The sequence below is a fragment of the Bradyrhizobium sp. genome (assembly GCF_049519115.1).
In the GTDB taxonomy this organism is placed as follows: Bacteria; Pseudomonadota; Alphaproteobacteria; order Rhizobiales; family Xanthobacteraceae; genus Bradyrhizobium.
This window is the reverse complement of the sequence record NZ_JBEKRB010000052.1, coordinates 1-57,671: the sequence shown is the minus strand read 5'-3', so window position 1 is coordinate 57,671 and position 57,671 is coordinate 1. Positions and strand designations below refer to the sequence as shown.

Below are 57,671 nucleotides of genomic sequence, written 5' to 3'. Positions count from 1 at the left end.
AATACCCGGTACTCTGCTGGTAGCGCAATTGCAGAACAAGTCGGGCACCGGATAGCAGGGCAACTAACCGATAAGCGAGAGTGATATGTCGGCCATTCCGCCTGTTGTTTGAAATTAGCCAAAGTAACATTCGACAATCAGTGTTGCACCATGCTCAGAGCGATTGCTTCGGAATGGCTGAAGCTAGCGGAACCATCATGTGAGAGCGGCTAGCTTAGCCTCACAGTGACGCCGGTGCAGTGCGCGAACTGCGGTGGTTAGTGCCGGAGGGCGAACGTCAAACGCAAACGATTTGCGATTTCTTCAACTCGCCTCTGATATCCAATTAGACCGCCTGGAGAGGCTACTACTGTCGGCTGCCACCCATAAGCGTGATCTTGGCGAACCTGGATCTCAATCTCGTTCACGCCCAGTGAAGAAACAATCATGTCTGATAGTTGTTCGGCAGTTTTGAGTTCTTTGCTCATTGAGACATCGCCTATCTAAAGCCCCGAAACTTAATTCTATCGCTCGCTTTCCATTTCCCGCGAGTCGATGTGCGCAGTAACCTTGATTGGTTAGGTTAATGGCCTCGTCCGCACGAAGACTCCAAGTCCCTGGACTACCGCCGGCCGTCGCCCGTGCCATCATCAAAGACCGTGCCGTCAACTTCATCTAAGCATATCCCATGAAGCGCAACGAGGTTAGGGCTGCGGCAGCTTCACGTGCGACGGAAGCATCAAAGGCCGCGGGACAAGGCGCTGAGACTTTCCGACGTGAAGGCAATGTTTCTCGAGATGCGGAATCCAGCGCCTCCCCATAGGGGGAGAGAATCTGCGCTCCGCGGCATTGTCTCCGACCGCGAAGTTTGAGCACTCTATCTCACAGTATGAAGTTGAGGCAGGCGTCGATCATCGAAATCCGACGATGCCGTCTGCTTACGTAACTTGTAGGCCTCCAGAACGCCTCGTGCCATTTCCGCACTCAGCCCAGCAAATTCTCGTTTCGCGGTCTCAAGTTCATTCACCGAGATGCGATGATCGGGCGCGCCAAGGAACAACAGCGCCATCGTCGTCTCCCACGAAAACGCAAGGGCCTTAGCCAGGATCAGCGCAATTTCATGGTTCTTGTCGAGCAGCACGCGTTCGACTACGTCGACGGGCAGTGAGCATAGCAGCGCGAGGCCAACCGTTGCTTCCGCGAACCTGTGCGACTGAGCGTATTCGAAGATCTCCTTCTGATTTAGATTTCCGCGGTGATATTGTTTTGCCACTTCCCTTTTTGCATCGAAATGGTCCTTCGAGGCAGGGCCGAATTTCGATTGCATTGCGCCCGTGACGTCCGTTACCAAACTGTTTATCTGGTTCACGGCTTCCGGGCGCTCACGCTCCAGCCGCTTTTTCGTATTTTGCGACGCCTTTGCGATCAATTGCTGAAATACATGCCTCGGGATGTCCCTGCGGTAACCCAACTGCTCGAACAGAATTGAATCGCCTTCGGAACGCTTAATCATATGCAGGATGCCTGTATCGGAGAAACGAGCGCCGTCATTCTTGGCGACCGAACGCACAACCTCCTGACTTCCTCGGACCACAAGCTCATCTGTCAGTTCCTCGCAGAGGGACCTTCTCTTCGAGATCGCTAGCAGGTGGTCCTGGCTTTTGGACCTGGCGTTGGCAATTAGGGTCCGGGTATCGAGGCGTCCAGATTGACGAAGGACGGGACCTGCGACCGCAATCGCGTCGTCAAACGCGAGTTTTTTGATCACTTTAAAGGGTGCATTGTCAGATCGGGCCAGCCGCTTTGACAGTCGGGCGCGGGTCGCAGTTTCAATATCCTGCTCCAGCCTGCCTATTATTTCTCCAAACATCCAGATTTCGTCTTCGGAATACCGACCCACTATCAATAGGTCGGTCGCATACCACAATGCCCGCTCGCGGCTCTCAGCCGACCCTTGCGAGACAGCGACCTCTAATTCTTGAAGAAACGACACCGTTTTCTCACTTAAATTAAACTAACGTGGAATTCGGAAATGCAGATCCATCAGACGCCACAACGGGATAAACTCCCGCGCAACTACAATCGATAGGTCGCCACCCTGGTGGCGAGATGTCCAAATAGGCGATCAGTCAGAAATCAATACCAATTCGTGAACTCTACGAAGATTTCCTTATCAAATTATACACATCGGCGGTCGTGCCGCTGCAAGAGAATGGATGATCGCTTGAGTGCGATTTGTGCGGGCATGCAAATACCGCTTCCGAATTTTAGTTCAAATCACGATAGCTGTGATCAATATTTCACGTGATCAATGTGCTGAAGAGTGATGTGGTCCGCCGCGCTGCCATCCATGTGATTCACCGTGATCACGGCATGGTCTCCCTGGGCGAACGTTATGGCGTGATCGGAATTGGCTGCCCCATCGACGACTAAGCCAGTCCAACTTTGGACCACATGGCCATCTGCCGCGTAGTCGGTGAGATTGAAGCTCGCATTCTGCCCTATATTGTGAAGGTCGACAGCATCGGTCCAATTGGGGTTGCCATTGAGCGTAATGTTTCCAGTATGCGAAGCAATGAAGAACGTATCGTTGTGATCGGCCACCGCCAGATTGAGACCCTCACTGACAGACTGACCGTGGGCGTCAGTGGCGGTTATCGTAATTGGGTTGTTGCCGAGGTCGCTATCGGCCGGCGTGCCGGCGATCAGGCCGGTATGGGAATCGATGGTGAGGCCGTTCGGCAGTGAGGCCGAGTAAGTCAGCGTGTCGCCGGCAACCGGGGCGGTGAAATAACCGGCAGCATTCAGCGAGAAAGCCTGGCCCTCGTAGGCGCTCTGGTCGGGAATGGCGGTAGCGGCCGGCCCGCTGTCGCCAACGGTCAGATTGAAGCTCTCGCTGATCGTTTGACCATGCGCATCGGTTGCGGTCACGGTGATCGGGTCGCTGGCGGGGACTGCCGAGATCGTGAAAGTACCGTCCTGCTCAGACCAGGACGTCCCGTGGGGAGCAAGAGTTTCGATAAGCTGGTATTGGCCGTTTTGGTAAAAGATATTGTATTCAAGGTTATTGGAGGTGAAGAGGATTCCGCCGTAATCGAGCGACGGACTGCTGTTCGCAAGCAGAACGTTATCATAAATAAAAACGCCGTCGGGGCTTATTGATTCGGCGGCAGAGTTGGGATTGCTGATCAGATTGTCGATCGCCGCGCCGTTCGGTCCGACCACAGATCCCGCAATTCCAGTGATGTCATATCCTCCGCTCGCATCAAGCGAGCTGGCAGTCGTGAGTTGTCCGCTGACGGTAAAGGATCCGTCGAACGACGTGAAATTGAAATTGTAGGCGTGCGCGCTGCTGGTGTAGTCGCTGTCGGTCGGAGTGCCGGAGATGACGCCGGTATGAGGATCGATGGTCAGGCCTACAGGCAGGGAGGCCGAGTAGGTCAGCGTGTCACCGGCGGCGGGGACGGCGAAGTGGCTGGCGACGTTGAGCGAGAAGGCTTGGCCCTCATTGGCGCTCTGGTCGGGAATAGTTGTGGCAGTCGGCCCACTGTCGGCAACAGCCAGATGGAAGGTTTCGCTGATCGCCTTGCCATGCGCGTCGGTAGCAGTGACCGTGATGGTGTGGCTGCCGAAGTCGCTATCGGTCGGAGTTCCCGAGATCACTCCGGTGTTGTGGTCAATGCTGAGCCCGGTCGGCAGCGACCCCGAGTAGGTCAGCGCGTCGCCGGCAGCAGGGGCGGAAAAGTGGCTGGCGACGTTGAGCGAGAAGGCCTGGCCCTCATAACTGCTCTGGTCGGCGATAGCGGTGGCGGTCGGTCCGCTGTCGCCAACAGCCAGATGGAAGCTCTCGCTGACCGCCTTGCCATGGGCGTCAGTCGCCGTCACCGTGATCGTGTGGTTGCCGAAGTCGCTGTCAGTTGGAATTCCCGAGATCACTCCGGTGTTGTGGTCGATGCTAAGCCCGGTCGGCAGTAAGGCGGAGAAAGTCAGCGTGTCGCCCGCGGCGGGAGCAGTGAAGTGGCTCGCAACATTGAGCGAGAAGGCCTGGCCCTCATAACCGCTCTGGCTTGCGATGGTGGAGGCGGTCGGCCCGCTGTCGCCAACAGCTAGATGGAAGCTCTCGCTGACTGCCTTGCCATGGGCGTCAGTCGCCGTGACCGTGACCACATTATTGCCGAAGTCGCTGTCGGTCGGAGTTCCCGAGATCAAGCCGGTGTTGTGGTCAATGCTAAGGCCGGTCGGGAGTGAGGCGGAGAAAGTCAGTGTGTCGCCGGCGGCTGGAGCCTTGAAGTGGCTCGCGACATTGATCGAAAAGGTCTTGCCCTCATAGGCACTCTGGTTTGCTATGGTGGTGGCGGTCGGTCCGCTGTCGCCAACGGTCAGATGGAACGTCTCGCTGACCGCCTTGCCATGCGCGTCAGTGGCCGTGACCGTGATGGTGTTGTTGCCGAAGTCGCTGTCGGTCGGCGTGCCGGAGATGACACCGGTATGGGCGTTGATGCTAAGGCCAGCCGGCAGCGAGGCCGAATAGGTCAGCGCGTCGCCGGCGGCGGGAGCCTTGAAGTGGCTCGCGACATTGATCGAGAAGGCCTTGCCCTCATAGCCGCTCTGATCGACGATGGCGGTGGCGGTCGGTCCGCTGTCGCCAACAGCCAGATGGAAGGTCTCGCTGATGGCCTTGCCGTGGGCGTCGGTCGCCGTAACTGTGATGGTGTTGTTGCCGAAGTCGCCATCGGTCGGAGTTCCCGAGATCACGCCAGTATGGGCATTGATGCTGAGGCCGGCCGGCAGCAAGGCCGAATAGGTCAGAGCGTCGCCGGCAGCAGGGGCGGTGAAGTGGTTGGCGATGCTGAACGAGAAGGCCTTGCCCTCATAGGCATTTTGGTCGGCGATGACGGTGGCGGTCGGTCCACTGTCGCCAACAGCCAGATGGAAGGTCTCGCTGATGGCCTTGCCATGGGCGTCTGTCGCCGTGACTGTGACCGTGTGGTTGCCGAAGTCGCTGTCGGTTGGCGTGCCGGAGATGATACCGGTATGGGCGTTGATGCTGAGGCCGGCCGGTAATGATGCCGAGAATGTCAGGATGTCGCCGGCAGCAGGGGCGGCAAAGTGGCCGGCGACGTTAAGCGAGAAGGCCTGGCCCTCATAGCCGCTCTGGTCGGCGATGGCGGTGGCGGTCGGCCCGCCGTCGCCAACGGTCAGGTGGAAAGTCTCGCTAACCGCCTTGCCATGGGCATCGGTCGCCGTGACCGTGATGGTATGGTTGCCGAAGTCGCTGTCGGTTGGCGTGCCGGAGATGACACCGGTGTTGCGATCAATACTGAGACCGGTCGGCAGTGAGGCGGAGAAAGTAAGGGTGTCGCCGCCAGCAGGAGCGATAAAATGGCTGGCGGCATTGAGCGAGAAGGCCTGGCCTTCATAGCTGCTTTGGCTTGCGATGGCCGTGGCGGTCGGCCCGCTGTCGCCGACGGTCAGATGGAAGGTCTCGCTGATCGCCTTGCCATGGGCGTCGGTCGCCGTGACCGTGATGGTGCTGTTGCCGAAGTCGCTGTCGGTCGGAGTTCCGGAGATGACGCCGGTATGGGCGTTGATACTAAGCCCGGCCGGCAGCGAGGCCGAATAGGTCAGCACGTCGTCGGCAGCAGGCGCGGAAAAGTGGCTCGCGATGTTGAGCGAGAAGGCCTTGCCCTCATAGCCGATCTGGTTGGCGACGGCCGTGGCAGTCGGCCCGCTGTCGCCGACGGTTAGATCGAAGCTCTCGCTGATCGCCTTGCCACGGGCGTCAGTTGCCGTCACCGTGATCGTGTTGTTGCCGAAGTCGCTGTCGGTCGGCGTGCCGGAGATGACACCGGAGTGCGCGTTGATGCTTAGCCCGGCCGGTAATGATGCCGAGTAGGTCAGGGTGTCGCCGGCGGCAGGGGCGGTGAAGTGGCTCGCAATATTGAGTGAGAAGGACTTGCCCTCATAAGCGCTCTGGGCGGCGATAGCGGTCACGGTCGGCCCGCTGTCGCCAACAGCCAGATGAAAGCTCTCGCTGATCGCTTTGCCATTGGCGTCGGTCGCCGTCACCGTGATGGTATTGTTGCCGAAGTCGCTGTCGGTCGGAATTCCCGAGATGACACCGGTAAGGGAATTGATGCTGAGGCCGACCGGCAGCGAGGCAGAGAAGGTCAGAGTGTCGCCAGCAGCCGAAGCAATAAAATGGCCGGCGACATTGAGAGAGAAAGCCTTGCCCTCATAACCACTTTGATCGGCGATGGGGGTTGCTGCTAGGCCGCGGACGCCCGCAGCGGGATCGAAATTCGCGCTGACCGCATGAGCATGTGCTTCGGTCGTCTGCGCTGCAATCGGCACGTTGCCGAAGTCGCCGCCGGTCCGGGCGCGAGAAATACTGCCGGTATAGTCGTCCATGTGAACGCCGGGTAGCGAGGCCGACGTCAGCCTATCGCTGGTGGCAGGACCGGCGGGGCGACCGGCAACGCTGGACGAGAATGTCTGGCCCTCAAGGCCGCTCAACTCCGCAATGACGGCGGAAGGTGCTCCGCTTCCGCCAACAGCCAGATGGAACCTTTCGTTGACCGGTTGGCCAGAGACTGCTCCTACGCCCGAATTGAATACCGATCCCGAATTAATTGGAGTCTGAACCGTGGGGACATATTTTGCGTCTGCGCCATGGTGCAGGTTCGGATTCGTCAGGTCGTAGCCGCTTTCATCCCCTTGGCCGTGCGCCACGGGGTAGACAACGCCCGGCGTTTTCCGGGCGGCTTTGTCCAAGCGATCGAGCGCGAGCGTCAAAAGATCGTTGTCAGACATGTAGCACCTGAAAACCGCGGATCGGGTACAAGCAAATCTAACGGCAATAGATTAAATTCGTTGGCACCGATCCTGTGTTGTTCGCGGCCTCGGCGTTAACATCTTGGAAATGCTTTGCGTGCGCATTCGCGCCGCCGGATTTACCTTAACGTGGCGCTAAGCGAATCCAGTGAATAATGAGCGAGTTTTTAATGATGTATTGGCGTATCCGTTTTGTCCCTCACAAGCTTCATTTCGGCTTTCAAGCCTCAAATAAATCGGCGGCCTCAAAGCCGACGTTCGGACCGCGTCGAACGAAAGAGCCGAGACAAATCCGTCTCTTCTAACGCGGGCGCCCTTCATGAGCCAACCGTTCCCGAGGCAATCTATTTTGCTTCGTTTGTTATCAATCTATTGGCTTTGTCACTGCCGCTTTCGATTATGCAGGTGTACGATCGGGTCATTCCAAACCGATCTTTGTCGACGCTGGCATGGTTGTTTTTCGGCCTTGCGGTGGCACTGTTTATTGACTTCATTTTGAAGGCCGTGAGGTCAACCCTCTTATCCTGGCAGGCTACGCGCTTTGCCCGAAATGTGGAAAACGAAGCGGTTGCTCGCTTTCTTCGCGCGCCAAACGGAGCCTTTGAGCGCGAGCCCGCCGCTGTGCACGTGAACCGCTACGCTGCCGCAGCAGCACTTGCTGACTATCATAGCGGTCAAGCGCGTTTGGTATTGATCGATCTTCCTTTCGTAGGGATCGCGCTGGTGGTGATGGCGATCGTCGGCGGCCCAATGGTTTTCGTTCCCGCGAGCCTATTCCTTGGATTCGCAGCGCTTGCCATCGGTCGCGCTCGAAAATTTCGCAGAATACTCGATGCACGTACCGAACAGGACAATCGGAAATACGATTTTATCGCGGAAGTATTAGCAGGAATCCACACCATCAAGGCCATGGCGATGGAGCCGCAGATGCAGCGGCGCTTTGAACGGCTGCAAGAAGCGGTGGCCAAGACTACCATGTCCTCGATCTTGACTGGCCAGGCTAACCAATCCGCCGCCCTGCTTTTTGGTAGCGTGTCGCAACTGATCGTCGTCGCGATTGGAGGCACCCAGGTCATTAACGACCAGCTAAGCATGGGGGCTCTCGCTTGTTGCACGTTGCTGTCGGGTCAAATTCTGCAGCCTCTTCTGCGCGCAATTTCTCTCTGGACCGAGCAGGAGACTGTTGCCCATCGTCGAGCTGAAGTTAAATCACTGCTCGATTTGCCTGAGGCTGGTGGTTCAGCGGAAGCTCATTCCGCGATCGATGGCAATATCAGATTTGAAAAGGTAATTTTCAGACACCCGGACGATCCCAATCACCCCCTGTGTGTGAGCGATATTTCCATCGAGGCTGGCGCCATTATCGGTGTCGAGGGAAAGGAAGGTTCGGGACGGACCACGCTGCTGAATTTGGTCATGGGAGAGATCGCACCCGCAACGGGCTGCATCACGATCGACGGCATATCGACATCGGTTCCCCGATTCGCGTCGATGCGTCGGCAAATTGCCTATGTCGGCGCTTCGCCTGTCATATTTTCAGGCACCATCATGGAAAATCTGACCATGTTTGGTCCTGAGAAGCGGGACTTTGCGCGCAAGATGACGCAGCTCCTGGGTCTCGAAACGACCATTAATCTTCTGCCGGATGGATATGAGACGAAGCTTGGCGAGGGCATCGCCGAAGACCTTCCGACGTCGATTGCTCAACAGATAAACATTGTGCGGGCGCTAACCAACCGTCCGCGCATCCTTGCGCTCGACGAAGCCAATGTCCCCTTGGACGCCATTGCCGAGCCCGCCATGAACAGGGCACTCAACTTTCTGCGCGGAAGCCTCACCATAATCGTTGTAACGCACCGCCCATCTTTACTGGCTTTGTGTGATCATCGATTGATCGTTCACGACGGCCACGTCGACTGGCTTTTCCCCTCCCTCGATGACTCACGGAAGCTTGCGACGTGACAACATCAGCCAAGTTCGAAGCAGACCCGAGCGGCGAAATCCCTCTCGCGTCGGGGACAATCGAAAACCAGGTGCACGCAAATCTAGCGCGTCTTGCCGCTGAGTTTGGCGGCGGAACTACCGAGTCGTCGGCTACGGCGGAAGACGCTCTGATCGGCACGATCAACGACATAGTTCGTCCCGAGACACCGGCAGAATCGTGCCTCGCTCCCGCGCTCGCATTGTTTGGTTGGGCCGGTGAAGGGCGGCTAATTCGGGAAGCGTTGCCGCACTTTGACCGGATCGAAAATATCGAGGCGTTGCGTCGCGTACTTTGCTTGTTGGGCTATGGAACAAACGGACGTTTCGTGAGGTTGTCAGGAATAAAACCTCACGCCTTGCCTTGTCTGTTCACACGTGACGGCACGGACGTCACGTTGATCGTGGAGCGTGAATTGGACGGCACGCTGCTCGCCTTCGACGGCGATGTCGCGGCGTGGAAAACAATCGGGCCGGCCAATCAGTCCGGCTGGGCATTTTCCATATGGGATCAGTCAGTCGACATCGAAGGTCTCGAACAAGGCGTGTCATGGCTGTTGGCCGCTATTAAACAGTTCAAACCTACAATCGTAGCCACACTCGGACTCAGTCTGCTAGGTAATATTGCTGCGCTCGCGCTGCCGATTTTTGTTATCGCCGTGTACGATTTAGGGATCGGCACGAGGTCGGCAAATACGATTGTCATGTTTGCGATAGGCGCCGGCATCGTAATCGCCACGAATCTGGCGCTGCGCAGCGTCCGCGCGCGAGCGATGGCTTATTTTGGCGCCCGGATAGATGCGCTGATCGGCATGAAGGCATTCGAAGTGATCCTGAATATGCCGGTTTCAATGGTCGAAGCTGCACCTGTCGATACTCAGATTTCACGGCTGAGACAGTTCGAAAGTATGCGCGATTTCTTTACTGGAACTTTGGCTTCATCTGTCGTTGATGTTCCATTCATATTTATTTTTCTTATTGCGATTGCACTGTGGGGAGGAAATCTCGTGTGGGTCCCGATTTCTCTTATCGGGGTCTATATTGGGCTCTCAGTTATAACAGTGCCGATCACGCGCAAATTTGCTCGTGCTATCAGCTTTGCCAAGCAACGCCGCAATATTTTGCTTCGTGAGATACTCACCAAGCGTCGCGCTATTCGGGCGCTTAGCGCTGAAGATGTCTGGATTGCGCGACACCAAGACCTGGTCGAGCTGATCGCGGACCAAACCCATCGAGCGCACAGGTTCAATAGCATCGTTCAAAATATAGGCGAGCTTCTGGTTAGTATTGCAGGCGTCGCGACACTGGGACTTGGCGCCTTAAGTGTAACCAAAGGCTCGATGACCTCGGGCGCGCTGATTGGCACCATGGCCCTTGTGTGGCGAGTGCTGTCTCCGCTTCAATCAACGTACCTTTCGTTGCCTCGGATCGCGCAGGCGTTGCAGACGTTTGGACAAATTGACAGGCTGATGAAAATCAGGAGCGAACGGGGGACCCGGGCACCACAATCCTTTTTCCGTCAGTTCAGGGGAAAGCTGTCCGTGCAGCGTCTTGCTTTTCGGTACCCGCAAAAGGCGGAGGCGGTGCTGCGTGGTGTGCAGCTCGAGATCAGGCCGGGCGAGACGATCGCTGTCACCGGAGCGAGCGGTTCAGGGAAAACAACGCTACTGAGACTCTTAGCCGGTCTTTATTCGCCTACCCTAGGCGCAGTACTCGCCGATGATATGGATTTGCGGCAGATTGATCCGACCGAATGGCGTTCTCAGATTGCCTTTCTGCCGGAGACGGCAAATTTCTTTTACGGCACCTTGGCACAAAACATTCGCCTATCTCGGCCGGAAGCCAGTGATGACGATGTGTTGCGGGTTCTGAAAGAAATGGGACTAGATGGTGAAGATCACCTGATGCGGGAGGGAATCGATCGTCGGCTCACTGCGGCAGATTTTGATAACTTCCCCGACGCCTTGAAACAAAGATTGGCTCTCGCTCGTTGCTTCGTGAAGAACGCCCCCATCTATCTGCTCGACAATCCGGCAGCGTCTCTCGACACGGCATCGGAACTGCATTTGCTGAGGAAGCTTGGCTCGCTGAAGGGACGTGCGACGATCGTATTCACGACTTTTCGCCCGAGCCATATGCGATTGGCCGACCGCTTGATCCTTTTGAAGGACGGTCAGGTAGCTCAGGATGGACCGCCCGATAGGGTCTTGGAGCGTATGTCAACGGCTGCCTAGTATATTGTTAATGCGAACTCCCTATTATTCGGTGTGAAACTGCTTTGAGGCTTATTGCTTTGCTGCCGATACTCACGAGGCGGATCGAAATCACGCGACGTCTTACCCAACCGCTTGCGTTGGAAGATGGTCGCGCGCCGCGCATTTTAGTGGCTACCCTCATTACGATTTCCGGCTTTGTCATTGCGACCATCGCTTGGGCATCGGTGACACGGGTGCGTGAAGTCACAATCGCTCAAGGTCAAATATTACCTCGGGGTCAAATCCAGGCGGTTCAGCATCTCGAAGGCGGTATCGTCGCCGAAATTTTTGTCAGGGAAGGATCGAAGGTAACAGCCGATGAGCCTCTCGTTCGACTCCGGCCAGAAACGTCGGTCGGGGAACGAGACCAGTTTGAGGCAAGGCGCGCCGCGTTAAAACTTCAACTTATCCGTCTTGAGGCACAGAGCCGTAACGAAACTCCAGAATTTGGAGAGCTGGCTAAGAAATTTCCGGTTTTGGCAATAGAACAGGAAAAGCTCTATGTCAGCGCGGTTATTCAAAGGCGGCAGGAACGCGCAACGCTTGCAGCCAAAATTGCGCAGAAGCAAGGCGAAATAGCCACGCTAGCCACTGGCGTTGAGTCCGCGAGAGCGCAGGTAGACGTCCAGCTTGAGCTGGTCGAAATGCAGGAAAACCTCAAAAACCTTGGAACTGGATCAAGAAAGAGCTGGCTCGAAGCCAAGTCCACGCTCCAGCGCAGCGAAGGTGACCGGCTAAACCTACAGGGCAAGCTCGACACTGCGAAGGAAGCTCTGGTGGAGGCGGAGAGCAGTTTGGCAGAAGCAGATGCCAAGGCACAGCAGAAGTTGAGTGAGGACAGGGTCAAGGCGGGATCTGACCTTGCGGAAACCGAACAACAGTTGGTTAAGCTTCAGGATCGCTCCGAGCGCTTGTTAGTCCGTGCGCCAACGGATGGGATTGTCCAAGAACTCGCTCCGAAATCAATCGGGGAGGTCGTTCGACCGGGTGACCTCATCGCGCGCATAGTGCCGACCGGCTCAGAATTGGTTGCTGAGGTACACATCGACCCAAAAGACTCCGGCCACATACGACTGGACGCGGATGCCGAGATACGTCTGTTGACATATGACAGCACGATCTTCGGGCCGGTTCGGGGAAAAGTCGAATACGTCTCGGCTACGACCTTTTCGCCTCCACCGAGTCAACAAAATCAACCTGGCCAAAATGCGCCCTCCGAGCCTTACTATAAGGCTACAATACGTCTCTTACAGGATCATGTGCGATCCGGTGCTACCGATTACCCAATTGCGCCGGGAATGGTTCTGCAAGCCCATATTCAGACCGGCTCAAAATCGATCGTTAGATATATGTTTAAGCCTGTTTTCAATTCTCTCGATGCCGCCTTTACCGAGCGATGAAGCAGACGATCTTTCGCGAAGCGAATTTGTATGGCCGTATCTTCGTTTGCGAGGAGATTCGATCCATATTCTCTGGCACGAAACCACAAACCCAAAGCGGTTATTGGCACGCGTATGGCCCCTGCCGGTAAGAGGGGCGAGCCCTACCAAAGATTTGCGTGACCGCAAGTTATCCGCATTACGATCGCTTTATTTATGGCGGACTTCAGCCGAGACTTTTTACGGTAGGCCCTAACGGACAGGCATCCGAACGGTCAGGCCTCTTCGAACGAATTCATCAGGGGCCCTGATGGCGCTGAAGCGAATGGCAGGTGCAGTCACGGACCAGGTAAGCCTCGACAGCGTGCGCGAGCAATATGGTTGTCGCTCCCAAGCCGTGCCATTGACATTCGCAACATCGGTCGCCATCCGCTCGCGTCGGTCGGAAGCTTTCAGCCTTCAAGGATCGTGAACATTGCAGTAGCGTTGCGCGGTCACTTAAATTAGCCCGGCGGAATCGTCCTGTCGAGATAGACGGCGACCGGCCCGGTCAGCGCCATGCCGCGCAACTCACTCGGCGATATCAGCCGTGCGCCGATGATCTCGCGGTTGTCGAGCTGTAACTCGGGCAGCCGATCCAGTCGTAGTTCAAAGAAATGCACTTTATCTCTTCGCCCGTCCCAGAGGCCCAAGGCGTCGCCCACGGCGACCAGCGGGAATGCTCCGGCGAGGCCGATCTCTTCTGCCAGCTCGCGCCGAGCCGCTTCTTCAGGCGTCTCACCCTGCCGGACAGTGCCGCCGGGAAAGTTCCATTCGATCCTATACGACGAGCGCACCAGCAGTAGCGCCTGACCGACGTAGAGAGCCACGAGCGCCCCCTCATGCTGCTGGTGGCGCAGTCGCCACCAGATGCGGGCAAGCGGGAAACCGACTCGGTATGCTGTCCGCAAGGCAGCGTCGAGAAGCGTCGAACGTCGAGCTTGTCCAAGGTCTGACATGGATCAACCTCTCCTTTGCCGGTAAGAGAAACAGCTTTTCGCCGGCACTGGGTCTCGGGCTGTTGTCCCAACTACTTGTGGTGCCCCTGAAGCCGAGCCGTCGACATTCGAACGATGCCCAACTCCATATGCTGCGAGCCGACCAGGTGATCGAAGAGGCCTGCTTGCCGCAGCATGAGTCTGTTTTTGCGCAAAGCAGACTGGCGTCGTAACGGATGATGCAGGCCGCGCGAGGTAATCAGATTTCTGGCGAACATCGCAGCGGTTTCGGCCGCAGTACCAAGGGTAATGGCTGTCGCTGTCGAGAACCTAATTGGGCCCGCCCTACAAGTATCTGAGCCGCTCAAATTCTTGCGGCGACAGACGCGATAGCCGAACGGGTCCGCAAGCTCGGGGGAACGACGATCCGTTCCATCGGTCATATTTCCCGTCTTCAGCCGAGGAAGAACCGACATTCAATTCGGGTTCAGCCATATCGGCTTTTGACCCAGCAATTGTGCAAGAGAGCCAGTTTCGGCAATCGTCCACCGACTCGCGTTTACTGTGGTTTAGGGCGCAAGTAACTTGCATCCTGCGTCCGCGCTCTGATCGGTGACGCTGGAGGGGTTGGTGACACTGGAGACGTTGGCACCGCCCTACGGGTCGAGTTGGCAATCGCTAGCGGTGAGGACACCAGCGTTCTAGGCCGCTGCTTCTGGTCTGGAACCCCGACGCGCGCGACTTGCTCTTGGCTTTCCTTGAGCTGCGCGGCGATGCCAGCGATCAGGTCTTGGCTTGCCTTAAGCTGGCCCGCGAGGTTGCCATTGTCGCGAGCCATTTGAGATTGCATCGTCCTGATATCTCCGATGAGGTCAGCGTTGTGACGCGTTATTTCCAGCGTTGCATTGAGATGTTCGGTCAGCTCTGTATTTTCTTGGACGATTTGCGAATGCTGGGCCTTAAGCTGGTCGATCCCGTGCTCCACGTTCGCGAGTTCACGTGCTATTGTCTGAATCTGCTGCACCATCTCGGGAGCGATTGGAGTAACTGTCGGGGCGGGCTGAACGGTGGCCTGAGGCTGGGGTTCGGGAGACACCGCCTTTGTCGTGGCTGCCAAATCCGGTTTATTGGGCGAGGGGCGTATTGGCGCCTCTTCCTTCTTTATCGACACGGATGAAGTTACCGCTGGCTCAAGTGCGATTTGCCCGTGGCTCGACTGCCGCGCAAACACGGCGACGCCGATGCAGGTCAGCGTCAGCAGGCCGGCGAGGCTCCGCAACATGAGCCTGCTGCTGCGCGAAGACATTTCGAACGGCATGCGAGATCGTGGGTCAGGAAGAGCGGGCGTCTCTTTTTTTTCGTTTTGATCAAGACGCGTCCACCTTACGTCTGCCCGCCCGATCAGCCTGTGGGCTTCAGCGATAGCGGCAAGCGCTGCGTCGCTCGGGGGCGAGAGATCCGTGGCGCGCATCGAAGTTTCCTATTACGTTCCTCGGCACCCCGAAGCGGGGCGGGTTATTTGACGACCCGGGATGCCACACACTGACCGCAAATTTGACCAAAAACATGGCGACGCACCACGTTTCCGCCTCCGATTAAATACGGCCTATGACCTTTTGGCGCGACTCTGCCACCTGAACTTTTCGAAGAGGGCCCTGCCATTCGCTATGCAGCGCTACGAGTTTGCTTACCCGTTGCGTCATAGGCAGCAGAGCATGCGCTTCAGGCCGAACGGCCAGGTCCCTTAACGAACCCACCGTTCCTCGTGAAGCGCCGCAATCGCCGCAATAGACGGCGGCTTCTCGTGAGGCTAGTTGTGGATTTTCAATCTTTATTCCAAGACAACCGCAATTGTGGCAGACCATCTGAAAGTCGACACCGATACTCATAATGAAACTCCCGAGATTGAAATACCATTCTCTCGGCCCGCCTCATCCTCCCAGGGAACTTCTTATGCAGAGAATTATCTCAACCGATTGCTCCGTCATGACGGAAATATTGTTGCAGGCTTGAAGTCGACGCAAGCAGAAACGGCATCATTGATTGACCATAACCTGGGCATTCGGCGGAAATACTGTGCTTCGGGTTGTTGAGTTGTTGAGCAAGGCGACCTGCGAGAATAGTCAGTGGTCCGAGTATGATCGCCGCCGCCAGCCCAGCATCTGAATGAAAAATCAGGAGTTGATATCGGATCTGGATGACGCCGCAATAAAACTCGACCGTTAAGCTTGATACCAGCTGTCCTGGGATAACCTTACCGAGTGCAGAGCGCGCTAAAGCCAAAGGGACGATCGGCCGCCAAGGGACTTTCTTGTAGCCACTTCGCCAGTCTGCTCACGACGGAAACATTTAATGTTCGCTTGACGGTAATGTTCGCTTGACGGCGGGATGAGCCGCTCGGAGGTGTCGCATATCGAGCGGTTTCAATTCAGCTAAGAGGCGTGCCAGCCATCCGGGAACGGATAAAACGGCCAAGCAATACTGTTGTCGTTGGCGGCCGGTGGGTTGCCTTTCTTGATCGCAAGGTCCGATGCGTCGTCCACATCTACTTGGCAATACTCACGGATTCGATCCTTGCGCTCTTTCGGTCTCATTTCGCTTCTCCACGCCCAGTCATCATCGTCCGATTGCGACTTGGTAACGCCTTATAAAGGCGTGACGTCCAAGACGCGCCGGTAGAGCAGGGCAGCTTTGATTGTCCGCGCTATTCCAGCGTGCCTGGATGATCATTTTCGTTCGACGAATTGTTTGGACTCATAAATTGCAGGATTGCCAAAGCAAGTCGCTCTTCAGACAAGCGTTGTTCGACGAACCGCAACTCAATGTCGCTCAAGCCGGATTTGAGGAGGCCGTGATAATGATCAATGTTGCGTTGGTGGAAACGAAGGCGACTAGCTCTTTCACTCATAAACGCCACTCCCGATGTCGTCGGACTCGAAAGGTCGTATCCCAGCCGGGCATGCTACCGAGGCTTGAAATCGTCAATGTCGCGCAGCTAAGCAGATGTCGCGTGGCACGCATGTGAGTTAGATCACAATAACGGTCATTCCCGACGACTCATTTGAACCTCAGAACCCGTGAAATTGGGTTCGGCTTTCGCAGATTTACGCGAGAAAAAGGACTTTAATGCCGATAAGTTTAGCGCGAAATGCGGGTTGGAAAATGCGGCGACCCGACATTGCGAAGCTCCGATGTCGCAGGCACGGTCGAGTGGCGTATCCATCAAGAGGCGTGGGTCTGCCTCGTATTTAGATTTTTAGAGCCCTGAAATTGTCCCCACGACGAAGGATTTTTTCGGTGCCGGGGCTAACTCCCAGCCCGCCGCAAACTTGTTCATAACTGAAAAATTATGTGGGGTTGAGTGTCGTTCACTGACCATAAATATAAACAATATCAATTAATTGGTGATACTTCATGGCGGAGGGAGAGAAACTGGATTCGAAACCTCTCCACGTAGACCCGCGTAACCCAGCGTAACCTAGCTAGCGTACGGCGGCGGCAATACCCCCGTCAGGGACTCTCCGAGGGACTAAAACGTGGCACGCAGGGAGCTGGCCAAGCCGGCTCAGATTCAGTCTCCCGGTGGCCCCAGAATCCCAACCAACTGGAAATGCAGGGGCTCTCCGGCCAATTCCCTCGGGTAAGGTGTAACACTACGTTGGTATAGACGTTGCTGTTTTTAATTTACTCTAATTTCGGCCAGCCAGATATTTGAAGGACGTATCAATCTTTTTCGATGCCGTCCCTCGGCATCCAAACCTAAATCGATGATCGCAAAAGAGGCGCCATAGGCACAGTCTGGTCACCAGTAGTGCTGATCATTTGACCCAACGGAACTCCGCACTCCCTCAGTGGTATTCAGCGTTCGGATCGACCTTTCCCTTAAAGACGAAATAAACCACGAGTGTGTAGACTAATGTGACGGGTAGCACGAACACGCCGGCGCCCCAGAAAAGGAACGCGACGCTCTCGGACGGCGCGACCGCCTGCTGGATCGTGATCGAGAACGGTACCATGTAGGGATAGAACGATACCGCGAGCGTTCCAAACGCCGCGCCAAAGATCGCAAGACCGCAGAGGAATGGTACGAGCGGATATTTGTTTCGGATCGCAAAATAAAAGACAGAGCAAGCCACAAGTCCGAAGACCGGAAATGCCGCCAATCCTGGCTGTTCAAGCCAACGATGCATCACCCGCAAGTCTAGCGCGAGCGCCAGCGCAAACACCGCGGCAAGGAATAACAAAACAGCCATCATCAACTTGGGCAGCAGTCGAAAGGCGAACGACTGCACATCCGCGGATGTCCTGTAGGTCAACCAGCCAGCGCCGAGCAGACAGTAGCCGAGGCAAAGGCCTAGCCCGCAGAGTAGCGCAAACGGCGAGATCCATCCAAAGGGGCCGCCGACATAACGGTCGTTCTCGATTGCGAGCCCTTCAACAAGAGCACCCACAGCGGTGCCCTGGATGAAAGCTGCGATGAATGATCCGCCGGAAAATCCGATATCCCAGAACCAGCGAAAACGAATGCTCTTGTAGCGAAATTCAAACGCCAGGCCCCGAAATATCAGTGCGACCAGCATGACGATCAGCGGCAGGTATAGTGCAGATAGCAGTGTCGCGTATACCAGCGGGAAAATCCCAAATAGAATCGATGCAGCAATAATGAGCCAGGTCTCGTTGCCGTCCCAAACCGGTGAGATCGCAGCCAGCATATGGCGGCGCGCGGTTTCGTTCGGAGCAAACGGAAACAACATGCCGACGCCAAGGTCAAAGCCGTCCAGCGTCACATAAAGCAGGATTGAAAGGCCAAGCGCAAAGGTCCAGAAGCTGATCATTAACCCATCTCCGGTGTTGGCGCTACAGCCTGCACGCCGGGGCTGCGCCCCGTTATTGATAGCGGCCGCTTCGGATTGGTTGTCGCGCCGTCAAACGATGGCAAATGAACTGGGCCGCGCCGCAAAAGCCGATAGATGTAGACGGCTCCGGCCAGAAAAATCAGCGCGTAAATGACGAAAAAAATCACGAGTGACACCGCGACCTGCGGCGTTGTTAGAAACGGCGTTACGGCGTCAGCCGTCCGAATCTGTCCGTAGATGGTCCAGGGCTGCCGGCCTACCTCCGCGGTAAACCATCCGGTCAGTGTTGCAATAAAGCCCAGCGGAAACGAACAGAAAGTGGCCCACAAGAACCAGCGCTTTCGTTCCAGCCCCCCACTCGTCATGAAAAGCGTGCCAAGCCACGCGAGTCCGAGCATCAAAAGGCCGCACCCGACCATGATGCGGAATGCAAAGAACGGGATCAACACCGGAGGTCGGTCAGCAACAGGAAAGCTCGTCAACCCGACCTCCTTACTGTGGAGGCTCAAGGAGCCGATTAAGCTGCCAAGGTAAGGAATACTCACTGCATAGCGATTGCGTTCGTTCGCTTGATCCGGCCAGGCAATCAGCACTTCCGATGCCGGCTCCTCGTCGTGCCAACGCGCTTCAATGGCAGCGAACTTGGCCGGCTGCTTGTCATGGGTGTAGTCGCCGACTAGATGTCCGAAGACCAACTGGATCGGCACCAGGATGGCGGCAATCCCAAGCCCCATGCGAAGCATGACACGCGCATCGGATTTGAAAGTGCCGCGGAGCAGATGCCATGCCCCGGTCGCTGCAACGCAGAACGCCGAGGTGAGATAGGCCGCCAAAACCATGTGCGGAAAGCGAACCCAGGCGACAGGGCTGAAGATAATAGCAGACCAATCAGTGGGGATGAAAACGCCGTCCTGTCGAATTGTGAAGCCTACCGGCCACTGCATCCAGCTATTGCTGACCATAATCCAAAACGCGGAGAGGCTCGTCCCCGCCGCAACCATGAAACAGGACATCAGATAGAACCATTTCGGAACTCTTTTCCGACCGAACATCAGCACGCCGAAGAATGCCGCCTCGAGGGCAAATGCTGTAAAGCTTTCATACCCAAGCAATGGTCCTTGGATGGAGCCTGCTCGACGCGACAGTTCGCTCCAGTTTGTGCCGAACTGGAACGCCATGACGATTCCGGTGACCACGCCGATGCCGAAGGCGACACCGAAAATACCTAACCAGAAGTCGAACAGGCGTCGATAGACCGGGCGAAGCGTCACAAGCCACATCGCCTCCAGGAGGGTAAGCCACGCCGCAAGGCCGATCGTGAATGCGGGAAAAATGATGTGAAAGGCCAGCGTAAAAGCGAACTGGATTCGCGAAAGCAACAGTGCGGATACGCCCATGGTTCAGCTCCAGCCGATGGGAACGGTCAAATTGGGGATGGATCGGGCCGAAGCCGCGAGCGGCCTTCGGCCCGATACGAGCTGCGACTCAACGCAACAAGTTGGTCCGCGCTACATCGATCAAACATCGATCAATTCGGTGCCTCGCCCGCTAATGACAGCGCGCATGGCCCACAGACCGAAACCCTTCACCTGTTCCAGATTGATGCTGGGAGGCATCGCGAGCTCCTGAGTATTTGTGACCACGTCGAGCAGCGCTGGCCCGTCATGTGCGAGAATCTCCTTGATCGCGTCTTCCAGTTCGCCGGGATCATCAACGCGACGGGCATGAACCCCAATAGCCCGCGCCATTGCCGCAAAATCCGGATTTGTGAGCGAGGTACCCATCTCGACAAAGCCGCTGGCCTTCATTTCCAATGCGACAAATCCCAACACATGATTGTCAAACACCACAATTTTGACCGGGAGCTTCTGCTGCACCAGCGTCAGGAAATCGCCCATCAGCATCGAAAATCCGCCGTCTCCCGAGAGGCTGATGACTTGCCGGCCAGGGAAAGCAGCTTGGGCGCCAATCGCTTGCGGCATCGCGTTAGCCATCGAGCCGTGCGCGAGCGAGCCTATCATTCGCCGGCGGCCGTTCATCTTTAGATAGCGAGCCGCCCAAACGGTCGGCGTTCCCACGTCGAAGGTGAAGACCGCGTCGTCGGAGGCGTGCTTGTCGATCAGTTTGGCGACATATTGCGGGTGAATCGGCTTGCGGCCAGGCTTGCCCGTCGCGAGTTCGTCGAGGCCGGCGCGCGCCTTACGATAATTGGCAAGTCCGTCGTCGAGGTGGGACCGGTCGGTCTTGGTGTTCAGCTTCGGCAACAGCGCAGCAATGGTCGCCCCGACATCGCCGACCAGACCCTGATCGAGCCTTGTTCGTCGTCCGAGATTCTCTGGACGGAGGTCGATCTGCACGATCTTCGAGTTGGTCGGATAAAATTGCCGATACGGGAAATCTGTACCCAGCATCAGCAAAGTGTCGCAATCCAGCATGGCGTGATAGCCAGAGCTGAAGCCGATCAAACCGGTCATGCCGACGTCGAACGGATTATCGTATTCGACATACTCCTTGCCGCCCAAGGCATGCACCACCGGCGACTTCAGCGTTTCGGCTAATTTCAGCAACATCTCGTGCGCGCCGGCGCAGCCTCGCCCGCACAGCAGCGTCGTCCGCTTGCTTTCGTTGAGCAGCCGGGCCAACGCGTCAAGTTCGCGATCTTCCGGAACGACGACGGGCTGACGGACCGCAATCGCGCGCCCAGCCGAAATTGGCGCCGACAACGATTGCAGTGCCACGTCCCCGGGGATCACAACGACCGCGACGCCCCGGCGGCCCACTGCCGCTCGGATTGCTGACTCGATCACGGAGGGAAGCTGCTCGGGATGGGAGACGAGTTCGCAGTAGTGGCTACACTCGCGAAACAACGACTCTGGATGAGTTTCCTGAAAATAACCGCGGCCGATTTCCGCACTTGGAATATGCGCTGCGATGGCCAACACCGGGACGCGCGAGCGATGACAATCGAAAAGACCATTGATCAAATGCAGATTGCCGGGACCACAGCTGCCGGCACAGACGGCGAGTTCGCCCGTCAAATGCGCCTCCGCGCCGGCGGCGAAAGCTGCGGTCTCCTCATGCCGGGTATGGATCCAGTCGATATCGCCGCGCTGGCGCAGCGATTCCGTAATTCCATTGAGGCTATCGCCGACAACGCCATAAATGCGGCGGACGCCAACTGAGTGGAGCATCTCCGTAATAGCGTCAGCCACTTTCATGGTTTTGTCTTCGGTACGGAGCATATGCGTGACAACGTTCATGATCTTATCTCCGGAAAGTTTGAGGCCAGCGGGTCTTTGGCGGACGACGAATTGCCGATTTCGGCGTGCCAAACTCCACCTTATCTAGCGACCGCGTGCTGAACGCTCTTGGACGAAAGCGACATCCGTTGCTGCATTCTGCGGGAACGCGGGTGTTATGCACGGCCCCGCAGCAGTTTCATTTCAGGTCGATAAGGAATAGTCGATTACGGTCCGTTGGCTCATCGTGGCGGCCACGCACCTAAACTCTTACGGTCTCGCTTCAGCTGTCCGTCTGGCGTCGCCGAAGCAGCGGAAGCTACGGTCTTGTGCTGAGGTTCAATCTGCACGGTCGCTGTGATACCGGCTACGAGTTGAATACCGTCCGGCACTTGATCGATGTGAATACGTACTGGCACGCGCTGCGCCAGGCGCACCCATGTAAAGATCGGATTCACCGACGCCAGCCCGGCTTGATCCGGCTGTGCGTTCGGGACGTTAATGCCACGGGAAACGCCGCCGACATGACCATGAATGATCTCGCTGTAACCCATCAGCTTGATATTTGCTGGATCGCCCTCGTGGATCTTTTCGAGGCTGGTTTCCTCGAAATAGGCATCGACCCAAAAAGAATTTGCATCAACAATCGCGACCGTCTTTTGACCTATGGTGGCGAAGTCACCGATTTGGGTCAAAAGGTTGGTGACGTAACCATCGACCGGCGAGAGAATGCGGGTACGATCGAGGTTCACCCGTGCCTGGTCCAGGTTCGATAGCGCTTTCTGATAGCTGGCTCGGGCAACCTGCGCGTTACTTTCATAACTCTGCTTTTCTTCAACCGAGGTCGACAGGGTGCTCAATTCCTGTCGGCGTTTCGCCTCTCGATCGAGATTCTGTGCGTTGGCCTGAGCCTGTTGTACTGTTGCTTCGGCCAAACTAACGGCGATCCGGTAGTCGGTCGGGTCTATCGCCATCAAGAGATCGCCCTTGTGCACGAACTGATTATCGGCAACCGGGAGTTCGACGACACGTCCGGCGACTTCGGATGCCATCGTCACCACATAGGCGCGCACCTGGCCGTCGCGCGTCCAGGGCGCGCGGAGGTACGCCTCCCACATCGCCCACGCCAGCAGTATTGCAACCAAGACCGTGCCGATCGTGACCAGAAATCGAGCGTTCTGGTCGTACGATTTCTTCCTGCTAACACGCTTATTCGGCGGGCTCGAAACATCGCCTCCGTCGTCGTTCATCGTAAGGGGAGTCAAGCTCAGATCGACGTGTGACATAAGCGCACCTCAACGGGCAACGATAAGGACGATGGATGAGAGCACGATCATGTAGATGGCAAGCACGAACAGTGCCGGATGCCAAACATGCCGCAGCAAGCCAACATGATCCGCTACACGGCGCAGCGCGATCAAGACGAGCCAAGCCGCAACGATCATCAAGGAGATCGGAGCGACATAGACCCCGAAGATGTTGACCTCGGTGAAACCCACTATGTCGCTCCCGAATCGAAATAGGCAGCATGACCAGCAAGCGCCTCCGATACCGCGAGAACGCTGCCACGGGCCCTGAGCCTCAGCTGCTCTTCCGGCCGGGTGCTAGGCACCGCGGCCAGTATTCGATCGAGTCGGCCAAAGCGTTCAACAGCAACAACGCTCTCACCTAGCGCTACGACTTCGAGCGCCGAATTTAGCTCGATCTCTACGTGGAATCGGCGGGCTAAACGGCGCAGCCGAATCGTTTCGGTCCCTACCGAAAGTGCGGCCAGGAGCTGCGCACGCTGTAACGGTTCAGCCTGCTCTGGCATCGCCGAGAGGCGACTGTAGATGCGGCCTTCCCATTCGTGCGGTGTCCACACAATCGAACCTCGCATCAGGCGGTGCAAATCCCGCAGCGTGAGCGTCAAAAGCCTGCGGACTTGGAGCGCTGGCGATAGTTGCGGTAGCAAGCGGAAAGCTAGTGCCGCGGCGCCCACGCCTGCGACAACCGCCAACGCGGAATTATAGAATTGCTGGGTGTCGTAGCTTGCAGTGTTCGCAGGTGAAACCAATGGCAAAAAGATCACGGCCGTCGCCATGAACGTTGGTGTTTTCCGCAGGGCCATCAGCATGCCTATCGGCACAAGGACGAGCCCAATCGCGAGGCTAAGGCCCTCAAACGTTGTCAGGCCAGGTAGTACCGCAAATTTTACGATCGCTGCGAATGCCGCAGCCAGGCCGGCCCCAATCATGTAACTTATGCTGTTCGAGTAAGCTTGACTGGCGCGCGGCGAAAACAGGATGACGCCGATCGCGGCGAAGACCAAGGCCTGGGCGCCGCTCGGCCATGCAGTTGCTATCCAGAAAAGCTCGACGGCGCCTACCGTGACGAAGATGCGGGCAGCATTCACGAACGCAGGAAGCGGATCGGCTACACTGAACCAGACGGACCGGGACCTCGGGGGATTTCTAGCAGGATCAACCAGCAGCATTAATCCGTCGAGCGCGCGCTTAATGCCGATAAACCCCTCGGCCGTCCGGTCGGCGAGCAATCGGAGCGACGGCGTGTCGGCCGGTAAGGTTGTCAGAGACCTGATCGTTGAAGTGCAGGTCTTGCGCCAAGTTGAAGGATCAGCCACCCAGTTTGCGGCATCACCATGCACCGGTACTGAGCGCAATTCTGGCGGGATGTATTCAAGTACAATGTCGGTTTCCCGCTGACCGTTGTCACGCAGAAAATCCAGATGGAAGGCTGCGGCCCGCCAGCCGGACAAGGCTGCGAAGAGGCCTCCTATTGCCGCCTGCAATACCGGCGAATGAGGACGAAGGTCCGAAGAGTCTCCGAGCGCTTCGTCTATCACGGGGTCGAGCGCGGCGACACGTCGGATGAAATCGCGCCGTACCAGGCGCGTTCTGGATTGCTCCGGCCCAGCCAGCAAGAGCGTGCCGGTAAGCCTTCCGGTGATTTCAGACGCAATCGTAGCGAGCTGGACGGCAAGGCGGTGTCGGGCCCCGCCGAAATCTGTCCCGGCGAGCACCACACCCGCGCAAATAATGCCGATACAGATTTCGGTTGCGCGTGTGATCGCCAAGATTAGCACGTCGCCGTTCGCGCCACCGACCGCGCCGACCTCGTCGCTCGCAATGATTGCGGCGGTGATACCTGCCAGCGCTGCGCCGTAGCTCGCAAAGTTGCGCAGGAGCGTGGCCACGAGCCCGCAAACGGCACCCCAGAGAGCCAAACCAAAGAGGAAACCAAGGCGGTCTTGCACAAAGAATGCCGTCAGCACTACGATCGCCACCGCGCCGACCGCCGTGCCGATCATCCGGAACCAAGCTTTGCGGAGGGAGGCACCAAGACTTGGCTGACAGACGGCGGCCGCGGAAGCACCGGCCCAATACGCGTTGTCGAGTTGAAGCCAGAACGCGATATACAGCGCGAGGCACACTGAGGCCCAAAGCCGTAATCCGAACAGAAGGGCCGGAACTGCGGAGCGCAACGCGGCCATGGCTTGCTCCGCATTGAGCAGGTCGGATCGGGATTTTGGCGGTGTGCGAAGGCTCGCCTGGCTCATCTGTCCCTCCTGCGATCGCCGATACCCGGCGTGTGGCGTCGCAGACCACGGGCATCATGGCTTTCCGCACATCGCCGCCATTAACGCGTTTACCGGTGATCACATCTCCAGCCACCATCTTGACGCTTCATTCAACGGCGCCATTGCACGAAAATGTGCTGGTTTGAAGTTTCATGACGAGAATCCGGGTATGGCCATGCCCTCCGCCGAGCGCGAAGCAATTTTATTGTTCTCCAACGGTGCACCCTCTCACGGAGTAAATAGCGCCTGCCTAACAGCCAAAAAAAGGACCGATGGCGATACGCCATCGGTCCTGCTTCTGCGCTTAAGCGATCGAGGTGGAGGGGGACACCTACATTCGCGGCACCAGCTGATCGTGGGGGATCAAATCAGCGATGCATGACCGGCGCAGAACTCCTGATCATTCCTTCTGAAATTTTCTGCCGCGTCGGGCTTCATCAGTAGCGACATTAGCTCCGTCGCCGAAGCGCTATTGAATTTTCCGGTCACCGGTAGAATAATTCTGACGGCGATGACGACACGCAAAACGACCAGACTCTCCCGCTGATTTACCGCCCTTGCTGACGCCGCCATGCCGCCGGGCTCACTTTGACGCGTTGCGAGAAGACTCGCGTGAAATGCGCCTGATCCGAGAACCCGGTGTCCAGGGCGATCCCGCATAGCGGTTCATTGGTGTTGAGAATGAGATGCTTCGCATGCTCTACACGCTGATGAAGCAACCATTGATGCGGAGCGCACCCGACCGTTTGCTTGAATGCTCGACTGAAATGGCCCGTAGACAGGCGGCAGGCGCCTGCCAATTCTGGTAGGCTGAGATCGCCCGACAGATTTGCGCGCAACATTTCCTTTGCCCGCCTCTCCTGCCAGGGCGCCAGGCCTCCCCGGCCGTACCGCGGCCGGAATGGAATCGGGGCATAGGTCCTGGCCAGGTGCGCTGTAACAGCTCGTGCAGTGTGGTCGGCAAACAGTTTGTTGGCCCGGTCGGGTGCTGCCAGGGCCGGAAGCAGTGCCAAAGCGAAGTTTTTTAAAACCGTATCTGCACGTGCGAGACTGATGGGGCAGTGCAGCTCCTCGATTGGTGCACCTCCTTCCGCCGAAGTGATGTCATCAAATGCGGATTGCGGGATGCAGAAATTCACGACATCAAACGGACTCCGGATGTCCGCTCGCCATGCGCTCCTCATGTCATTGACATGTAGCACGCCGGCTTCGAGCGCACCTGACGATTCATGCTCATCGTCACACCAGACGTCGTAAGCGTCGAGCCTTTCCAGGTGGACGCACGCCACGTACCATCCGCGTTTGATCGCGCGGTCGGTCATTCCATGACCCGGCTGTTTTCGCGCGATGTGGTTGATCACGAAATCGCTGCCCGGAACGGTACCGATCGAGAGTTGCTCCATCACGTCCAGGCGGTTGGCGAGAGTTTGAGCGAAGACAACACTTACTTCTGCCTCGCTTTGAGTTTGCCGGCTTAATACTGGTCCTGGACCTGGGCGGGCCCTGATCTCGGCGCCTCTGGAGTTGCTCACTTCAACGAAGTTCATATCTATTCCTCCTGCGGGCCCATTCGAGCTCAATGCATTTCTCGGAGCATTTCGGCTCATTTGGGCGGCCACTTTTCGAGTGCCGGAGTCTCCGAAGCCAAAGCAGGTTGAGCTTCAGCACGACCTCAATACGACCTGCGATATCTGAAAGCCCGTTATTGAACCGCAGCGAGTGTGAGAAGTTGTGAGCGTCGAGGGGAGCTTTTGGTTCACCGGAAAGCGCGCGCGAGAAGATATGCCCGGTCTGTGTTCGCAGGGCTCGAACAAGACAGGAGCGTTTTCACTAGTAATCGTCGTATATTAGGCAGTTCCGAGTCCGGGGGTTCCGTCGCCCTATGTAATGCGCAGTTGGCCGTGGAGAGCTGACCAATCGCACCGAGCGAAGCGACGTCCATGGGCAGTTGCAGGACTGCTCCCAAGACCGCCATAGATCACCTGACACAGGAACCGCGCAGGTCAACCCCGAGGAAACGCATCAAACCGGGTTCTGACGAAAAAGCTCAGCAACCAGCGCCGAGTCAAGGTAGGCACGGACCTCAACAATGCGATCTCCTTCGAATCGGACTACCCAGCAATAATGATTGTCGAAACGCATCCCGTTGCGAGCGATCGCGTCGGAGACAAGTTCGACCACCGCCACATTCGATGCGACGATCAAATTGGTCACATGCAGCTGGGCTCCCTTCGGCAGCACCTTGCCTAGCTTGCCAAACGTCGCCTCCTGAAAGGCGCGCTTGGAGAGGTAGTGACCCGCAAGAGGGTGGGTGCCCATCACTGTCCAGTCGACGTCGCCGGCGACATGCTCAAAGAATGCTCCTCCATCGCCGGTCTCTAGACCTCTGAAAATCTCACGAACGTGGTCAGGCGTGATAGCCATCTGGGTATCTCCCGATTTGCGAGTTGCACGAACTGCGGGTGTTTCCCCCTTTCGCACCAGAGATTTCGCTGGTGTGTGTTGTCTCGATGCACTCCCTTCAACCGCCTTGAACTGTTTCCTCGATCGGGAAGGACACGATCGCTACGCTACCGTTCGATCCGAAGCGTTGATTGACCCTGCCGTTAAGCCCGCGTGCTAGCTGATGAATGATCCCGATTCCCTGCCCGGGCCGAATGTTTTCTGGACCGGATCCATCATCGGCCACACGGCATTCCACATCGGTCCCGCGCTTTTTCAACTCAACTCGAATCGTCCCACCCCGACCAGCGAAAGCATGCCGGAACGCGTTCGTAATGAGCTCGGATACGATGAGGCCCAGTCTCCAGCACTGCCTTGAGCTTAGTTCGAGGGAATATTCGACAAGCACGAGTTCGATGCCGTTGCGCTGCAATTTCGCGCGGCTGATCGATTGACAAAGCTCGCGCAGATAAGCGGCCGCGTCGATCGGCCTATTTGCTGTTGGCATCTGCAACGCGCGATAAACGCGAGCGTGGTCATAAAGGTGCTCGGTTACTTCGGCCAATACGGCCTTGACTTCGCAATTGGTCGACCGTCCAGCAGTACAGGAGATGATACTGATGGTTGACGTCAGTTCGTTGTTGATCCGATGCGCCATTTCCTGCAACAGCAAAAATTCTCCGAAATCATCCGTCCACGCCTCTTCAGCCCGTATCGAAAACTGCCTCTTTTTCCTGTTAAACGCATTATTGTTGCCAGCGATCTGCATGTGTTTGCCTCTGCTATGTGATGATGGCCACATTGGCGATGAGCGCTGCTAGTGGCTTGAATTTTCCAGCCGACAAATTGTCGATTCCTACGCTGCTCATCGCCAGGCCGGATCTGTCATCATTGCCGGCGCTCTTCCGATCGCTCCTGCTGATATCCAGGAGTGGTCGTGCCAACGATTGGCGAGGCCGGCCCCGCCTCAACGCTTGGATCTGGAAGTCGGTCAAATCATCGTGCGTCCCGCCTAGCCACATCTATGATCACGATCAAGATTGGCACACTCGCAATCAGCGTCATGACAGCGAAGGCGGAAAACGCCGCGATGTATTTTAAAAGTGGCCGCCGCGTTTACTTGCGGACTCGATCGACCGCTGCCGGACCAACTCGTCAACGTGCATATTGCGTAAATAGCATATCGTGCCCCTTTGCTCTACTCTCGTGGCACGGAAAACACGTCTCATGCTGGGCCTCGTCGACTGGTTTACTGGCGATGAACCGGCCGAAGCCCCAGCCACCCGTCGCCGCGTATTTCTTTGAATCTTTGACCATGATTTGAACCGTCGTCGCCGCACCAGGAACGAAAGCCGTCGGGGCCCCCAAGGCTACATCATCTCCGAGTGACGGCACACGCTTCCAGGCTACCTTGGCCAACATTGCGCCGTCTGGAAACGGAAGCGTTCCTTCTCGATAGGCTTTCATCGCAACGGCGTTGCCGAGAATGACCCGTAATTCATCGAGGCCGACTTCCTGGGACGGGGCGATCACTTCCCACTGCCGATATCCGGCGGGAATTGTAACGCCATAGATCGGCGACCCATCAACTGCGCTACCCGAAGCGGCGAAGGGCTTGGATGCGGCGAGGCCCGCTAACGTCGCAACTGCGGCCACCAAGAACGGTACAGAGATTGTCTTCATGGACCACCCATCTGCATACGTGAAACTGCCGGACGGCTGGCGCCCTCGGCGCGCAGACCGTCGAAGTTGATGCTCATACCAAGGCTGGTAAGAAGCTTGTAGAAATCTGCCGAACCTAGTCGAAACTAGTCATCTGGTCGTTTTGCTGCCGACGCGTTGGCCGGCGGATTTACAACTGAAGCTCGCCGCCTATGAGGATGCCCCTACCTAAGGGGGCGTCACTCTCACTAAACGGCAAGCGATGGCGGCAGGTTCGACATTATGGCTAGAGCAGATCGCGCGATCAGCTCAAAACGATCGCTTTTCAAAGCGCGGCATTCGCTTCGTCTTTTTTGTGAAAATACGGCGCGTTTTCTACAAGCGATCATCCGTCTCCCAGCATATCCGTTGCTCGATCATAAGCGCATCTGCCTTGACCTAGAGCTGAGCTAACGGAGATCACAATGCGAAAGACGGTTCTTTTTATCCTCAGCATGGCACTTGTGTCTGGACCGATGATCCAGACGGCAGCAGCCGCCAGGCAGGAGCATTCCTATGCGGCCACCCTGGCAAACCACGAAGAGCGGAAATTTGACGACTCTGGCTTCAGTGGACGGGATTCATCGCGAACGGGCGGTGAAAACCCGAATCCAAATCCCTTGAAAAGCTAATCCAACCGGATGGGACATTGGGAAGACGTCAAGAATGTTTTCCCGATGTCCGCGAGGCTGATCTTGAGAAGTTGCTAACGTACCCGGCATCGCGTCACACCCGCAAATTCAGGAGGCGTCAGTGCACACCAGTTCAACATTTCTTCGCGACGATGCAGCAAACCAATGTGCGATCTGTGGTCGAAAGTTTGGTCTCCTTCGGCACTACGCCTGGCAAACAGCACTGTGCTCAAGCAGGTGCTACGAACAATTTCGCGGTCGCGAAAAGGGAGATCGCGAATGGCTGAGCGCCGGCGATCAGGGCAATCGCATTTCCATACAGACATGCGCCCACTTCCGAGCCGTCGCCTCACATCATTCGTGATCTTACTGAACCATCGTCGAAATATTGGGCTGAAAGGCGACAGGAGAACTTTCCGATGAGAATCATTGCTGCGGCTGCGCTGTCACATTTTGCCCACGAGAGATTCGAGTCAATCTCCGACTTCGTGATTGTCGTTCGGAACCTGATCAAGGACGTGCGCGATAGCTACCGGCCGGAACTTCACTACATGCGCGGGCCCGGTCCGAAATGGCGCGCCAAACATCAGCCGTTATTGAGATTCGATTCTGAAACCGCATTGCCAACCCGGCGCGTTCCTCAGGGAGTTGTCGTTCCGGCCCAGCTTTCCCGCAATACCAACGCGAAGTCCGCCGTGAGTTTTCGTTCGCGGCCCGCATAGCTCCGTTTGCGCAACGACAGAGAGCGGCGACCTAACGGTCTCTTTGCAGATGTTAGATTTCTACAAGCCGGAATCGGCCCCCGCGACCACTATTGAACGCTCACAACTGGAGGAGACAACTATGATTGCGACGCTGCTGGAAAGAAATGACGCCGCCACGAATGATACTCGATCTGGCACAGCACTCTTCAACGACCCCATCCGCAATAAGGGCACCGCCTTCACGAAGGATGAGCGTCGCATGTACGGCATCGAAGGCCTCTTGCCTCAGGCCGTGGAAACCCTCGACCGCCAGCTGGAACGCGTCATAGGCCACCTCGATGCGAAGTCCACTGATCTGGAGCGTTACATATACCTGGTCTCTCTTGCCGACCGCAACGAGACGCTGTTCTTCCGGACACTGATGTCTGATCCGGCGCGTTTCCTGCCCATTGTCTACGATCCTACTGTCGCGGACGCTTGCCTGGCGTTCGGACACATCTACCGTCGTGCCAGGGGCATGTATATCGATCGCAGCATGAAGGGGCGTATGGCCGAGGTGCTACGCAATTGGCCCCACCGTGACGTCCGGTTTATTTGCGTTTCAACCGGCGGTCGCATTCTCGGCCTCGGAGATATTGGCTCGAACGGCATGGGTATCCCGATCGGAAAGCTTGAGCTCTACACCGCTTGCGCAGCGATCCCGCCCAACGGCCTGCTGCCCGTGATGTTTGATATCGGAACCGCGAATGAGGCATTGCGCGCCGACCCGCTGTATCTCGGATTGCGCGCCCCACCGCCCTCCGAGAAGGAGCTTGACGAACTCACCGAAGAGTTCGTGCAGGCGGTGCAGGACGTGTTTCCCGGCTGCTGCATTCACTTCGAGGATTGGAAGGGTACAGACGCTATTCGCATCTTCGAACGCTACCGCGACAAGGTTCTCTGTTACAACGACGACATTCAGGGCACGGCCAGCGTGACCATTGCGGGTCTCACGACGGCACTCCAAATCAACGGAGAAGTGCTGGCAGACCAGCGGTTCCTGTTCCTCGGCGCCGGTTCTGCCGGAATCGGCATCGCTAACATGATCGCCGAAGCCCTCCAGGGCAAAGGGCTCACGCTTGACGAAGCACGCGCCCGCATCTCGTTATTCGACATCAACGGTCTACTGGAGCCAAGCCGAAGGGACCTCTCATCAGCGCAGAAAGTTTACGCGCACCCGGCGCAGCCATCAGCGGACCTGGTGGCGACGATCGAGGCCTTTAAGCCGACGATTTTGGTCGGCGTGAGCACCAAAGGCGGTGCCTTCACCAAAGAGGTGGTGGAGGCGATGAGCCGCCTCAACAAAAGACCGATTATCTTTGCGCTGTCAAACCCAACCGACAAAGCGGAATGCACGGCTGAACAGGCATACACGTGGTCGAAAGGAAAGGCCTTGTACGCAGCGGGCGTTCAATTTCCCGATGTAACCCTGGATGGCCAAGTCTTCCATCCCGGTCAGGCCAATAATTTCTATATCTATCCTGCCGTAGCGCTGGCGACCTATGTCGCCCGTCCGCGACGCATCACGGATGCTTGCTTTGTCGCCGCAGCCGAGGCTAGCGCCGATCAGGTGGGCCCTGAACTGCGAGCCAAAGGCATGTTGTTCCCTGGTCAGGCCAACATTCTTGAGATGGAAGTTACGACTGCAACGCGTGTGGCAGAGTTCATGTTCGACCATGGACTGGCTCAAGCGAAGCGACCCAGCGATGTTCGCGCTTGGATCGAAGATCAGCTTTACGTTCCTCGCTATTGAATCCGGAACACAGCCATAACGATAAGCTGTCGCGAGGCGCGTGTCGCGGCAGCTTCTTTCCGACCTAAGGGAGCGCCATGTCATGAATATCCAACCGACCCCAGTACTGCGCAACATTCCGATTGGCATCGATGCCGAAGGCCAGCGGCGCGAGACGGACTCCATGGGCGCCGTCGACGTGCCCGCCGACCGTTACTGGGGAGCCCAAACTCAGCGCAGCTTGATTCACTTCTCGATCGGCAACGACCATATGCCCAAGTCCGTCTATCATGCTTATGGCTATGTGAAAAAAGCCGCTGCGCTTGTCAATGCGGCGGCGGGCCGGTTACCGCCGTGGAAAGCCGAGGCCATTGCGCGCGCGGCCGATGAGGCCATCGCTGGCAAGCTCGACGGTCACTTTCCGCTTTACGTGTGGCAGACGGGATCCGGCACGCAGTCCAACATGAACGTCAATGAAGTGCTATCGAATCGGGCAATCCAGCTTCTCGGCGGGGCCATCGGCAGCAAGTCCCCGGTGCATCCGAACGACGATGTAAATTTGGGACAATCCTCAAACGACACCTTTCCCAGCGCGATGCATGTCGCGGCGGTGCTTGAGCTCGAAACCAAGTTACTGCCCCACGCTGAAAGGCTAACAGCAGCGATCGAAGCCAAATCGACCGAATGGATGAACATCGTCAAGACCGGACGAACCCATCTTCAGGATGCAGTGCCGCTCACGGTGGGGCAGGAATGGTCGGGTTATGCGCGTCAAATGCGCGACGCGATTGGCCGGGTTCGGGCATCCGAGTCTGGCCTGTTTGAGCTGGCCGCCGGTGGCACAGCCGTGGGCACCGGCCTAAACGCTCCACCTAACTTCAGCAAGGAGATCGCTGCCCAGATCTCCGGGCTCACCGGGTATCCGTTCATTACCGCGCCCAACAAGTTTGCGGCGCAGGGTTCGCTTGACGCGATGGTTGCCGCAATGGCAGCACTGCGCGGATTGGCGGTAGCGTTGATGAAATTCGCCAACGATATGCGCTGGTTGGCGTCGGGTCCGCGCTGCGGTCTTGGTGAACTCTTATTGCCAGAAAACGAGCCCGGCTCGTCGATCATGCCAGGCAAGGTCAACCCGACCCAATGCGAGGCCATGGTGATGGTTTGCATCCAGGTAATCGGAGAAGACAACGCGGTCGCCTTCGCCGGGAGCCAGGGAAACTTCGAGCTAAACGCGATGCGCCCAATCATCATCAACAACTTCCTGCATTCGGCGCGAGTGCTCGGAGACGCCTGCGAGAAACTTCGGCGCTTCTCGGTAGAGGGGACACAGCTCAATCGGAAGCAGATCGATACCATGCTCGATCGCTCGCTCATGCTTGTTACCGCCTTGACCCCGGTAATCGGCTACGACAAGGCTTCCACTATTGCCCACCTAGCAAATGACAAGGGTCTGACACTTAGGCAGGCCGCAATCGAAACCAAGTTCATCGACCCCGCGCGCTTCGATGAAATCGTCAATCCGGAGAAAATGACCGGCAACGGCTTAGCTGGCGCATAGCCTTAGTGAAATGGCCCGACGCATGGCTCGCCAGCACATTGAGAGCCGGATAACGGCATCAAACTCCCTGCTCCGCCTGCAACTGCTAACGGCCGTTCTTGGCCTAATAGCGGGGAGCCTAGATGTCATCTCCTTCCTTGGCCCGAGCCAAATGTTCACTGCGCACGTCACTGGCAATCTGGTCATACTAGCGGCTCACCTCGTCGGTGGCGCCCCAATAGAGCCCGCGGTACTGCTCTCGCTACCAGTCTTCGTAATAGCACTCGGTCTGACGCGGCTCCTAGCGAGTGGATTGGACGCCGTAGAATACACCACATTGCGGCCACTGCTTCTGTTGCAGTTTATATTGCTGGCCAGCTTTCTTTCGCTCGCTCTCATCGAGCATCTAAGATCCAGTACAGCTGCGAGCATCGTTACTGTTGGCGGTTTGCTCGGCGTCTCAGCGATGGCGGTTCAAAACGGCCTGGTGCAGGTATCGCTCAAGGGAGCACCCGCGACCGCGGTAATGACAACCAACGTCGTGCGCCTCTCCGTGGATATAGGCACGTTATTCCTCCGACCCGATCGCGAGCAGACCGCAAAAGCTGCCGAGCGGGCCACCAAAACATGGCCGGCCGTCTTCGGATTTACCGTTGGTTGCGCCTTCGGAGCGGCCTGCGAGGACCGATTTGGTTTGCTCTCTCTGACGCTTCCGACCTCCCTTTCACTGATCGCTCTGGCTATGGGGGCCGCTGAAATTGGTGAGCCCGAAGGGCGTGCCTGTGAAGTCGTGGCAGCCGAGTGACCAAAAGATGACAATGAGCAAGGATCGCATTCACAGAAAGCTCGCGGCGATCGTCGCAGCCGATGTCGCGGGATATTCGCGCCTAATGAGCACGAACGAGACCGGCACCATGCAGACCTTGTCTGAGTATCGCCGGCTGATGGACGATCTCATTGCACAACATGGTGGGCGCATCGCGAACTCCGCAGGAGATAGCGTGCTTGCCGAGTTCGCAAGCATCTTTGACGCCGTAGAGTGTTCGGTAAATGTGCAGATGAGGTTGAGTGAAGCTGCTACCGGGTTAAGCGAAGACGCCGCACTGCGGTTTCGCATGGGCGTTCATCTCGGCGACGTTATCATTCGAGGCACCGATCTGCTTGGCGACGGCGTCAACATCGCCGCGAGACTCGAGGGCATGGCAGAGCCCGGCGGAGTCTGCATCTCAGGCGTCGTGTTCGAGCAGATCGAGGGCAAGATTGACCTTTCTTTTAGATCTTTGGGAATTCAGTCCTTGAAGAACATCGCGAGGCCGATCGAAGTCTATGCTATCGAACTTAACAAGGAGGACCGTCTGCCACCCGCTGTGACTTTTTCATCGGCAAAGTTTCAGCAACAGATTAAATATTGCCGATCGGACGACGGGGTTCGATTGGCTTACGCCTTAGCCGGCAATGGGCCGCCGCTGGTCAAATCCGCGAATTGGATAAATCATCTCGAGCTTGATTGGGAACTTCCAGTCTACCGTCACATGCTCGCCGGCTTGACCAAGCACAACACTCTCATCCGGTATGATGCGCGGGGAAACGGTTTGTCCGATTGGGACAGCAGCGAGTTATCGCTCGACGCGTGGGTAAACGACCTGGAGGCGGTCGTGAACGCTGCGGGCCTGGACCGATTTCCTCTGTTTGGGTTTTCGCAGGGCTGCGCAGTTTCGATTGCCTATGCGGTGCGCAATCCACACCGCGTCTCGCGCCTTGTCTTGTTCGGAGGGTTCGCAACCGGCCGATTCAAGAGGCCATCGACGACGCCAACTGATCTTGATCGCTTCCGGGCTATCGCCACGCTGATGCGATGCGGTTGGAATTCCGAAGATCCTACTTTCCGGCAAATGATGACCTCGCAGCTAATGCCGACGGCTACGAAAGAACAGGCGCAGGCATTCAACGAGATGCAACGGAGAAGCCTGTCGGCAGAGAATGCCGCGCGACATTTCGAAACAGTCAGCAACTTCGACATTCGCGACCTCGTGTCGAAAGTTTCGATGCCAACCCTGATCCTGCACATTCGCGATGATCTTATGGTCCCGATTGATGAGAGCAGGAGACTTGCAGCGGCGATATCGCGTTCAAGACTTGTATCGTTACCGGGGAAGAACCACATCCCGCTCGAGAATGATCCCGGAATGCCCCAGTTTTTTGAAGAACTCTTCAGCTTCCTGAACGGTCGCACTTTTGAAACGGCCGGTGCGCCGACCGTTTCGTCCAATTCCACAGCATGATGGCACCGCGCAGGCCGCTATTTAATCCTACCCTTTGATGGCCTCCGCAATTTTGACGTCCGACGGTTGCGAGCTTCGCGGTAAGCGAAGCTGTCACCGCGTAACTAACTTGAATTGTTGGTTTGCGAGGCAAAGACTCCTTTTTCCGCAGCCATTTTGTGAAACTTCGACCGGATTCTACAAGCGACCTTTTGTCTCCCGGAATACTGATCGCTTCATGGTGAGGCGAATTTGCCTTGCCCGGGAACCCACCTAACGGAGGTCACAATGCGAAAGACAGTTCTATTAATCCTCGGAACGATGTTGTTTGCCGGGTCGGCGACGGCAGGCGAACAAGCCCGCAAGGCGGACGATACGTCAGCAACCACGCAAGATCCGCATGCTCGCCGTGCATACGATCAGTTGAATGGGCCTACCGAAGCCGCTCCACTGACGCCGGAAGAGGAACGAAACAAGGAGGACTTTGGCTTCAGCGGAAGGTCGCCGTCGCGGCCGGGCGGTGAAGATCCAAACCTCAACCCTCCCAGCTAGGCATCCGAGATTGCAGCGGACGCGAAACTGATCTTGTTCTTTATGCGGTGGCACCATTCCCGGCCCAAGCATGGGGGTGGTGCCGCACCGCATATTCTACGCCCGAGCTGGGTCATCCAGCACGCTAGCTCCAACAATTGAAATGAGAACGCTATGACCCAACAGTTCGCTACAACGCAGCCCGAGAAACTATTATACACCGCGAAGGTTCACACGACCGGGGGACGAGAAGGTGCGTCGCACAGCTCCGATGGGTATCTGGATGTCAAACTCTCGACGCCTGGCACCGCACATCCCGGCACCAATCCAGAGCAGCTGTTCGCAGCCGGCTGGTCTGCCTGCTTCGAAGGCGCGCTGGGCCTTGCAGCCCACAAACGGGCAATTTCGCTTCCCGCTAGCCTCGCAATCGACGCCGAAGTTGATTTGCTTCTCAGGGACAGCGGTTATTCGCTTCGGGCTCGCCTCAACGTCAGCCTGCCAGGCATTGACCCTGATATCGCGGGAAGCTTGGTGAACGAAGCGCACCAAAACTGTCCGTACTCCAAAGCTACGCGGGGCAATATCGAAGTCGCAATTAACCTCGTCTGACTGGCCTTCTTCCGTCGTGGCTTGAATGAGATTTATGGATGCTCGGTATCGCGTGCTTGCCGGCACCTTCACGCCCCCGCAGATTGGAACATGAAAATGCGCAAGATTTTCGCTTTGGCAGTGCTCGCAATGGTGTTGGCTCTCGCTGCCACGCAGTTTGGCCCATCTGCTCTTTTCGGGGATCAAAGCAACGCGAGCGACCGCGAGCCGGCGCCTGAATTTGCCGGCATCTCTACCTGGCTAAATTCCCCACCCCTTACGATGGCAGCCTTGAAGGGAAGAGTGGTGCTGGTCCAGTTCTGGACCTACTCCTGCATCAACAGCCTGCGCACGTTACCGTATGTGACGAACTGGTACGAAAAATATAAGGATAGAGGTTTCATCGTCGTCGGCATTCATACACCGGAATTTGCTTTCGAGAAGCAGACAACCAACGTAGAGGCGGCGGTCAAGCGTTACGGAATTACTTACCCCGTCGGCCAGGACAATCAATACAGCACCTGGCGGGCCTACGGAAATCAGTACTGGCCGGCGGCATACCTGATCGACAAGTCCGGCACGATCGTCACAACCCAATTCGGCGAAGGAAACTACAAACAATTAGAAGAGGCGATTGCCAATCTTGTCGGGGAACATCTACCCCTCACCCGTGCGCCCGATCCCGATCTGAGCGTTATCGGCTCGCCTGAGATGTATTTCGGCGCCGATAAGAACACCTATGCGATCGTGGGGTACCAAAATTCCGATGCCGGAGAACGATCCTACACGCCGCCCGAGCAACTACCGCTTAATCGCTTCGCCTTGTCAGGCGACTGGAAGCTGGGCAAGGATGCCGCCATTTCATCGACGGACGGCGACGAGATTGTGCTTCGGTTTCGAGCGCCTAAAGTTAACCTGGTAGCCGGCAGTTTGGTGCCACAAACCTTGTCAATCACCGTCGACGGCACACCTCAGCCGTCGGTGACCATCCAGGGAAGTCAGCTTTATCCGATCTATGTCGGAATCAATGGTGAACACTTGCTGCGCGTGACAGCCCCAAAGGCTGGTTTAAGCGCTTACACGTTCACGTTCGGCTGAGTATTTTTCTCGATGGGCAGATCACAAGACCCTTAATATCGATCATGTCTTATTCTTCGGATACCCCGACGAGTTTAAATCATTTCGACGGCACCTGGCCAATACAAATGCCGGCTGCGCAATCGTTCAGGCAGCTTTTTCCCTCGCCAGGGAAAATTGGAAAATCGCCCCTCGCGGCTCAGCCGCAACTGCCCACAACTGTCCTCCATGCGCTTCAACGATCGAACGGCAGATCGACAGGCCGATGCCGAGGCCGCTGGGTTTGGTGGTATAGAACGCATCGAACACGCATTCGGGGTTAGCTTTATCGAGCCCCGGACCTGAATCCTTGACCGCGACCATCATCCGCTTTGCGTCTAACAGCTCCGAACTGATCAGCAACTCTCGTGGCCCCCCATCGTCGCCGCTCATCGCTTCGATGGCGTTCATCACCAGGTTGAGAATCACCTGCTGGAGCTGGACTCGATCGCCTTCGATCATTGGCAAATCATCAGCGAGCCTCGTCTGGACTGAAATGTCGTTATTGGCCGCCTCAGCCAGCGTTAATGTGACGACGTCGTGCACAGCCTCATTGATGTCAAGCCAGTCGTTTCGTGGCCCTGCTTTTTTCGCGAGAGCACGGATTCCGCGGATGACCTCTGCAGCACGGGTGGTATCTCCGATGATACGCTCCAATGAATTTCGCGCCTTTGCGACGTCCGCTGGCTCCTTGTCGAGCCAACGCAGGCCAGCACGCGCGCTCATGGCAGCTCCAGTGATGGGCTGGTTAACCTCGTGAGCAATCGAGGCTGCAAGTTCTCCCAGCACCGAAATTCGGGCAGCATGCGCGAATTCAGCCCGAAGCTGTTGCAACCGTTCCTGAACGCGGACTCGTTCCGATATGTCAACGAGAGCAACGAGCGTTCGATCGCCTTCGCCTGGCCTCGCGACAGTGAGCAAGGCGTCGATGATCCTCCCGTCGAATGTTTCGAGCTTCACCTCTTCTTGAAATGATCTCTCGCGACGGAAGCGGCTTTCGATGGCCCGCCGTGAGGCGGTCGGACTTTTGGCAAAAATCGGTGCAGTCGATAGTCCGACGAGCTCGTGCGATGAGTAAACGCCAAATAATTCGGCCGCTCTTTTATTAACATCCTTAATGACATGAGCCTCCTCGAGGAGGTGCTTGAAGTTGTGATTTTCGTCGATGTAATCTCCGATGTCCGTCACGCCATGCTCTCGAAGCTCTTCGAGCAATTCATTCGCCTTCCCGGCATCGATCTCAAATACCGCCACCGGCATACAATCGAACAATTCGCGGTAGCGTTGTTCGTTCAGACGCAAGTCTTGTTCACGCTTACTTTGGGTCGTGACGTCTACCACAGCGCAGTTGAATAGCAGGCGTCTATGTTCGTCCTCAAACGCCTGCGCTACCAATCGAATATGCTTGGTGGAGTTGTCGCGTGTCGTCAGACGATATTCGAGATCAAAATCCTCGTGTGTCTTCGCTGCACGACTAATAGATTGCTCGACCAAAGCCGCATCCGCGGAGTGTACGCATTTCAGGATCAGCGCTAGCGTCGGCTTCGTGTCAATGTCGTGGCCGAGAAGTAGCGCAGTGTCCTGCGACCAGAATATCTCTCCATCTGAGATGTTCCAGACAAAGCTGCCCGCCTTGATCAGGCGCTGAGCTTCCGCAACATGACCCTCTTTGAGCCGCGCTTTAGCTTCGGCGCGCTTCCTCTCATCAATATCGAGGCAGACCGCGTGCCATCTCGTGATGTTTCCTCGATCGTCTCGGCTCGCCTCGGCGTTGACCAAAAACCACCGATAGGCGCCGTCAGATCTCCGAAAACGGGCCTCCGCTTTCAAAGACACTCCTTCTTCGCAACTGATCCGCCACGCTTCGAGAAATTCGGGACAGTCGTCAGGGTGGAGGACAGCCGTCCAGATGAAGTTTTTTTCCGCCGGCGTCAGCCCAGTGTAGGCCGAAAATGCCCGATTCACGATTTCTAGCCTACCATCGGGCAAGAGAGCCGCGACCAACGCCGGAATCATCTCGATCGTAAGGGCGCATGCGTATTCAGTTTTTGCTGAAAGTGCCTCGCGCCTAAGCGCCTCGGCTCCGATCCCGGAGGGCTCAACGTCACCACTCATCAAAATGGGTCCCAAAACCCTCAGCCTATCAACTCTAACATGTCCATCGTACCGCGGAACACCCAAAAGCGATGAGCATTTCCCGATATTTCAGACTGACGGCTTGGCGATACCTTGGCCTTCCGGGTAGCGGAATTCCCCAAGTTCCAGTACTTATAACCGGGCGTGCATAGTTAATGCCTAGATGATACAGGGTGTGTGCGCTCGCAGCAGCACAGCTTAGTCTCCCCCAACCTGGGGTAAGCCCGCCACGACGCGTTTGCTTGCTCCGCCTAAAGGCGCGGACCTGCGGTACACAGAGCGATGTCTGTTCACATCAGCGAAACTCGCGTTGTCAGAGGCGCCTGCCCTCAGGATTGCCCAGATACCTGCGCATTTTTGTACCACGTGGAGGATGGCAAGCTCGTTGAGGTCACCGGTGATCCTGACCATCCGATGACACGCGGTGGACTTTGCGTGAAGCTCAAAAATTTCGCCGAACATCACTACAATCCGTCGCGTCTGCTCTATCCGATGAAGCGGACCGGACCCAAGGGATCCGGGCAATTTGAACGCATTTCGTGGGAGCAGGCTCTCGCCGAGATAAGGGAGCAGTGGACGCAGATCATTTCGCGATGGGGCCCGCAAGCAATCATGCCTCATGCTTATATGGGGCATCAAGGTACATTGAACGGCCCAACATCGGGCGACGCGTTTTTCAATCGCCTGGGCAGTAGTGTCGCTGAAAAGACTTATTGCGAGTCGGGTTCGTCCACCGCATGGATCATGACGGTTGGTCCCACTGGCGGCATGGATGTCGAAAGCCTTCCTTACGCGAAGTACATCATCGTGTGGGGGATGAATATGCTCAACACGAACCTGCATGCTTGGCCGTTCATTCTTGCGGCCAAACAGAAGGGCGCAAAAGTCGTCGTCATCGATCCGGTACGTACACGCACGGCCAAACAAGCGGACTGGCACATACCGATCAGACCCGGCACCGACGCCGCGCTGGCGCTCGGAATGATGAACGTGATCATCACCCAGAACCTCGTCGACCATGATTATATTGAGCGATACACGATCGGTTTCGATGAGCTAAAGCATCGCGCAGCCGAATTCCCTCTGGAGCGGGTCGAAAAAATTACAGGCATACCGGCCGCCGAAATTCAAAAGCTAGCCCGCGAATACGCGACGACTCAGCCATCCGCCATCCGCCAAGGCGTCGCGCTTGAACGCACCACCGGCGGGGGCGACGCCATTCGGGCAATTACCTGCCTGCCGGCGCTGGTTGGCGCTTGGCGTCATGTTGGTGGCGGAACCGTTGAAATGCCGATATGGGAGTTTCCTCTCAACCTTGACTTCCTATGCCGACCTGACTGGATCAGGCCGGGCACGCGGGTAATCAACGAGCTGGATCTGGGGGAAGCACTTACCGGAGAGCTGAACCTCGATCCTCCACTAAAGTCACTGTTCGTTTATAACTCTAATCCGGTGTCTCAAGCCCCCAATGCCGGAAAACTAATCAAAGGATTGGAACGCGAAGATCTGTTCACGGTAGTGAGTGAACTCTTTGTCACCGATACAGCGAAATACGCCGATCTGTTGTTACCAGCCACGATGCAGGCCGAACAATACGACCTCATGCTGACCTGGGGGCATTTCTACCTGATGCTCAACCAGCCGGCCATTCTTCCGCCCGGCGAATGCCTGCCGAACATTGAGATGTTTCGCAGGCTGGCAAAAACCATGGGATTCGACGACGAGTTTTGGAGCCTGAGCTACGACAAGATGCTCTTGCGCTGCTATGACTGGAACTCGCCGCAGATGGAGGGCGTCACGCTCGACCTTCTTAAGCAAAAGGGTTTCATGCGGCTAAACGTCGGCGCCCCGGACAAACGAGCGCCCCATGCCAACGGAGGCTTCAAGACGACTTCTGGAAAATGCGAATTCAAATCCAGTTTGGCTGCTAAGGGTGACTTTGTCGTCTCGATCTGGCGCTCCGGTTACGAGGCAATGCAGCACGGGACGCCGGTTGATCCCGTTCCTAACTACATTCCGTCGCGGGAGCGCCGCGAAGCAAGTGGCGCCGTGGCCGAAAAGTATCCGCTTAGTCTCGTTACACCTAAGCCCCACGGATTCCTGAATTCGCAGTATGGCAACGAGTCTACCCAGCAACGCCGGCAAGGAGAGCAATCGATCGTTCTCCATCCGAAAGATGCGGCTGTTCGGCAAATCAGGCACGGGGACTATGTGACGGTATTTAACGATCGTGGCTCATTCGAAGCGCGCGCGGAAGTGAGCGAAGACGTCATGGCGGGATTGCTGGTGACGAACGTCGGACACTGGCCCGGGCTGAACCGAACCGGCACAGGAGTTAATTCCACCACACCGTCTCACCATGCAAATCTTGGCCAGTCCGGTGCATACTTTGACAATCTGGTCGAGGTGCGAGCTGTTTAGCACACGTTATTTACACGCCTGGAGGCCGGACGAAGCCGCCGAATTCCTGCTCGAGAAGCCGGGCGAAGTTGATCGTCGTCAGATCCTCAAGATAGGGCCCGATGATCTGAACGCCAATCGGTAGACCTTCAGACGAGTAATCAATCGGAACCGCAGTTGCAGGGAGACCGCACGTGGAAGCAGGATCAGCCCACGTGAAGCACACATCAAGAAATGGATACGTTTGGCCGTCGATATCAAGATGCCGGGCCTCGATTGGTTCAGAATGATCGTGCCTGAAGGCCGGAATTGCCGCAGACGGGTAGACCACGACGTCCCATTCGCGAAACAATGAGTGCCATTGCTGTTGCAGATCACGACGCTTCGCGTCGCAGATCAACCAGTCGCGATGGCTCATGATTGTACCGCGCATACGCTCCGCCTGAAGGCTATGTTCGACTCTCGTCATGGATGCGGCCTGAGTTTCAACCATTGCATAACGATCCAGCGGCAAACTTGAACTTTTCGCTGCGGCCAGCAGCTTCATGTAGAGCCCAGCCGACTTCGCAAGATCGGGCAACAAAGCGCTGGAGTGTGCGACCCTGGCGCCTGACCTCGCAATCCGTTCCACTAATCGCGAAATCGCCGCCCGGACGACACAGCTTGTCGGCATAAGCGGATGGCTATCGATAACAAGAACGCGAAATTTTGAAAGACTGTCGTGGCGTGAAGGAGGCAACGCCAACCGGTAGCCGATCCCCTCACGCGCTCCATCCGGTCCAGCGATGACGCTAAGCGCCAACAAAAGGTCGGAGGCGCACCTCGCCAACGGGCCTGCTACGCCGAGGTCGCCGCTCCCAGGTAAAGGTTGGGAAGACGGCGGATTATATCCGCGAAGAGGAACCAGATCGAAAGTCGGTTTGTGCGCGTAGATACCGCAGAAATGCGCGGGCACTCGCAGCGACCCTCCGATATCCGATCCGATCGAAAGCGGACCGAAGCCGGCCGCAAGCGCTGCGGCAGACCCACCCGATGATCCGCCGGGAGACCGGCCAACATCCCATGGGTTATTGGTCGTGCCGTAGATATCGTTGTAGCTCTGAAAATCTCCGAGCCCCAACGGGACGTTGGTTTTACCAATAATGACCGCGCCCGCCTCTTTCAGCCGCGAGACGATGAGCGCGTCCCTTTTCGGTACGAAATCCCAAAATTGAGGGTAACCCCACGTCGTCGGCAAACCGGCCACGTTGAAGGCCTCTTTCAGCGTAATGGGGATACCGAGCAGTGGTTTGCGTACGCCGCAAGCGAGGGCGGCATCTGCCGCCTTCGCAGCATCTCGCGCTCGATCGAAATCGCGTACAACCACAGCATTGAAGCGCTGGTCGAGCACCTCAATCCGCGCAATGGTGTGTTCAAGAAGCTCAGTCGCGCTGATCTTGCGAACTTGCAACGCGGTCGTAAGTTCGCCGATCGGGCAGTAATCCCACTCCGAAGCTGGTATCGGGCAAGGAATGGTGGTCTTCTTCGGCATCTTGTCGATCGTCTCGGACATTTTGGCGTCCTCAATACTGGCCTACATGCCATCGTTTGAATCCTGCAGACGGCTGCGCCCGCCTCCATCGATAGCCGAGATGCCTCAACGTCTTCTTGATCATTTATGCTGTCTTTGGATTGAGATTATCGCGATCGCTGCCTGGCTCTGTGTCTGAAACATTCAATCGCATCATTCTGATTCAAGACTGCCGCTCGATGAGCGACCACACTATCGCGTGGAAACGTCGACCTCAGGCCGCCTCTTCAATTCTTTCGAAACGGCGGGTCGGATGTTGTTTCCGGACCCCAATGGAGAGTGAATATGCAAGATCATCAAGTGACCGTCATATCGACAAAGGATGCACCATCGCCAACCGGGCCCTATGTTCAAGGCCTCGCGGAACCAGGCCTCATCTTCGTATCGGGCCAACTTCCGATAAAGCCGGATGGTACGGGCTTAAAAGACAAAGACTTTGATACCCAAGTGAAGCAGGCTCTCGCCAACGTGTTCGCGATTGTGCGCGCCGGCGGTTCTGCACCGGATCGCATCCTCAAGGTGACGGCCTTCGTTGTAGGGCTCGAACATTCGCCGCAGTTCAACAAGGTCTACGCCGATGCCTTTGGGGCCCACCTGCCCACACGATCCATGGTAACGGTGCCGCAACTAGCGGGTGGGTATCTCGTGGAAATCGAGGCGATCGCCGCACGGTGAAGGAGGCTGCATCCGCGCGGCCCCCTCCCTCAGTTCGCTCAGCCGCCAGCAGTCACCGCTGGCGGCTACGCCGCGGAGACGGTGCATATCCAGCAAGCACTGGATGATAGCGGCGTCTTGAAATCCGTCGATGTAAGTGAGAACTGACGCTTCGCGCTGGATCGCCTTTGGTCCAACGCCGGATTCCCCTGGATTCAACATGGGCCGTCACCACGGCGCAATTAAATCAAAATCGCCACCGGTGCCCCGCGAGCCGGTTTCTCCGACCCGCGGGGCACGCGCAAAGTTACCTGTCGATCAGCTTCTTCCTGAGGCGACATCAACGATGGCCTCGGCAAAAGCCTTTGGAGCTTCCTGAGGCAGGTTGTGACCAATTCCGCCCTTGATCAGCCGGTGTTCGTATCTGCCCGAGAACTTCTTGGCGTAGGCGCTTGGCTCCGGATGTGGCGCACCGTTGGCATCACCTTCCATCGTGATGGTCGGCACGGTAATGATGGGAGCTTCGGCAAGTTTTCTTTCAAAAGTATCGTACCTTGCCTCGCCCTTCGCAAGATCGATTCGCCAACGGTAGTTGTGGATGACGATTGCGACGTGATCAGGATTATCGAAGGCGGCCGCGGTTCGATCAAACGTGGCATCGCTGAAGTCCCATTTCGGGGATGCTAGCTGCCAGATGAGTTTCGAGAAATCGCGCCGATATTTGTCGTAACCCTCCCGTCCACGCTCGGTGGCGAAATAAAACTGGTACCACCACTCGAGTTCCGCTTTTGGCGGCAACGGAGCCTTGCCGGATTCCTGGCTCCCGATGAGATAGCCACTTACCGAGACCAGCGACTTACAGCGCTCCGGCCAGAGCGCTGCAATAATATCGGCCGTTCGCGCTCCCCAATCAAATCCGGCGAGGGTCGCCGTCTCGATCTTGAGGGCATCCATCAGCGCAATGATATCGACAGCGACAGCGGACGGTTGGCCGTTTCGGAACGTCTCCGTCGAAAGAAAGCGCGTCGTACCGTAGCCACGCAGATATGGGACAATCACCCGATAGCCTTCCGAAGCCAGCAGCGGAGCGACGTCGACAAAGCTGTAGATATCATACGGCCAACCGTGCAGAAGGATGACGACAGGGCCATCGGCAGGTCCGGCTTCGGCATATCCGACATTCAAGAGGCCAGCATTGACCTTCTTCAGCGGAGCGAACGAGGTATTCGTTCCCGGCTTGATATTTTGGAGGCTTGCCAGTCTTAGCTTGCTGGGTTGCGCCAACACCGAGCTGCTTAGACCGAACTGGGCAGCGGCGAGCGTTCCCGCCGCGACGCCGAAGAAGTTTCGCCGATTACGGTTGATATTGTCTGACATTGATCTCTCTCCAAAAAGATGCGTCGTGGACGCTTCCACTTCGTTTACGGGGGAAGATTAGGAAAGCTCAACGCGAACCGATTGTACGATTCGCACGCCGACTCCGCTCCGCTGCTTCGTAAGCAAGAATGAGAGTTGGAGAGGCTGATCGACCTCGCGCTCCCAGTGTCAACCAAAAGGAAACGCAATCTGCCAGTCGCCGACGAGAGCGGCACGCTTTAATGGAAAAGGCCCAATAACCTTGCGGTTATCGGGCCAAGTCAGGGGATACCCTTGGGGAGGGCCTGTGCTCGGCGCTTGAGCCGAATAGGATAAGCTCGCCGTATTGACTAGCAAAGTCGCCGAGGCTGGCATTTCAGAAATCTAGCGTGGTTTTAACAAATGTTGCAAAAGCGCGGGCTTTAACCACTGCCTCCGACTCTTGTTCAGGCATTCGCCAAGTTGGTGGGGCTGGCCCTCGTTGCGGTCACTTACAACTCATAACAAGTGCTTGCAGCGTTTGTCGCGCTTTACGCGGAAGTCTGGATTAGAAATTACCACGGGGATTTTGATCGTTCTAATCTGGCTGTGATGGACACGGAGAGCTTCAATAGCATTCGACTTGAAAGAACGCGGCGGGCAATGAAAGGAGTCAGGCGGTGAACGAACTCCTCTTGGAAATCATCAAAGCCCACGGCGGGCTCGATCGATGGCGATGCCTCAGCAGGCTTGAAGCGACGACGGTCACCGACAGCGCACTGCGGGGCATCAAGGGACTTGCGCAGGACGAACACCCCCGGCAGGTCACGGTATGGCTCCATGAAGAACGGGTGAGGCTGAAGCCGTTCGGCGATCCTGACTGGCAATGTGATTTCAGCCCGGATCGAGTAACGATCTCGGCCGGCGACGATACCGTCGTAGATGACCGCCATAATCCACGCGCAATTTTTGTCCGGCATAACGGAGTGTTGCCATGGGATCCGCTAGACCTTGGATATTTCGAGGGCTACGCGCTATGGACCTGCCTCAATGTTCCGTTCGTCCTTACAATGCCGGACGTTGATGTTTGGGAGATCGATCCGTGGAATGAAAGCGGCGAAATCTGGCGGGTGCTTCGCGCACGCTTTCCCGACAGCATCACAACTTTTCGTGCGGAACAGGACTTCTTCTTCGGTGAAGATCTGCTGCTTCGTCGTCACGACTACCATCTCGATATCGCCACGGGATTCGACGCAGTTCATCTTATGTTTGACTACGTACAGGCAGACGGCATCAACTTTCCGACATGTCGCCGGATCTATGGACGGGGACCGGATCGCCGCCCTCTCACTCCGCTTATGGTTTCCATTGACGTCAGCAACGTTCGCTTTAGTTGATGCCTAAGGCACGATTCGCTGCTCTTTTTGAAGAAGTTACAGGCAATCTCCTCGAATTCTGCTCTCCGCTCGCGGGCAAGTGGACAAGCTCCTTCAGCAACTTTCCTGCAAGTTCATAATCAACGGTGCCCGCGCCTTCTACAAACCTGTCGTATACAGCAGCGAGCAAGACCCGAGCCTCATTTCGTCGGGCCTGCGCGGACCATATTTTTGCGATATCAATCGTTGAGCGCAGTTCCCAGGCCAGTGCCGATTGCTCGCGAGCCAGTTCGAGCGATCGCCTAAAATAATCTTCGGCCTGGGTTGTGTCTGATGCGGCTAGCACCGCTCCCCTGATGCGGAGCAGCTCGGGTTTATAGAAGAGATCGCCATTGCGTTCGACGAAAACGATTGCATCGTCGGCAACTTCAAGCGCCGATTTGATTTCCCCCGCCGCCGCCAGCCCCTCGGCCAGCGTGGCACTGAAGGTAGTGGTCAGTAGCTCGTAGCGAAGGGCATGGAGCTTTTCCAAGGCTCGGCGCAACATGCGCACTCCCCCTTCAGGGTCACCCCGCTTGACCAACAGTTCTCCTTTTACCCCTTCACCAGCGGCCTGATAGGGAGCCAACGAGTGCCGGTTTGCCTGCACGATGAAACGATTTATGCACTCCTCTGCGCTATCGAGGTCGCCAATCCAAAGATGAACCGAGACCGCCCAGATGAGCGCGATGCAGAGCGTTACCGGATGATCGAAGGTTTCTGCTTCGCAGACGGTCTGACGGGCGACCATGACCGCGCTAGCTGCATGACCTTCGAGCCAAAGATTGCGAGCAAGAGCGATCCGGGCCCGATTGCGGTAGTCGAACCCAAAATGGAACGTATTGATACGCTGTGAATCCGGCACCTCCGCGATCGCCGCTTCGAGGTGGGTGCGAGCATTGATGATCCTACCTTCGAGATGGCAGGAAATGCCGAGCGCCGAGTGCGCCTCAGCGATCGCGATCGGATCGGCGAGCTGACGCGCCACGGCCTCACCCCGTAGCGCGAAACCGTTCGCCTTGCGAAAATCTCCTATTCTTTCATGAAAAATATGCAACCTTCCCAATAGCTGCAACTGGTTGTGCAAATCGCCGATTGTCTCTGCAATTTCGAGACCTTTCGCAAGCGCGAGATAGGCTTCCTCGATGTTGCCTCTGGTAAACATCAGGGAAAGCCCGTGCGCCGCTTGCAACTCCAGTTCGCGCCCGGTTCCACGAGTTGATTCGTCCAGCGTCGTGATCGCCTGCGCTGTCCAGCGATGACATTCCGTCAGCAAAGACAGCTGTAGGAACAGGCCAGCCGATGCTGCTACGAGCGAACTGGCCAACTCACCGTCACCGCAGTCGGAAAAGCTCCACGCTAAGGCCGCGCGTATGTTTGCCAGGTGCTTGGCCGCTGCATGCTTACCTCTTGAATCAGACGCTTCGGGCGCCGCTGAAGAACATTTCTCCAGAAGCCGCAGATAGTAGCCGGCGTGACGTCGGGCTACATCGCCCGCCTCGCCTGAACCAATAAGCTTTTCATGAACGTAGGCGCGCGTCGTGTCCAACAGCCGAAATTGCGGCGCCAGCTCGTCGTTGTTCGTGGCTACCAGCGACTTGGAGACAAGGCTTTCCAGTGCCAGGACGATATCCCTCTCTTCGATATCATTTGCGGCTGCAACAGATCGGGCGGCTTCCAAGGTGAAAATGCCCACAAATATCGAGAGCCGGCGCAGGACGATCGTCTCAAGCTCCGAGAGTAGTTGATAGCTCCAGTCAAGCGTTGCACTCAGGGTCTGATGCCGGAGCAGCGCCGTTCGCCGGCCCTGCCATAGAAGGCTGAACCGCTGATTGAGAAGTTCGGCCGTCTCGCGGATGCCATAGGCATTCACACGGCTGGCTGCGAGCTCAATTGCGAGCGCTATTCCGTCCAGCCTACGGCAGATTTCACCGACGACTGGCGCGTCAGCGTCGCTGAGCCCGACAGCCCGACCACCAGCGGCAATCCTTTCGACAAAGAGCTGGGCCGCAGGAAAGGCGAGTATTTGTTCGGCCGTCAGATTTGGTTCCTCGGGCGGGCTTGCCAATGGCGGCAGCTGACAGATGTGTTCGCCTTCAACGCGCAGAGGTTCCCGACTGGTCGCAAGGATGTAAACGTCATGTGCCTCTCGAAAAATGCCCTCAGCTAGCACCGCCGTGGCTCCGACCACGTGCTCACAACTGTCCAGCACGAGCAGCGCGCGCTTATCGCGAAGATATCTTATCAGCGCCGGAGTTGGGTCTTCGGATTGCACCATGATCCCAAGCGCCGATGCGACCGCACTTGGTACGAGCCGAGCATCACTCAACGGTCCAAGATCAAAAAAATACGCATCTCTTTCAGAAAGCTCCGCCAACTTATGTACGATCGCGATGGCCACCGTCGTCTTACCGATTCCCCCTGGCCCGACGATGCTGACAAATCGATCCTTTTGCAGGCGCTCTGAGATGCACTCTATGACTTCCTCGCGGCCGATCATCCGCGGCAGCCGAGCAGGTAACCTCTCCAATCGTGCCGGCATCTCGCCTTTTGGAACGTTCCGGTCCGATGGAGCCTGGGAGACCGGCGAAACGAAGCAATAACCGCGCCCTGGTAAAGTAATGACGTATCGAGCGCCATTCTCGCCGTCGCCGAGCGCTTTGCGCAGGGCCGCGATATGAAAACGCAGGCTTGCTTCCTCGACCGTGACATCTGGCCAGACCCGCGCCATGAGGTCCTTCTTCCCAACGACCTCTCCGGCTCGCTCGACGAGAACGATAAGAATATCAAGAGCTCGTGCACTGAGTTTGAGCGGCATGCCGGCGGCCTCCAGGGACCTCTCTGCCATCGACAATCGAAAACAACCAAACGAGACGGCATCATATGTCATCGTGTCGACCCCTCGTTATGTCGTCCCAGGGCAGGAAGTCAGCGCCCTGCCGCGGCCTTGCGGTTGAGATCAGGTCATCGCGCTTGCGCTGACCTCCCCTCCCTTGTGTCCACACGATATGGGATGGTTACGATCCCTCAATTCTCCTTAGGTTTCCGAGTTAGGCGTAAAACAGCATACTTAGGTCTAACGGGTTCGTATCTCCGAAGCAGCATGCGAAACCTCGGATTGTCGAACGACAGAGTCGTCGAGGCGTACAGACGGATCCGCCCGCTGCCTCGGAGCCCAGTCAATACTTCCACGCGATTGATGTGAGGTGGTTGGATTACGCTTGACGACGTTTGATCGCCGTGCCGAGGCAATTGATCAGAAGATCGCCATCCAAAGGCTTTACCAGAAAGCAGATGGCCCCGTCATCGAGCGCACGTTTGCGCATGTTATCGTCGGGTATGGCCGTAATGAATATGAACGGCACTCGGTGACCCTGCTCACGCAAATAATGCTGGAGCTGAACGCCGTTCATCGCCTCCAAACAAACGTCGGCAATTACACACCAAATACTGTCGAGTTGCGCCGAGTCGAGGAAGTCTTCCGCGGACTCGAAGGTATGCGCCGTGTATCCGATCGACGTGATAAAATCACTTAGTCCGGCGCGAACGGATTCGTCATCATCTACAATTGAGATCAACGGGACTGTGCTCAAAGGCTTGTCCTCAGCAAAGAGCGAACGTGCTCGATGCGGCCGTCGCCTTTTGAATCAATCCGGAAGCTCAAGATTTAAATATTATACTAAGGTGTACATGCGACTATGTCGCGCGCCCGACCCCGATGGCTTCGGCCATTTTGACGAGCTCCGCAAAGGAGTGAGCCCCCATCTTTTCCATTACGCGCCCGCGATGGACCTTTACGGTAATCTCTCTGATTTCTAGCTGATGCGCTATCTGCTTGTTCATCAAGCCCGACGTCACAAGCGACAGAACCTCTCGTTCACGCGGCGTCAACAGATCGAAACGTTTTCGAAACTCCGATACCGACTTCTCACTTTCACGGCGTTTACCGTCCCTCTCGAGCGATCGGGCCACGGCATCAAGCATGTCCTGTTCACGAAAGGGTTTAACAAGAAAGTCGACGGCTCCGGCTTTCATCGCTTTCACGGACATCGGAATGTCACCATGCCCCGTCATGAAGACGATCGGAATGCGGATATCTTTTCTGATCAAGGTATCCTGAAACTCGAGGCCGTTGATCCCTGGCAATCTGATATCGAGGATGAGACAAGCAGCTACGTCCGGCAAGTTGCTTTCAAGTAACTCCGCCGCTGTGACAAAGGTTCTGACGGGGATGTCCATCGATTGGAGCAGGTCAGTCAGTCCGGCTCTCACTGATGGATCATCGTCAACGATCAGAACGAGCTTGTTATCGTTTGCGCTCATTGCTGCCTGCTGCCAACACCGAATTCGGATTCATTATTGAAAGCAATCGTAGCACTCGTCGTCCGCAATGGCCACCGGAGCCGCTAACGAGCGGCCATCAATGCATCGATAAAGTCGCGCACCAACTGCGACTTCGGCCGGTCGGAAGGCAAGAGAAGCAAGACCCGGGCTTCCACACCCGGTCGAAATGGCCTCACCACAATTTTTGACTGGTCGAATCCGCTAATAGCATGGGGACTGGCTAATGTCGCACCGACCCCTGCCGAAACCAATGCGAGTGCCGTGGGAGCAAGAGCCGTTTCGACGGCAATTTTCGGGACCGCTCCAGCAGCTGTTAGAACTGCGTCGACCCTTTGCCTGAAACGATCCTCTGGCAGATATGCAATGAAGGGCACGCCATCCAAATCCATTGGTGCGATGACCGCCTTGGAGGATAGCTCATGGCCGGCCGGAAGAACGCAGAGCGCGTCACGCGCCAAAAAAGTCTCGTGAACGACGTTGGTCGTATCAATCAGGTCTGCTGCCAAGCCCAAGTCAAATTCACCGGAAGCAATAAGATCGCGCACGTCGCGCGACGGCAGCACCAGCAAAGTAATCCGAGTGCTCGGATGTCTCTTTTGGAATATTGCGATTGCCTTTGGCATAAGCGAGTGGCCAACCGCAGAAAGGGACGCGACGCGAACTTCTCCTGACCCTTGATCGCGAATTCGAGCAGCGGCCCCGCGAATTACATCAATGCCGTCAAAGGCGGATTTGACTACTTCGTAAAGCGAGCGAGCCTCAGGTGTCGCAATCAGCCGTTTACGAATCCTCGCAAACAGCGGAAAACCGATCGACTGTTCAAGCTCGCCGAGGGTTCGACTGACCGCAGGCTGTGTTACACCTAACACCTCCGCTGCTCGCGATGCTGTACCGCACCTCATCACAGCTTCGAACGTCTCGATCTGTCGAAGGTTCATTGGTTGAGTTTCTCTGACGTCCTAAGTTGAGGTCGGCGTCTCCTTCGGCTAGTTTGAAAGACGACGACATCTCTCTTCGCTCTTCATTGGCCATAAAACATTATGCCCGCCAATATGCTGCTCGCCAATACCGCGGCAGGCCATTTCAAACTGGTCATTTTCTGCTTGATAGCACAACGAGTTAGGGGCCATTTGGACCACAAACTGATCAGGCTGCCTCCGCTGTCCCAGCTACCAATGTGACTAGGTCTGTGCGGAGCCACGAGGCTCGTTTCCGCTGACTAGGAAGCTCCTCATTGGACATTGGGACCGGCCGCCTTGCTTCAGAAGGGGTCGTTCCATAAATGCCCGTAGCCCGATCAAATATCGTGAGTGCTCCCATTTGCGCAGGCGTCTTGCGGCGTTAGATGATCTTTGCCAGCAGCTCTCCATAGGCTACCTCCGCGGGCGGTATCGAACTGTTGACCCCCGTCATAGTAATAACCGATCCCAGGGGATGGTGGGCCGCCATGTCCCCTAGAAACTTGGCCCCTTTAAACTCGTCCGACGTTCGGCGGCGTAAAATCGGATTTCCACTCAAGATAGGGCCGTTTGCGATTGCAATGATCTCTTCCAACCCCTTGAGACGCGAATTCGGGTCCGATGACGTCTTCCTGATCAAATGAGTCAAACTGTGTTTTTCGAACGCAAGATACAACAATCTTTCAAGCATTCTCCTCAACAGGAATGCTGCGGCGAAGGGATTTTTGGCTTCATAATTTGAGATGAACTCCGAGAATTCTGGCCCGACGTGACGTCGAAGCGCGTCCTCGTGTTTCTCAAAAGGCGGCTCGATCCTTTTTTTGTTCAAAAAATTTCTCAGCAGGGGTCGCGCGGACTCGTCGATCGTGCCCGTTTTGGCAAGTTCAATTCTCTCGCCTTCGACATACCGACTGATCTTCTCCTCGTGAACCAAAAACGATCCGTCAAAGCTCTGACGTTCACCGTGACCCTTTCGAAACTCATAAAAGCCTACGCCACTGTGTGGTTCGTGCTTTCCTGATTTTCGATACTCAAGTCCGGTGTACTGGTACGAAAATCCATCACGTCCGGCGAGCACAGCAACATGCTTGCTTACAAAGTCGCCGACCGGATCGAGGCTGCCGTCACCCAGGACAGCCTTGGCCGAATACGACGTTCCCCAGATACGAATGCCGTTTTCGTCCGCACCGATTTGAATATGCGTCAATAGACCGGGATTGGCGCGACCTGGCTCCCAGATCGCATCGATCCAGTCTCCCCCCAGTTCGCCAAATCCCTTGAGGAATGTCGCGCTCGTCGTCGTACTCGGCTCCTGAGGCATTAAAATCCTCCAACAGCTTCCGCCAACAGAATTGAACACGCTGCTCGTCGACGCGTTGCGGCACCCCGTCTCATGGGCTGAGGGATCGCAACAAAGCCTGCTTCCATTTTTTGACGTCGATGGTGCGGCCGATCTTCGTCTTGGACCCGCCGATCGCTTGAGCCCAAGCCTGTCGAATATGTTCGCTGCGAGCTATGTCGCGGCGATCGACAACTGTCTCTCCGCGGGTCAGTTCACTCTCAGTCTCGACTTCGACATAGTGTTCGCTCCAGCGCGTGACGAGCGACGGATCGAGAGCAATCGCCATCGCGAGAGGATCCGCCAAAGACAGACCATCGGCTCCGCTTCGTTCGCGTTGAACTTCGCGCGCCCTGCTGCTGCAAGTGACAGCGAACGACCCAAAGGGTCCTGGCAGTGAGTTCAATTGCGCGATGTCGTGCGCATTCACGATTGCATCGCCCAGGCACAAATCCAAGGTGACAAGCTCAATCCGCAGACCGCTGCGCAGAACGATGTGTGCGGCATCCGGGTCGAGCCAGATATTATATTCGGCTGCAGGCGTGACGTTGCCCCCGTTCAGGGCACCTCCCATAATGACGCAGCGGCTGACCTGGCTGGTCAATTCCGGCCGACGGCCCAGCGCGAGCGCGATATTCGTCAATGGACCGAGGCAGACCAGGGTCAGTCCAGGATTGGAAAAAGCCGTTTCGATAATGGCGTCAATGGCGCCTTTCTGTTCGGGGGACGATTTGCTCGGTCGATAACCGTGATCGCCAAGCCCGTCCGATCCATGAAACCAATGGGCATATGCATTGGGGCGCCGCAGTGGCTGGGCGGCGCCGACATAGACGGGAATACTGACACCACAGAGCTCGGCGACATAGAGCGCATTATTCGCCGCTTGGCGCACCTCGACGTTGCCGGCAACGGTCGAAATCGCCGCGACGCGGACATCGGCGGCGCGCATCGCCATGGCAAGGGCGATGGCGTCGTCGGACGCGGTATCCGTGTCAATCAGGAAAACTCTCGGCATTCGGCGGTCCGTCCCAATCTCGTCGGATCGTAGGCGCGGATGCCGTCGTGAGCAACCAGCAACATCGGCCCGACACCAGCCCCTCGAAGAGACTTCGCTGGCCTACCCGGTTACGAATTTGCGTGAGGGGGTTCTACTCTCAGCCTTCGAGGCTCTCGGGCTCGCCTGTTTCAAACAGTGGAAGCTGCTCCGGAGGAGGCGCCGAGATTCGACTGCGGCTTGCGGGCGTGAAACCAAACTCGGACGCGATCCGCATCATGATCTCCGCCTGCCGGTTGGCGATCGAAAGATAGGGCGATTGTATCGGAAAGCCGGTTGGCGATTTGACCATGGTCCCGTATTTCTGGATTTGCTCCATCGCTTCGGCCCACATGCCGTAGGCACCGCAATATGTGGCGAGTGCTCCACGGTCTAGATTCGTGATCAGACCGAGTTTTGCGAGTTCGTGCGCAAGACGCGCCCACTCGCGTTGGGCCGCTGGGCTGAGTTCGGGAGGGCATTCCGGCATTGCCGGCGCGGGTCTGGGCTCGCGAGGATTTAGCGGGCGCTTGCCGGGGTTCCCTGTCAAAGCCTTGATCCTTGTTGGTTTCGGACGGCGGCCGCGCATCAGAAGGTCTGATCGAGTGAAGAAAAAGCATCAACCTTCTCGAGATCGGCGCTTGAGCACAGAGTATCGAAATTTACGCCGTCACTTTCGCGTATGGCCTTTTCGCCGGTGAATGCCTGCCACCGGCGGATGGCGAGGTCGACAAAAGCGGGTTTGATCTCGATCGCCAGGCAGACACGATTGCAGGATTGGGCAGCGATCAACGTCGTGCCGCTGCCCAGGAACGGCTCATACACCGTCTGGCCCGGGCTCGAATTGTTCAACATCGGTCGCCGCATGCATTCGACCGGCTTTTGGGTCGCGTGCTTCGTCTCAGCATCCTGACCGTTGCTCGGTATGCTCCAGAGTGATGTTTGCTTTCGGTCACCCGTCCAATTGCCGTGCTTTCGGACCGCGTACCAACAAGGCTCGTGCTGCCAGTGATAGTCTCCCTGGCTCATGACGAGCCGCTCCTTTGCCCAAATGATCTGGGCACGGATGGTGAAACCCGACTTGAAGAGGCTTTCCGCGACGACCGTTGAACGCAGGGCTCCATGCCAGACATAGGCAATTTGGCCCGGAAACAAATTCCAGGCCGGCGCCCAATCTGCAATTTCGTCGTTTTGGATTTTGTCTTTTTTGGCGGAATTATTGACGCCGCGCCTGTGCCGCCATGCGGGATCGTATTCGACGCCGTAGGGTGGGTCGGTGACCATCAGGTCTGGCAAGCCATCGCCCATGACGGCGGACACGAAGGCACCGTCTGTACTATCGCCGCAGCCGACGCGATGGGATCCCAGCAACCAGATATCGCCGGACTTAGAAATCGCCTCCTCGGATAGTTCTGGCATGGCGTCCTCGGGAACCAATCCCGTCGATCCGCCCAAGGCTCTAATAAGTTCTTGTTCGTTGAAACCGAGGAGTTTCAAATCCGCGCCAAGATTGCCGAGATCCGTCAGCTCGAGTTTGAGCATTTCGAGATCCCACCCGGCATTCAGCGCGATGCGATTGTCGGCAAGCATGAGCATCCGACGCTCGCCTTCGTTCAGTCCTCGAAGAGGTATGACCGGCACCTCGGTCAAGCCTAGGAGCCGCGCCGCGGCAAGCCGGCCGTGACCGGCTACAACGTCCGCGCTTTCGCCGACCAGCAGCGGGTTTGTGAATCCGAATGCCCGAATGCTGCCCGCGATCTCAGCGATTTGAGACGCGCTGTGGGTTCGAGCGTTGCGGGCCGAAGGGATCAATCGCTCGATCGGCCAGTATTCGATGCGAAGCTCATCCTTGGTCGGCGCTTCACCTTTCGAGCCGATGCGGTTCATGCTGCCCCCTTAGATGTCATGGCACCCTCCCCCCCCCCCGAATTTCGCGACAATTTTTCGAAAGCGACCGTCTGGAGCCCGTTGGAAAATAAATGCTCGAAATCTGCGGCTGACCGACCGATCGGCCTTGTTTCGTCGAAGGAATTTGCCGTCGAGGCTTTGAAAAACTTGATTTCTCTTGAAAAAATCAAAAGTTTGGGGCCACGAAAAAAATCTCCGCATGAGGATAGGTGCGGT

General features: G+C 56.7%; 45 protein-coding genes. 14 read left to right on the top strand and 31 right to left on the bottom strand.

Annotated elements, in window-relative coordinates; translation table 11 throughout:
* Nucleotides 1-257 precede the first annotated feature (257 nt).
* The 3 genes from ABSE61_RS29215 to ABSE61_RS29205 all read right to left on the bottom strand — a co-directional run bounded on the left by ABSE61_RS29215 (nucleotide 258) and on the right by ABSE61_RS29205 (nucleotide 6,792).
* The gene (locus tag ABSE61_RS29215) at nucleotides 258-467 is read right to left on the bottom strand and encodes a hypothetical protein (RefSeq protein ID WP_423874636.1); all 210 of its coding nucleotides are present in this window, start codon (nucleotides 465-467) and stop codon (nucleotides 258-260) included.
* Nucleotides 468-856: 389 nt separating this feature from the next.
* Nucleotides 857-1,972, bottom strand: a complete 1,116-nt coding sequence (locus ABSE61_RS29210) for a DUF2336 domain-containing protein (protein ID WP_423874635.1) — start codon at nucleotides 1,970-1,972, stop codon at nucleotides 857-859.
* Nucleotides 1,973-2,271: 299 nt separating this feature from the next.
* A complete protein-coding gene (locus tag ABSE61_RS29205; protein WP_423874634.1) occupies nucleotides 2,272-6,792 on the bottom strand; it encodes a beta strand repeat-containing protein in 4,521 nt (1,506 codons plus the stop codon).
* A 213-nt stretch (nucleotides 6,793-7,005) separates the two neighbouring features.
* Between ABSE61_RS29205 and ABSE61_RS29200 the strand changes: the two genes are divergently transcribed.
* The 3 genes from ABSE61_RS29200 to ABSE61_RS29190 are packed head-to-tail and all read left to right on the top strand — an operon-like array spanning nucleotide 7,006 to nucleotide 12,448.
* Nucleotides 7,006-8,775, top strand: a complete 1,770-nt coding sequence (locus ABSE61_RS29200) for a peptidase domain-containing ABC transporter (RefSeq protein ID WP_423874633.1) — start codon at nucleotides 7,006-7,008, stop codon at nucleotides 8,773-8,775.
* Nucleotides 8,772-11,027, top strand: a complete 2,256-nt coding sequence (locus ABSE61_RS29195; RefSeq protein WP_423874632.1) for a peptidase domain-containing ABC transporter — start codon at nucleotides 8,772-8,774, stop codon at nucleotides 11,025-11,027. Before ABSE61_RS29200 ends, ABSE61_RS29195 begins: the two co-directional genes overlap by 4 nt.
* A 44-nt stretch (nucleotides 11,028-11,071) precedes the next feature.
* The gene (locus ABSE61_RS29190; protein WP_423874631.1) at nucleotides 11,072-12,448 is read left to right on the top strand and encodes an HlyD family type I secretion periplasmic adaptor subunit; all 1,377 of its coding nucleotides are present in this window, start codon (nucleotides 11,072-11,074) and stop codon (nucleotides 12,446-12,448) included.
* A 482-nt stretch (nucleotides 12,449-12,930) separates the two neighbouring features.
* On the opposite strand, the gene ABSE61_RS29185 is transcribed toward ABSE61_RS29190, so the two are convergent.
* The 16 genes from ABSE61_RS29185 to ABSE61_RS29110 all read right to left on the bottom strand — a co-directional run bounded on the left by ABSE61_RS29185 (nucleotide 12,931) and on the right by ABSE61_RS29110 (nucleotide 29,204).
* Complete coding sequence (locus ABSE61_RS29185; protein WP_423874630.1) at nucleotides 12,931-13,425, bottom strand: NUDIX domain-containing protein; 495 nt, start codon at nucleotides 13,423-13,425, stop codon at nucleotides 12,931-12,933.
* A gap of 538 nt (nucleotides 13,426-13,963) precedes the next feature.
* Nucleotides 13,964-14,875 carry a hypothetical protein gene (locus ABSE61_RS29180; RefSeq protein ID WP_423874629.1) on the bottom strand — a complete coding sequence of 304 codons (912 nt, stop codon included), beginning with the start codon at nucleotides 14,873-14,875 and terminating at the stop codon, nucleotides 13,964-13,966.
* A 497-nt stretch (nucleotides 14,876-15,372) separates the two neighbouring features.
* Nucleotides 15,373-15,687, bottom strand: coding sequence for a hypothetical protein (locus ABSE61_RS29175; protein WP_423874628.1), 315 nt, complete (start codon nucleotides 15,685-15,687; stop codon nucleotides 15,373-15,375).
* A gap of 149 nt (nucleotides 15,688-15,836) precedes the next feature.
* On the bottom strand, nucleotides 15,837-15,998 hold the full coding sequence (locus tag ABSE61_RS29170; RefSeq protein ID WP_423874627.1) for a hypothetical protein: 162 nt from the start codon (nucleotides 15,996-15,998) through the stop codon (nucleotides 15,837-15,839).
* Between the two features lie 110 nt (nucleotides 15,999-16,108).
* Nucleotides 16,109-16,312 (bottom strand): hypothetical protein, encoded by a 204-nt coding sequence (locus tag ABSE61_RS29165; RefSeq protein ID WP_423874626.1) that lies wholly within the window; start codon nucleotides 16,310-16,312, stop codon nucleotides 16,109-16,111.
* 940 nt (nucleotides 16,313-17,252) lie between these two features.
* A complete protein-coding gene (cydB, locus tag ABSE61_RS29160; RefSeq protein ID WP_423874625.1) occupies nucleotides 17,253-18,239 on the bottom strand; it encodes a cytochrome d ubiquinol oxidase subunit II in 987 nt (328 codons plus the stop codon).
* The gene (locus ABSE61_RS29155; RefSeq protein ID WP_423874624.1) at nucleotides 18,239-19,657 is read right to left on the bottom strand and encodes a cytochrome ubiquinol oxidase subunit I; all 1,419 of its coding nucleotides are present in this window, start codon (nucleotides 19,655-19,657) and stop codon (nucleotides 18,239-18,241) included. Before ABSE61_RS29155 ends, cydB begins: the two co-directional genes overlap by 1 nt.
* A 120-nt stretch (nucleotides 19,658-19,777) precedes the next feature.
* The gene (gene poxB / locus ABSE61_RS29150; protein ID WP_423874638.1) at nucleotides 19,778-21,478 is read right to left on the bottom strand and encodes a ubiquinone-dependent pyruvate dehydrogenase; all 1,701 of its coding nucleotides are present in this window, start codon (nucleotides 21,476-21,478) and stop codon (nucleotides 19,778-19,780) included.
* A gap of 263 nt (nucleotides 21,479-21,741) precedes the next feature.
* A complete protein-coding gene (locus ABSE61_RS29145) occupies nucleotides 21,742-22,749 on the bottom strand; it encodes an efflux RND transporter periplasmic adaptor subunit (protein ID WP_423874623.1) in 1,008 nt (335 codons plus the stop codon).
* Nucleotides 22,750-22,794: 45 nt separating this feature from the next.
* Nucleotides 22,795-22,998 carry a DUF1656 domain-containing protein gene (locus tag ABSE61_RS29140; protein WP_423874622.1) on the bottom strand — a complete coding sequence of 68 codons (204 nt, stop codon included), beginning with the start codon at nucleotides 22,996-22,998 and terminating at the stop codon, nucleotides 22,795-22,797.
* Entirely contained in the window at nucleotides 22,998-25,058 is a 2,061-nt protein-coding gene (locus ABSE61_RS29135) for an FUSC family protein (protein WP_423874621.1), read from the bottom strand. Before ABSE61_RS29135 ends, ABSE61_RS29140 begins: the two co-directional genes overlap by 1 nt.
* A 384-nt stretch (nucleotides 25,059-25,442) precedes the next feature.
* Nucleotides 25,443-25,652 carry a hypothetical protein gene (locus ABSE61_RS29130; RefSeq protein ID WP_423874620.1) on the bottom strand — a complete coding sequence of 70 codons (210 nt, stop codon included), beginning with the start codon at nucleotides 25,650-25,652 and terminating at the stop codon, nucleotides 25,443-25,445.
* Nucleotides 25,628-26,626, bottom strand: coding sequence for a helix-turn-helix domain-containing protein (locus ABSE61_RS29125; RefSeq protein WP_423874619.1), 999 nt, complete (start codon nucleotides 26,624-26,626; stop codon nucleotides 25,628-25,630). Before ABSE61_RS29125 ends, ABSE61_RS29130 begins: the two co-directional genes overlap by 25 nt.
* Before the next feature lie 475 nt (nucleotides 26,627-27,101).
* The gene (locus ABSE61_RS29120; protein WP_423874618.1) at nucleotides 27,102-27,503 is read right to left on the bottom strand and encodes a nuclear transport factor 2 family protein; all 402 of its coding nucleotides are present in this window, start codon (nucleotides 27,501-27,503) and stop codon (nucleotides 27,102-27,104) included.
* A gap of 97 nt (nucleotides 27,504-27,600) precedes the next feature.
* Nucleotides 27,601-28,290 (bottom strand): sensor histidine kinase, encoded by a 690-nt coding sequence (locus ABSE61_RS29115; protein ID WP_423874617.1) that lies wholly within the window; start codon nucleotides 28,288-28,290, stop codon nucleotides 27,601-27,603.
* A 386-nt stretch (nucleotides 28,291-28,676) separates the two neighbouring features.
* Nucleotides 28,677-29,204: a cytochrome P460 family protein gene (locus tag ABSE61_RS29110; RefSeq protein ID WP_423874616.1), complete on the bottom strand. Its 528-nt coding sequence runs from the start codon at nucleotides 29,202-29,204 to the stop codon at nucleotides 28,677-28,679.
* 443 nt (nucleotides 29,205-29,647) lie between these two features.
* Here ABSE61_RS29110 and ABSE61_RS29105 point away from each other — a divergent pair, with 443 nt between their 5' ends.
* The 8 genes from ABSE61_RS29105 (at nucleotide 29,648) to ABSE61_RS29070 (ending at nucleotide 38,344) form a co-directional block, all read left to right on the top strand.
* Nucleotides 29,648-29,854: a hypothetical protein gene (locus ABSE61_RS29105; RefSeq protein ID WP_423874615.1), complete on the top strand. Its 207-nt coding sequence runs from the start codon at nucleotides 29,648-29,650 to the stop codon at nucleotides 29,852-29,854.
* A gap of 419 nt (nucleotides 29,855-30,273) precedes the next feature.
* Nucleotides 30,274-30,576 (top strand): hypothetical protein, encoded by a 303-nt coding sequence (locus ABSE61_RS29100; protein ID WP_423874614.1) that lies wholly within the window; start codon nucleotides 30,274-30,276, stop codon nucleotides 30,574-30,576.
* 121 nt (nucleotides 30,577-30,697) lie between these two features.
* Nucleotides 30,698-32,350, top strand: coding sequence for an NAD-dependent malic enzyme (locus tag ABSE61_RS29095; RefSeq protein WP_423874613.1), 1,653 nt, complete (start codon nucleotides 30,698-30,700; stop codon nucleotides 32,348-32,350).
* Nucleotides 32,351-32,432: 82 nt separating this feature from the next.
* Nucleotides 32,433-33,887, top strand: a complete 1,455-nt coding sequence (gene fumC / locus ABSE61_RS29090) for a class II fumarate hydratase (RefSeq protein ID WP_423874612.1) — start codon at nucleotides 32,433-32,435, stop codon at nucleotides 33,885-33,887.
* A 10-nt stretch (nucleotides 33,888-33,897) separates the two neighbouring features.
* On the top strand, nucleotides 33,898-34,671 hold the full coding sequence (locus ABSE61_RS29085) for a DUF1275 family protein (RefSeq protein WP_423874611.1): 774 nt from the start codon (nucleotides 33,898-33,900) through the stop codon (nucleotides 34,669-34,671).
* A gap of 13 nt (nucleotides 34,672-34,684) precedes the next feature.
* A complete protein-coding gene (locus ABSE61_RS29080) occupies nucleotides 34,685-36,148 on the top strand; it encodes an alpha/beta fold hydrolase (RefSeq protein WP_423874610.1) in 1,464 nt (487 codons plus the stop codon).
* 684 nt (nucleotides 36,149-36,832) lie between these two features.
* Nucleotides 36,833-37,267 carry an organic hydroperoxide resistance protein gene (locus ABSE61_RS29075; protein ID WP_423874609.1) on the top strand — a complete coding sequence of 145 codons (435 nt, stop codon included), beginning with the start codon at nucleotides 36,833-36,835 and terminating at the stop codon, nucleotides 37,265-37,267.
* A 96-nt stretch (nucleotides 37,268-37,363) separates the two neighbouring features.
* Complete coding sequence (locus ABSE61_RS29070; protein ID WP_423874608.1) at nucleotides 37,364-38,344, top strand: thioredoxin family protein; 981 nt, start codon at nucleotides 37,364-37,366, stop codon at nucleotides 38,342-38,344.
* A 126-nt stretch (nucleotides 38,345-38,470) separates the two neighbouring features.
* Here ABSE61_RS29070 and ABSE61_RS29065 read toward each other — a convergent pair whose 3' ends face one another.
* Nucleotides 38,471-40,477, bottom strand: coding sequence for a PAS domain-containing sensor histidine kinase (locus ABSE61_RS29065; protein WP_423874607.1), 2,007 nt, complete (start codon nucleotides 40,475-40,477; stop codon nucleotides 38,471-38,473).
* A 303-nt stretch (nucleotides 40,478-40,780) separates the two neighbouring features.
* On the opposite strand from ABSE61_RS29065, the gene ABSE61_RS29060 reads away from it, so the two are divergent.
* Entirely contained in the window at nucleotides 40,781-42,919 is a 2,139-nt protein-coding gene (locus tag ABSE61_RS29060) for a molybdopterin-containing oxidoreductase family protein (RefSeq protein WP_423874606.1), read from the top strand.
* Nucleotides 42,920-42,929: 10 nt separating this feature from the next.
* On the opposite strand, the gene ABSE61_RS29055 is transcribed toward ABSE61_RS29060, so the two are convergent.
* Complete coding sequence (locus ABSE61_RS29055; RefSeq protein WP_423874605.1) at nucleotides 42,930-44,429, bottom strand: amidase; 1,500 nt, start codon at nucleotides 44,427-44,429, stop codon at nucleotides 42,930-42,932.
* Between the two features lie 324 nt (nucleotides 44,430-44,753).
* Here ABSE61_RS29055 and ABSE61_RS29050 point away from each other — a divergent pair, with 324 nt between their 5' ends.
* Nucleotides 44,754-45,143, top strand: a complete 390-nt coding sequence (locus ABSE61_RS29050) for a RidA family protein (protein WP_423874604.1) — start codon at nucleotides 44,754-44,756, stop codon at nucleotides 45,141-45,143.
* Nucleotides 45,144-45,440: 297 nt separating this feature from the next.
* Here ABSE61_RS29050 and ABSE61_RS29045 read toward each other — a convergent pair whose 3' ends face one another.
* On the bottom strand, nucleotides 45,441-46,499 hold the full coding sequence (locus tag ABSE61_RS29045; RefSeq protein ID WP_423874603.1) for an alpha/beta fold hydrolase: 1,059 nt from the start codon (nucleotides 46,497-46,499) through the stop codon (nucleotides 45,441-45,443).
* A 638-nt stretch (nucleotides 46,500-47,137) separates the two neighbouring features.
* Here ABSE61_RS29045 and ABSE61_RS29040 point away from each other — a divergent pair.
* Complete coding sequence (locus ABSE61_RS29040) at nucleotides 47,138-47,854, top strand: hypothetical protein (RefSeq protein WP_423874602.1); 717 nt, start codon at nucleotides 47,138-47,140, stop codon at nucleotides 47,852-47,854.
* On the opposite strand, the gene ABSE61_RS29035 is transcribed toward ABSE61_RS29040, so the two are convergent.
* The 9 genes from ABSE61_RS29035 to ABSE61_RS28995 all read right to left on the bottom strand — a co-directional run.
* Nucleotides 47,847-50,690 (bottom strand): ATP-binding protein, encoded by a 2,844-nt coding sequence (locus ABSE61_RS29035; RefSeq protein WP_423874601.1) that lies wholly within the window; start codon nucleotides 50,688-50,690, stop codon nucleotides 47,847-47,849. The genes ABSE61_RS29040 and ABSE61_RS29035 overlap by 8 nt on opposite strands.
* Before the next feature lie 397 nt (nucleotides 50,691-51,087).
* Nucleotides 51,088-51,450, bottom strand: a complete 363-nt coding sequence (locus ABSE61_RS29030; RefSeq protein WP_423874637.1) for a response regulator transcription factor — start codon at nucleotides 51,448-51,450, stop codon at nucleotides 51,088-51,090.
* A 118-nt stretch (nucleotides 51,451-51,568) separates the two neighbouring features.
* Complete coding sequence (locus tag ABSE61_RS29025) at nucleotides 51,569-52,195, bottom strand: response regulator transcription factor (RefSeq protein WP_423874600.1); 627 nt, start codon at nucleotides 52,193-52,195, stop codon at nucleotides 51,569-51,571.
* An 83-nt stretch (nucleotides 52,196-52,278) separates the two neighbouring features.
* Nucleotides 52,279-53,154, bottom strand: a complete 876-nt coding sequence (locus ABSE61_RS29020) for a LysR substrate-binding domain-containing protein (RefSeq protein WP_423874599.1) — start codon at nucleotides 53,152-53,154, stop codon at nucleotides 52,279-52,281.
* 403 nt (nucleotides 53,155-53,557) lie between these two features.
* The gene (locus tag ABSE61_RS29015) at nucleotides 53,558-54,496 is read right to left on the bottom strand and encodes a hypothetical protein (protein WP_423874598.1); all 939 of its coding nucleotides are present in this window, start codon (nucleotides 54,494-54,496) and stop codon (nucleotides 53,558-53,560) included.
* Nucleotides 54,497-54,566: 70 nt separating this feature from the next.
* Nucleotides 54,567-55,529, bottom strand: a complete 963-nt coding sequence (locus ABSE61_RS29010) for a nucleoside hydrolase (RefSeq protein WP_423874597.1) — start codon at nucleotides 55,527-55,529, stop codon at nucleotides 54,567-54,569.
* Between the two features lie 139 nt (nucleotides 55,530-55,668).
* Nucleotides 55,669-56,097: a phage terminase small subunit P27 family gene (locus ABSE61_RS29005; RefSeq protein ID WP_423874596.1), complete on the bottom strand. Its 429-nt coding sequence runs from the start codon at nucleotides 56,095-56,097 to the stop codon at nucleotides 55,669-55,671.
* Nucleotides 56,098-56,135: 38 nt separating this feature from the next.
* On the bottom strand, nucleotides 56,136-57,434 hold the full coding sequence (locus tag ABSE61_RS29000; protein ID WP_423874595.1) for a site-specific DNA-methyltransferase: 1,299 nt from the start codon (nucleotides 57,432-57,434) through the stop codon (nucleotides 56,136-56,138).
* On the bottom strand, nucleotides 57,431-57,671 hold a 241-nt coding region (locus ABSE61_RS28995; RefSeq protein WP_423874594.1), incomplete at its 5' end, for a hypothetical protein. The genes ABSE61_RS29000 and ABSE61_RS28995, both read right to left, overlap by 4 nt.

What these genes read in the sequence shown, in the direction of transcription:
- ABSE61_RS29215 (WP_423874636.1), bottom strand. Translation starts at nt 467, where the DNA reads ATGAGCAAAGAACTCAAAACTGCCGAACAACTATCAGACATGATTGTT.
- ABSE61_RS29205 (WP_423874634.1), bottom strand. Translation starts at nt 6,792, where the DNA reads ATGTCTGACAACGATCTTTTGACGCTCGCGCTCGATCGCTTGGACAAA.
- ABSE61_RS29185 (WP_423874630.1), bottom strand. Translation starts at nt 13,425, where the DNA reads ATGTCAGACCTTGGACAAGCTCGACGTTCGACGCTTCTCGACGCTGCC.
- ABSE61_RS29180 (WP_423874629.1), bottom strand. Translation starts at nt 14,875, where the DNA reads ATGCGCGCCACGGATCTCTCGCCCCCGAGCGACGCAGCGCTTGCCGCT.
- ABSE61_RS29170 (WP_423874627.1), bottom strand. Translation starts at nt 15,998, where the DNA reads ATGAGACCGAAAGAGCGCAAGGATCGAATCCGTGAGTATTGCCAAGTA.
- ABSE61_RS29165 (WP_423874626.1), bottom strand. Translation starts at nt 16,312, where the DNA reads ATGAGTGAAAGAGCTAGTCGCCTTCGTTTCCACCAACGCAACATTGAT.
- cydB (WP_423874625.1), bottom strand. Translation starts at nt 18,239, where the DNA reads ATGATCAGCTTCTGGACCTTTGCGCTTGGCCTTTCAATCCTGCTTTAT.
- ABSE61_RS29155 (WP_423874624.1), bottom strand. Translation starts at nt 19,657, where the DNA reads ATGGGCGTATCCGCACTGTTGCTTTCGCGAATCCAGTTCGCTTTTACG.
- poxB (WP_423874638.1), bottom strand. Translation starts at nt 21,478, where the DNA reads ATGAAAGTGGCTGACGCTATTACGGAGATGCTCCACTCAGTTGGCGTC.
- ABSE61_RS29145 (WP_423874623.1), bottom strand. Translation starts at nt 22,749, where the DNA reads ATGAACGACGACGGAGGCGATGTTTCGAGCCCGCCGAATAAGCGTGTT.
- ABSE61_RS29135 (WP_423874621.1), bottom strand. Translation starts at nt 25,058, where the DNA reads ATGAGCCAGGCGAGCCTTCGCACACCGCCAAAATCCCGATCCGACCTG.
- ABSE61_RS29130 (WP_423874620.1), bottom strand. Translation starts at nt 25,652, where the DNA reads ATGGCGGCGTCAGCAAGGGCGGTAAATCAGCGGGAGAGTCTGGTCGTT.
- ABSE61_RS29125 (WP_423874619.1), bottom strand. Translation starts at nt 26,626, where the DNA reads ATGAACTTCGTTGAAGTGAGCAACTCCAGAGGCGCCGAGATCAGGGCC.
- ABSE61_RS29120 (WP_423874618.1), bottom strand. Translation starts at nt 27,503, where the DNA reads ATGGCTATCACGCCTGACCACGTTCGTGAGATTTTCAGAGGTCTAGAG.
- ABSE61_RS29115 (WP_423874617.1), bottom strand. Translation starts at nt 28,290, where the DNA reads ATGCAGATCGCTGGCAACAATAATGCGTTTAACAGGAAAAAGAGGCAG.
- ABSE61_RS29110 (WP_423874616.1), bottom strand. Translation starts at nt 29,204, where the DNA reads ATGAAGACAATCTCTGTACCGTTCTTGGTGGCCGCAGTTGCGACGTTA.
- ABSE61_RS29105 (WP_423874615.1), top strand. Translation starts at nt 29,648, where the DNA reads ATGCGAAAGACGGTTCTTTTTATCCTCAGCATGGCACTTGTGTCTGGA.
- ABSE61_RS29100 (WP_423874614.1), top strand. Translation starts at nt 30,274, where the DNA reads ATGAGAATCATTGCTGCGGCTGCGCTGTCACATTTTGCCCACGAGAGA.
- ABSE61_RS29095 (WP_423874613.1), top strand. Translation starts at nt 30,698, where the DNA reads ATGATTGCGACGCTGCTGGAAAGAAATGACGCCGCCACGAATGATACT.
- fumC (WP_423874612.1), top strand. Translation starts at nt 32,433, where the DNA reads ATGAATATCCAACCGACCCCAGTACTGCGCAACATTCCGATTGGCATC.
- ABSE61_RS29085 (WP_423874611.1), top strand. Translation starts at nt 33,898, where the DNA reads ATGGCCCGACGCATGGCTCGCCAGCACATTGAGAGCCGGATAACGGCA.
- ABSE61_RS29080 (WP_423874610.1), top strand. Translation starts at nt 34,685, where the DNA reads ATGAGCAAGGATCGCATTCACAGAAAGCTCGCGGCGATCGTCGCAGCC.
- ABSE61_RS29075 (WP_423874609.1), top strand. Translation starts at nt 36,833, where the DNA reads ATGACCCAACAGTTCGCTACAACGCAGCCCGAGAAACTATTATACACC.
- ABSE61_RS29070 (WP_423874608.1), top strand. Translation starts at nt 37,364, where the DNA reads ATGCGCAAGATTTTCGCTTTGGCAGTGCTCGCAATGGTGTTGGCTCTC.
- ABSE61_RS29065 (WP_423874607.1), bottom strand. Translation starts at nt 40,477, where the DNA reads ATGAGTGGTGACGTTGAGCCCTCCGGGATCGGAGCCGAGGCGCTTAGG.
- ABSE61_RS29060 (WP_423874606.1), top strand. Translation starts at nt 40,781, where the DNA reads ATGTCTGTTCACATCAGCGAAACTCGCGTTGTCAGAGGCGCCTGCCCT.
- ABSE61_RS29055 (WP_423874605.1), bottom strand. Translation starts at nt 44,429, where the DNA reads ATGCCGAAGAAGACCACCATTCCTTGCCCGATACCAGCTTCGGAGTGG.
- ABSE61_RS29050 (WP_423874604.1), top strand. Translation starts at nt 44,754, where the DNA reads ATGCAAGATCATCAAGTGACCGTCATATCGACAAAGGATGCACCATCG.
- ABSE61_RS29045 (WP_423874603.1), bottom strand. Translation starts at nt 46,499, where the DNA reads ATGTCAGACAATATCAACCGTAATCGGCGAAACTTCTTCGGCGTCGCG.
- ABSE61_RS29035 (WP_423874601.1), bottom strand. Translation starts at nt 50,690, where the DNA reads ATGCCGCTCAAACTCAGTGCACGAGCTCTTGATATTCTTATCGTTCTC.
- ABSE61_RS29025 (WP_423874600.1), bottom strand. Translation starts at nt 52,195, where the DNA reads ATGAGCGCAAACGATAACAAGCTCGTTCTGATCGTTGACGATGATCCA.
- ABSE61_RS29020 (WP_423874599.1), bottom strand. Translation starts at nt 53,154, where the DNA reads ATGAACCTTCGACAGATCGAGACGTTCGAAGCTGTGATGAGGTGCGGT.
- ABSE61_RS29015 (WP_423874598.1), bottom strand. Translation starts at nt 54,496, where the DNA reads ATGCCTCAGGAGCCGAGTACGACGACGAGCGCGACATTCCTCAAGGGA.
- ABSE61_RS29010 (WP_423874597.1), bottom strand. Translation starts at nt 55,529, where the DNA reads ATGCCGAGAGTTTTCCTGATTGACACGGATACCGCGTCCGACGACGCC.
- ABSE61_RS29000 (WP_423874595.1), bottom strand. Translation starts at nt 57,434, where the DNA reads ATGAACCGCATCGGCTCGAAAGGTGAAGCGCCGACCAAGGATGAGCTT.